The 57,671-nt window shown below is 45.7% G+C and carries 52 protein-coding genes, 2 tRNA genes and 5 pseudogenes (2 of these 59 cut by a window edge); 30 read left to right on the top strand and 29 right to left on the bottom strand.

Annotation, left to right across the window (positions count from 1 at the left end):
- The 3 genes from XDD1_RS03110 to pepA form a co-directional block, all read right to left on the bottom strand.
- Window positions 1-2,626: the 5' portion of a valine--tRNA ligase gene (locus XDD1_RS03110; protein WP_045968584.1), read on the bottom strand. The gene continues 272 nt to the left of window position 1, outside the view; 2,626 of the gene's 2,898 nt are visible here — the first part of the coding sequence; the start codon lies at window positions 2,624-2,626; its stop codon lies off the left edge, out of view.
- 13 nt (window positions 2,627-2,639) lie between these two features.
- Entirely contained in the window at window positions 2,640-3,131 is a 492-nt protein-coding gene (locus tag XDD1_RS03105; protein WP_045968582.1) for a DNA polymerase III subunit chi, read from the bottom strand.
- A 65-nt stretch (window positions 3,132-3,196) separates the two neighbouring features.
- Window positions 3,197-4,705 (bottom strand): leucyl aminopeptidase, encoded by a 1,509-nt coding sequence (gene pepA, locus XDD1_RS03100; protein ID WP_045968580.1) that lies wholly within the window; start codon window positions 4,703-4,705, stop codon window positions 3,197-3,199.
- 280 nt (window positions 4,706-4,985) lie between these two features.
- On the opposite strand from pepA, the gene lptF reads away from it, so the two are divergent.
- The 3 genes from lptF to XDD1_RS03085 all read left to right on the top strand — a co-directional run bounded on the left by lptF (window position 4,986) and on the right by XDD1_RS03085 (window position 7,842).
- Window positions 4,986-6,083, top strand: coding sequence for an LPS export ABC transporter permease LptF (gene lptF, locus XDD1_RS03095; protein WP_045968578.1), 1,098 nt, complete (start codon window positions 4,986-4,988; stop codon window positions 6,081-6,083).
- Entirely contained in the window at window positions 6,083-7,165 is a 1,083-nt protein-coding gene (gene lptG / locus XDD1_RS03090; protein WP_045968576.1) for an LPS export ABC transporter permease LptG, read from the top strand. Before lptF ends, lptG begins: the two co-directional genes overlap by 1 nt.
- An 83-nt stretch (window positions 7,166-7,248) precedes the next feature.
- On the top strand, window positions 7,249-7,842 hold the full coding sequence (locus XDD1_RS03085) for an aminomethyltransferase family protein (RefSeq protein ID WP_045968574.1): 594 nt from the start codon (window positions 7,249-7,251) through the stop codon (window positions 7,840-7,842).
- A gap of 78 nt (window positions 7,843-7,920) precedes the next feature.
- Here the strand turns inward: XDD1_RS03085 and ampH are convergent, their stop codons facing one another.
- Window positions 7,921-9,138, bottom strand: a complete 1,218-nt coding sequence (ampH, locus tag XDD1_RS03080; protein ID WP_045968572.1) for a D-alanyl-D-alanine-carboxypeptidase/endopeptidase AmpH — start codon at window positions 9,136-9,138, stop codon at window positions 7,921-7,923.
- 394 nt (window positions 9,139-9,532) lie between these two features.
- On the opposite strand from ampH, the gene XDD1_RS03075 reads away from it, so the two are divergent.
- Window positions 9,533-9,617: transfer RNA gene (locus XDD1_RS03075), tRNA-Leu, on the top strand.
- Window positions 9,618-9,933: 316 nt separating this feature from the next.
- On the opposite strand, the pseudogene XDD1_RS19065 reads toward XDD1_RS03075, so the two are convergent.
- The 6 genes and pseudogenes from XDD1_RS19065 to XDD1_RS03050 all read right to left on the bottom strand — a co-directional run.
- Window positions 9,934-10,500: pseudogene (locus XDD1_RS19065) on the bottom strand (IS6 family transposase); the annotation flags it as partial.
- A 136-nt stretch (window positions 10,501-10,636) separates the two neighbouring features.
- Entirely contained in the window at window positions 10,637-10,798 is a 162-nt protein-coding gene (locus tag XDD1_RS19060; protein WP_084720920.1) for a helix-turn-helix domain-containing protein, read from the bottom strand.
- A gap of 521 nt (window positions 10,799-11,319) precedes the next feature.
- Entirely contained in the window at window positions 11,320-12,756 is a 1,437-nt protein-coding gene (gene phoA / locus XDD1_RS03065; protein WP_045968570.1) for an alkaline phosphatase, read from the bottom strand.
- A gap of 154 nt (window positions 12,757-12,910) precedes the next feature.
- Window positions 12,911-14,404: an aldehyde dehydrogenase family protein gene (locus tag XDD1_RS03060; RefSeq protein WP_045968567.1), complete on the bottom strand. Its 1,494-nt coding sequence runs from the start codon at window positions 14,402-14,404 to the stop codon at window positions 12,911-12,913.
- Between the two features lie 15 nt (window positions 14,405-14,419).
- Window positions 14,420-14,800, bottom strand: coding sequence for a cupin domain-containing protein (locus XDD1_RS03055; RefSeq protein WP_045968565.1), 381 nt, complete (start codon window positions 14,798-14,800; stop codon window positions 14,420-14,422).
- Window positions 14,801-14,834: 34 nt separating this feature from the next.
- Window positions 14,835-16,136: an NAD(P)/FAD-dependent oxidoreductase gene (locus tag XDD1_RS03050; RefSeq protein ID WP_045968563.1), complete on the bottom strand. Its 1,302-nt coding sequence runs from the start codon at window positions 16,134-16,136 to the stop codon at window positions 14,835-14,837.
- Window positions 16,137-16,450: 314 nt separating this feature from the next.
- On the opposite strand from XDD1_RS03050, the gene uriH reads away from it, so the two are divergent.
- Window positions 16,451-17,401: a uridine-preferring nucleoside hydrolase UriH gene (gene uriH / locus XDD1_RS03045; RefSeq protein WP_045968561.1), complete on the top strand. Its 951-nt coding sequence runs from the start codon at window positions 16,451-16,453 to the stop codon at window positions 17,399-17,401.
- 255 nt (window positions 17,402-17,656) lie between these two features.
- On the opposite strand, the gene XDD1_RS03040 is transcribed toward uriH, so the two are convergent.
- Window positions 17,657-17,827, bottom strand: coding sequence for a helix-turn-helix domain-containing protein (locus XDD1_RS03040; protein ID WP_045968559.1), 171 nt, complete (start codon window positions 17,825-17,827; stop codon window positions 17,657-17,659).
- 220 nt (window positions 17,828-18,047) lie between these two features.
- On the opposite strand from XDD1_RS03040, the gene XDD1_RS03035 reads away from it, so the two are divergent.
- Window positions 18,048-18,260, top strand: coding sequence for a helix-turn-helix domain-containing protein (locus XDD1_RS03035; protein ID WP_045968557.1), 213 nt, complete (start codon window positions 18,048-18,050; stop codon window positions 18,258-18,260).
- A 40-nt stretch (window positions 18,261-18,300) separates the two neighbouring features.
- Here the strand turns inward: XDD1_RS03035 and sugE are convergent, their stop codons facing one another.
- Window positions 18,301-18,615 carry a quaternary ammonium compound efflux SMR transporter SugE gene (sugE, locus tag XDD1_RS03030; protein WP_045968554.1) on the bottom strand — a complete coding sequence of 105 codons (315 nt, stop codon included), beginning with the start codon at window positions 18,613-18,615 and terminating at the stop codon, window positions 18,301-18,303.
- Window positions 18,616-18,822: 207 nt separating this feature from the next.
- Complete coding sequence (gene efp, locus XDD1_RS03025; RefSeq protein ID WP_045968552.1) at window positions 18,823-19,389, bottom strand: elongation factor P; 567 nt, start codon at window positions 19,387-19,389, stop codon at window positions 18,823-18,825.
- A 41-nt stretch (window positions 19,390-19,430) separates the two neighbouring features.
- On the opposite strand from efp, the gene epmB reads away from it, so the two are divergent.
- On the top strand, window positions 19,431-20,459 hold the full coding sequence (gene epmB, locus XDD1_RS03020) for an EF-P beta-lysylation protein EpmB (RefSeq protein ID WP_045968550.1): 1,029 nt from the start codon (window positions 19,431-19,433) through the stop codon (window positions 20,457-20,459).
- 167 nt (window positions 20,460-20,626) lie between these two features.
- On the opposite strand, the gene XDD1_RS03015 is transcribed toward epmB, so the two are convergent.
- From XDD1_RS03015 to XDD1_RS03000, 4 genes are all read right to left on the bottom strand, one after another.
- Complete coding sequence (locus tag XDD1_RS03015; RefSeq protein WP_045968548.1) at window positions 20,627-20,968, bottom strand: DUF4156 domain-containing protein; 342 nt, start codon at window positions 20,966-20,968, stop codon at window positions 20,627-20,629.
- Window positions 20,969-21,072: 104 nt separating this feature from the next.
- Window positions 21,073-22,719, bottom strand: coding sequence for a chaperonin GroEL (gene groL / locus XDD1_RS03010; protein ID WP_045968546.1), 1,647 nt, complete (start codon window positions 22,717-22,719; stop codon window positions 21,073-21,075).
- Window positions 22,720-22,780: 61 nt separating this feature from the next.
- The gene (locus XDD1_RS03005; protein WP_045968544.1) at window positions 22,781-23,074 is read right to left on the bottom strand and encodes a co-chaperone GroES; all 294 of its coding nucleotides are present in this window, start codon (window positions 23,072-23,074) and stop codon (window positions 22,781-22,783) included.
- A 176-nt stretch (window positions 23,075-23,250) separates the two neighbouring features.
- Window positions 23,251-23,784 (bottom strand): FxsA family protein, encoded by a 534-nt coding sequence (locus XDD1_RS03000; protein WP_045968542.1) that lies wholly within the window; start codon window positions 23,782-23,784, stop codon window positions 23,251-23,253.
- Window positions 23,785-24,130: 346 nt separating this feature from the next.
- Here XDD1_RS03000 and aspA point away from each other — a divergent pair, with 346 nt between their 5' ends.
- The 5 genes from aspA (at window position 24,131) to XDD1_RS02975 (ending at window position 29,735) form a co-directional block, all read left to right on the top strand.
- Complete coding sequence (gene aspA, locus XDD1_RS02995; protein WP_045968541.1) at window positions 24,131-25,555, top strand: aspartate ammonia-lyase; 1,425 nt, start codon at window positions 24,131-24,133, stop codon at window positions 25,553-25,555.
- 139 nt (window positions 25,556-25,694) lie between these two features.
- Window positions 25,695-26,996 (top strand): anaerobic C4-dicarboxylate transporter, encoded by a 1,302-nt coding sequence (locus tag XDD1_RS02990; protein ID WP_045968539.1) that lies wholly within the window; start codon window positions 25,695-25,697, stop codon window positions 26,994-26,996.
- Window positions 26,997-27,202: 206 nt separating this feature from the next.
- A complete protein-coding gene (locus XDD1_RS02985) occupies window positions 27,203-28,939 on the top strand; it encodes a protein-disulfide reductase DsbD (protein WP_045973311.1) in 1,737 nt (578 codons plus the stop codon).
- 18 nt (window positions 28,940-28,957) lie between these two features.
- Window positions 28,958-29,530: a division control transcriptional repressor DicD gene (gene dicD, locus XDD1_RS02980; RefSeq protein WP_045968537.1), complete on the top strand. Its 573-nt coding sequence runs from the start codon at window positions 28,958-28,960 to the stop codon at window positions 29,528-29,530.
- Between the two features lie 129 nt (window positions 29,531-29,659).
- A tRNA-Phe gene (locus XDD1_RS02975) sits at window positions 29,660-29,735 on the top strand.
- Window positions 29,736-29,901: 166 nt separating this feature from the next.
- Here XDD1_RS02975 and XDD1_RS02970 read toward each other — a convergent pair.
- Window positions 29,902-30,228, bottom strand: coding sequence for a hypothetical protein (locus XDD1_RS02970; RefSeq protein ID WP_045968535.1), 327 nt, complete (start codon window positions 30,226-30,228; stop codon window positions 29,902-29,904).
- Between the two features lie 380 nt (window positions 30,229-30,608).
- Between XDD1_RS02970 and XDD1_RS02965 the strand changes: the two genes are divergently transcribed.
- Complete coding sequence (locus XDD1_RS02965) at window positions 30,609-31,166, top strand: Ail/Lom family outer membrane beta-barrel protein (RefSeq protein ID WP_045973310.1); 558 nt, start codon at window positions 30,609-30,611, stop codon at window positions 31,164-31,166.
- Window positions 31,167-31,520: 354 nt separating this feature from the next.
- The gene (locus tag XDD1_RS02960; protein WP_052705632.1) at window positions 31,521-32,429 is read left to right on the top strand and encodes a DMT family transporter; all 909 of its coding nucleotides are present in this window, start codon (window positions 31,521-31,523) and stop codon (window positions 32,427-32,429) included.
- Between the two features lie 171 nt (window positions 32,430-32,600).
- Here the strand turns inward: XDD1_RS02960 and fes are convergent, their stop codons facing one another.
- On the bottom strand, window positions 32,601-33,923 hold the full coding sequence (gene fes / locus XDD1_RS02955) for an enterochelin esterase (protein ID WP_045968533.1): 1,323 nt from the start codon (window positions 33,921-33,923) through the stop codon (window positions 32,601-32,603).
- A gap of 363 nt (window positions 33,924-34,286) precedes the next feature.
- Between fes and XDD1_RS02950 the strand changes: the two are divergent.
- Both XDD1_RS02950 and XDD1_RS02945 read left to right on the top strand, forming a co-directional pair.
- Window positions 34,287-36,428: pseudogene (locus tag XDD1_RS02950) on the top strand (TonB-dependent siderophore receptor).
- A 99-nt stretch (window positions 36,429-36,527) separates the two neighbouring features.
- Window positions 36,528-37,022, top strand: coding sequence for a TIGR00645 family protein (locus XDD1_RS02945; RefSeq protein ID WP_045968531.1), 495 nt, complete (start codon window positions 36,528-36,530; stop codon window positions 37,020-37,022).
- Between the two features lie 74 nt (window positions 37,023-37,096).
- Here XDD1_RS02945 and XDD1_RS02940 read toward each other — a convergent pair whose 3' ends face one another.
- The 5 genes from XDD1_RS02940 to XDD1_RS02920 all read right to left on the bottom strand — a co-directional run bounded on the left by XDD1_RS02940 (window position 37,097) and on the right by XDD1_RS02920 (window position 41,701).
- A complete protein-coding gene (locus XDD1_RS02940) occupies window positions 37,097-37,582 on the bottom strand; it encodes a hypothetical protein (protein ID WP_045968529.1) in 486 nt (161 codons plus the stop codon).
- Between the two features lie 170 nt (window positions 37,583-37,752).
- Window positions 37,753-38,676, bottom strand: a complete 924-nt coding sequence (locus XDD1_RS02935) for an HpcH/HpaI aldolase/citrate lyase family protein (RefSeq protein ID WP_045968527.1) — start codon at window positions 38,674-38,676, stop codon at window positions 37,753-37,755.
- Window positions 38,676-39,755 (bottom strand): cysteine protease StiP family protein, encoded by a 1,080-nt coding sequence (locus XDD1_RS02930; protein ID WP_045968525.1) that lies wholly within the window; start codon window positions 39,753-39,755, stop codon window positions 38,676-38,678. Before XDD1_RS02930 ends, XDD1_RS02935 begins: the two co-directional genes overlap by 1 nt.
- Complete coding sequence (locus XDD1_RS02925) at window positions 39,748-40,539, bottom strand: hypothetical protein (RefSeq protein ID WP_045968523.1); 792 nt, start codon at window positions 40,537-40,539, stop codon at window positions 39,748-39,750. Before XDD1_RS02925 ends, XDD1_RS02930 begins: the two co-directional genes overlap by 8 nt.
- A complete protein-coding gene (locus tag XDD1_RS02920; protein ID WP_045968521.1) occupies window positions 40,532-41,701 on the bottom strand; it encodes a phosphoribosyltransferase domain-containing protein in 1,170 nt (389 codons plus the stop codon). Before XDD1_RS02920 ends, XDD1_RS02925 begins: the two co-directional genes overlap by 8 nt.
- A gap of 421 nt (window positions 41,702-42,122) precedes the next feature.
- On the opposite strand from XDD1_RS02920, the gene XDD1_RS02915 reads away from it, so the two are divergent.
- The 6 genes from XDD1_RS02915 to XDD1_RS02890 all read left to right on the top strand — a co-directional run bounded on the left by XDD1_RS02915 (window position 42,123) and on the right by XDD1_RS02890 (window position 47,017).
- Complete coding sequence (locus tag XDD1_RS02915) at window positions 42,123-42,716, top strand: TerD family protein (RefSeq protein WP_045968520.1); 594 nt, start codon at window positions 42,123-42,125, stop codon at window positions 42,714-42,716.
- The gene (locus XDD1_RS02910) at window positions 42,716-43,849 is read left to right on the top strand and encodes a TerD family protein (protein WP_045968518.1); all 1,134 of its coding nucleotides are present in this window, start codon (window positions 42,716-42,718) and stop codon (window positions 43,847-43,849) included. Before XDD1_RS02915 ends, XDD1_RS02910 begins: the two co-directional genes overlap by 1 nt.
- Before the next feature lie 99 nt (window positions 43,850-43,948).
- Window positions 43,949-44,404, top strand: a complete 456-nt coding sequence (locus XDD1_RS02905; protein ID WP_045968516.1) for a tellurite resistance TerB family protein — start codon at window positions 43,949-43,951, stop codon at window positions 44,402-44,404.
- Between the two features lie 27 nt (window positions 44,405-44,431).
- Window positions 44,432-45,460 carry a TerC/Alx family metal homeostasis membrane protein gene (locus tag XDD1_RS02900; RefSeq protein WP_045968514.1) on the top strand — a complete coding sequence of 343 codons (1,029 nt, stop codon included), beginning with the start codon at window positions 44,432-44,434 and terminating at the stop codon, window positions 45,458-45,460.
- A gap of 55 nt (window positions 45,461-45,515) precedes the next feature.
- Window positions 45,516-46,094: a TerD family protein gene (locus XDD1_RS02895; RefSeq protein WP_045968512.1), complete on the top strand. Its 579-nt coding sequence runs from the start codon at window positions 45,516-45,518 to the stop codon at window positions 46,092-46,094.
- 572 nt (window positions 46,095-46,666) lie between these two features.
- The gene (locus XDD1_RS02890) at window positions 46,667-47,017 is read left to right on the top strand and encodes a SymE family type I addiction module toxin (RefSeq protein WP_045968510.1); all 351 of its coding nucleotides are present in this window, start codon (window positions 46,667-46,669) and stop codon (window positions 47,015-47,017) included.
- A 133-nt stretch (window positions 47,018-47,150) separates the two neighbouring features.
- Here XDD1_RS02890 and XDD1_RS02885 read toward each other — a convergent pair whose 3' ends face one another.
- The gene (locus XDD1_RS02885; protein ID WP_045968508.1) at window positions 47,151-47,912 is read right to left on the bottom strand and encodes an SDR family oxidoreductase; all 762 of its coding nucleotides are present in this window, start codon (window positions 47,910-47,912) and stop codon (window positions 47,151-47,153) included.
- Between the two features lie 138 nt (window positions 47,913-48,050).
- On the opposite strand from XDD1_RS02885, the gene XDD1_RS02880 reads away from it, so the two are divergent.
- The 8 genes and pseudogenes from XDD1_RS02880 to XDD1_RS02850 all read left to right on the top strand — a co-directional run bounded on the left by XDD1_RS02880 (window position 48,051) and on the right by XDD1_RS02850 (window position 54,848).
- The gene (locus XDD1_RS02880) at window positions 48,051-48,272 is read left to right on the top strand and encodes a hypothetical protein (protein ID WP_231854453.1); all 222 of its coding nucleotides are present in this window, start codon (window positions 48,051-48,053) and stop codon (window positions 48,270-48,272) included.
- A gap of 49 nt (window positions 48,273-48,321) precedes the next feature.
- Window positions 48,322-48,384: pseudogene (locus XDD1_RS20295) on the top strand (DUF3761 domain-containing protein); the annotation flags it as partial.
- 679 nt (window positions 48,385-49,063) lie between these two features.
- Window positions 49,064-49,837 carry a protein bax gene (locus XDD1_RS02875; protein ID WP_045968506.1) on the top strand — a complete coding sequence of 258 codons (774 nt, stop codon included), beginning with the start codon at window positions 49,064-49,066 and terminating at the stop codon, window positions 49,835-49,837.
- A 160-nt stretch (window positions 49,838-49,997) separates the two neighbouring features.
- Window positions 49,998-50,738 (top strand): annotated as a pseudogene (locus XDD1_RS02870) (MBOAT family O-acyltransferase); the annotation flags it as partial.
- A gap of 51 nt (window positions 50,739-50,789) precedes the next feature.
- A complete protein-coding gene (locus tag XDD1_RS02865; RefSeq protein WP_045968390.1) occupies window positions 50,790-51,827 on the top strand; it encodes an IS630 family transposase in 1,038 nt (345 codons plus the stop codon).
- 7 nt (window positions 51,828-51,834) lie between these two features.
- Window positions 51,835-52,524: pseudogene (locus XDD1_RS02860) on the top strand (MBOAT family O-acyltransferase); the annotation flags it as partial.
- The gene (locus XDD1_RS02855; RefSeq protein ID WP_045968502.1) at window positions 52,511-53,647 is read left to right on the top strand and encodes an SGNH/GDSL hydrolase family protein; all 1,137 of its coding nucleotides are present in this window, start codon (window positions 52,511-52,513) and stop codon (window positions 53,645-53,647) included. The pseudogene XDD1_RS02860 and the gene XDD1_RS02855, both read left to right, overlap by 14 nt.
- The gene (locus tag XDD1_RS02850; protein WP_045968499.1) at window positions 53,634-54,848 is read left to right on the top strand and encodes an SGNH/GDSL hydrolase family protein; all 1,215 of its coding nucleotides are present in this window, start codon (window positions 53,634-53,636) and stop codon (window positions 54,846-54,848) included. Before XDD1_RS02855 ends, XDD1_RS02850 begins: the two co-directional genes overlap by 14 nt.
- A gap of 221 nt (window positions 54,849-55,069) precedes the next feature.
- Here the strand turns inward: XDD1_RS02850 and XDD1_RS02845 are convergent, their stop codons facing one another.
- The 4 genes from XDD1_RS02845 to gntK all read right to left on the bottom strand — a co-directional run.
- The gene (locus tag XDD1_RS02845; RefSeq protein ID WP_045968497.1) at window positions 55,070-55,360 is read right to left on the bottom strand and encodes a helix-turn-helix domain-containing protein; all 291 of its coding nucleotides are present in this window, start codon (window positions 55,358-55,360) and stop codon (window positions 55,070-55,072) included.
- Window positions 55,361-55,672: a toxin HigB-2 gene (locus XDD1_RS02840; protein WP_045968495.1), complete on the bottom strand. Its 312-nt coding sequence runs from the start codon at window positions 55,670-55,672 to the stop codon at window positions 55,361-55,363.
- Between the two features lie 185 nt (window positions 55,673-55,857).
- Window positions 55,858-57,195 (bottom strand): gluconate transporter, encoded by a 1,338-nt coding sequence (gene gntU, locus XDD1_RS02835; RefSeq protein WP_045968493.1) that lies wholly within the window; start codon window positions 57,193-57,195, stop codon window positions 55,858-55,860.
- A protein-coding gene (gene gntK / locus XDD1_RS02830; RefSeq protein WP_045968491.1) for a gluconokinase crosses the window boundary here: on the bottom strand, window positions 57,192-57,671 show its 3' portion. Its footprint extends 78 nt past the window's final position; 480 of the gene's 558 nt are visible here — the last part of the coding sequence; its start codon lies off the right edge, out of view; the stop codon is at window positions 57,192-57,194. Before gntK ends, gntU begins: the two co-directional genes overlap by 4 nt.

Here is a 57,671-nt window from a genome sequence, read left to right as displayed (position 1 = left end):
CTTCTTCGCCTGCTGCCAAGACGGTGACAGAAGCGAGACGCCCCATGGCCTGAATGAAGTTGAGGTTTTCAGCCACGCGGCGTTGTGCATCGTCATTGGCATCACGCAGCAGCACTTCCAGCGGCTTGCTTGGCGCAATATTCATTTCGGCACGAATATTACGTACCGCAATAATCGCTTCCTTAATCCATTCCAGATCGTTCAGCGCCAGTTCATCCACTTTCGTCTGATCGAACTCAGGGAAAGGTTGCAGCATGATAGTATCGGCATCAATGCCTTTGACAACTTTCACCCGCTGCCAGATGGTTTCGGTGATAAATGGAATGATAGGATGAGCCAGACGCAGCAAACCTTCCAACACTTCAATCAGCGTATGGCGAGCCGCGCGGACTTCGGCTTCTGAACCTTTGTTGATCGCAGGCTTGGACAGCTCCAGATACCAGTCACAGAATTGGTTCCACGTGAATTCGTACAGAATGTTTGCCGCAATGTCGAAACGGTAAGTATCCAGTGCTTCACGACAGGCTTTAACGGTTTGGTTGAATTCGGCCAAAATCCAGCGATCTGCCAGTGACAGTGACATTTCACCGCCGTTCTGGCCGCAATCTTGCCCTTCCGTATTCATCAGCACGAAACGGCTGGCGTTCCACAGTTTGTTACAGAAGTTGCGATACCCTTGCAGGCGTTTCATGTCCCAGTTGATATCACGGCCGGTGGAAGCCAGTGCCGCCAGAGTGAAACGCAGGGCGTCAGTACCGTGGGCTTCAATGCCTTCCGGGAACTGTTTTTCCGTGCGCTTACGGATTTTTTCCGCCAGTTGTGGCTGCATCATATTGCCGGTACGTTTTTCCAGCAGGCTTTCCAGCGAAATACCGTCGATCATATCCAGCGGGTCGATAACGTTCCCTTTGGATTTTGACATCTTCTGGCCTTCTTCATCGCGGATCAGACCTGTCATATAGACCGTCTTGAACGGCACTTGTGGCTTGCCGTTTTCATCTTTGATGAAGTGCATGGTCATCATGATCATGCGGGCAATCCAGAAGAAGATAATGTCGAAGCCACTGACCAGCACGTCGGTTGGATGGAAGGTTTTCAGCGCTTCGGTCTGCTCAGGCCAGCCGAGGGTGGAGAAGGTCCACAGGCCGGAGGAGAACCAAGTATCCAGTACGTCTTCGTCTTGGGTCAGGGTGATATCGGCAGCCAGATTATTTTCGCGGCGGACTTCTTCTTCATCGCGCCCGACATAGACGTTGCCTTGTGCGTCATACCACGCCGGAATGCGGTGTCCCCACCACAATTGACGGGAAATACACCAGTCCTGAATATCACGCATCCAAGAGTAGTACATATTTTCGTACTGCTTAGGCACGAACTGGATGTTGCCACTCTCAACCGCTTCAATTGCCACTTTTGCCAGTGGGGCAGTGCGGACGTACCATTGGTCGGTCAGCATTGGCTCAATCACCACACCGCCACGATCGCCGTAAGGCACGGTCAGATCATGAGGTTTGACCTCAACCAGCAGATCTTGTTTTTCGAATTCGGCCACAATCGCTTTACGGGCAGCGAAACGCTCCATGCCGCGGTATTCGGCCGGGATATCGGTTGAGTAACTATCAGAAATTTCGCCGTTGCTGTTGAAAACTTCTGCGGCGTCGCGGATATCACCGTCGAAAGTCAGGATATTGATCATCGGCAGGTTGTGGCGCTTACCGACTTCATAGTCATTGAAATCGTGGGCCGGGGTGATTTTCACGCAGCCGGTGCCTTTTTCCATATCCGCGTGCTCATCGCCGACAATCGGAATGCGGCGGTTGACCAGTGGCAGCAGGATCTCTTTGCCAATCAGATCCTTATAACGGGGATCTTCCGGGTTAACCGCAACGCCGGTATCCCCCAGCATCGTTTCCGGGCGGGTCGTCGCCACAATCAGATAGTCTTTACCTTCGGCGGTCTTGGCACCGTCAGCCAGCGGATAGCGCAGGTGCCACATGGAACCTTTGACTTCGCGGTTTTCGACTTCCAGATCCGAAATTGCGGTGCGCAGTTTCGGGTCCCAGTTGACCAGACGTTTGCCGCGGTAAATCAGATCTTCCTGATACAGGCGAACGAAGGCTTCTTTCACCGCTTTGGACAGACCTTCATCCATCGTAAAGCGCTCACGCTCCCAATCGACGGAGTTCCCCAGACGGCGCATCTGGTTGGAGATATTGCCACCCGACTCGGCTTTCCACTGCCAAATCTTGTCGATAAAGGCTTCACGGCCATAATCGTGGCGGGTTTTGCCTTCTTCGGCCGCGATCTTGCGTTCAACAACCATTTGGGTCGCGATGCCCGCGTGGTCAGTCCCGGCCTGCCACAGGGTGTTTTTACCCTGCATGCGCTGGTAACGCACCATCGTGTCCATAATGGTCTGCTGGAATGCGTGCCCCATATGCAGGCTGCCGGTGACGTTGGGAGGCGGAATGACGATGCAGAAACTTTCGCGGCTGGTATCGCCATTCGGTTTAAAGTAACCACTCTGTTCCCAGTGGTTATAAAGGGGTTGCTCTATCTCTGTCGGGTTGTACGTTTTATCGAGAGATGGCTCAGATTGCGTTTGAGTAGCGGGTGTCTTTTCCATTGTGTCTTGATATTTAATAGGTTGGCGGGGTGGCCATGGTCAAATTAAAGCCGACGCTACGATAGGATTTATATCGTTCGCGCGCTAACTGTTTCAGATTTTCATCAATAGGAACGAAGTCTATCACTTCATGGAAAGCCGTGGCAAAGTCTGCAAAATGCGGAAGCAGGGTGATCAGCACATCGCGGGGAGCATGGCTTCTTTTTTGCGGCCAGCACAATTCCACCGGGGCACCATAGCGGGGACCTTCTCCGGCAAGATTGTGCGGCACAAATTGATTCGGCTCCCGTTGCCATAATGCTTCGTCCAGTTTTTCGGCCTGTTGCTGGTTTTCACACGCAATCAGAACCCGCTTCCCTGCACGCCATTGGTCAGCAGCAAGCTGGCAGGCCAGCCATTCATGTGGCTGTAGATCCTCTGGCGATGAGAGTTCCGGTGACAGTTTCTCCGGTGGCTGTTTTTCCAATGGCAGCTTTTCCAATAAATAGAAAGTGGCGTTTTTCATAGTCTTTTGACGGAAAAGGGTATTGCAGTTGCAATACCCTTAATTCCATTTAGGTGGCAGAGACATTAATCATCAGAATTCAATCCTGAACGATTTAACAGGAATTGTGACAGGAGCGCAACCGGACGACCTGTTGCGCCTTTTGCTTTACCTGAACGCCAGGCTGTCCCGGCGATATCCAGGTGTGCCCAGTTGTATCTGCTGGTGAAGCGGGACAGGAAAGCGCCGGCGGTAATGGCACCACCTAAGCGTCCGCACGCGTTGACCATATCGGCAAAGTTGGATTCTAACTGCTCGGTATATTCATCACCTAACGGCAGACGCCATGCCCGATCCCCTGCTTGTTCTGACGCATTCAACAGTTCATGCGCCAGTGGGTTGTGGTTAGACATCAGCCCCGTATAATGGCTGCCCAGCGCGATCATACAAGCGCCGGTCAGGGTTGCCACATCGATGACCAGTTCCGGTTCAAAACGCTCAACATAAGTCAGCGCATCACACAGTACCAGACGGCCTTCCGCATCGGTGTTGGTCACTTCAACGGTCTGGCCAGACATGGTGGTTAAAATGTCTCCCGGACGATAGGCGCGCCCACCCGGCATATTTTCACAGCCGGCCAGAACACCGATGACATTGATGGGCAATTGCAGTTCGGCAACCACGCGCATGGCACCATAAACAGAAGCGGCACCACACATATCATATTTCATCTCATCCATGCCTTCGGCTGGCTTGATGGAAATACCGCCGGAATCAAACGTCAGCCCTTTGCCCACCAGCACGATCGGTTTCGCATTGGCGTCTTTGCTGCCTTTGTATTCCATGACGGCCATCAAGGATTCATTTTGCGAACCTTGACCGACCGCCAGATAAGCGTTCATGCCCAATTCTTTCATCTGCTCTTCACCAATCACTTTGGTGGTCAGATTGGCCGCGTTGTCAGCAAGCTGGCGCGCCTGCGATGCCAAATACGCGGCATTACAGATATTGGGGGGCATATTCGCCAGATCTTTTGCCGCCTTGATGCCCGATGCAATGGCAAGGCCGTGCTGAATGGCACGTTCACCGCTGGTCAGTTCGCGGCGGGTCGGCACATTGAACACCATTTTACGCAGTGGGCGACGCAGTTCATTTTTGCTGCTCTTGAGTTGATCAAAAACATACAGTGACTCTTTGGCCGTTTCGACCGCCTGACGGACTTTCCAGTAATTGTTGCGCCCCTTCACATGCAGTTCTGTTAAGAAACACACGGCTTCCATTGAACCGGTTTCGTTGAGGGTGTTGATCGTTTTCTGGATAATTTGCTTATACTGGCGCTCATCCAGTTCACGCTCTTTTCCACAGCCAACCAGCAAAATACGCTCAGACAGTACATTAGGAACATGATGCAGCAACAAGGTTTGACCGACCTTGCCTTCAAGTTCACCACGGCGCAATAAGGCACTGATATAGCCGTTACTTATTTTGTCAAGTTGCTCTGCGATAGGGGAAAGACGGCGGGGTTCAAACACGCCGACAATAATACAGGCACTGCGCTGTTTTTCCGGGCTACCGCTCTTTACACTAAACTCCATGCGTTCTCCTGAATCTTAAAGACAAAGACGGATACAATCGCTAAAATACCACGCTCCACATTCATTCATCCCAAAGAAAATTAACGGTTATGTTAAGCTAACCCTATTATTTTTTGGTACTTAGCTGACGATAAGTATGTTCTAATTGGGAACCCATATAGGGAATGCTTTGGTATCATTTTAGCGATGGGGAAGCCAAACTGATTCATATAAATGGTAGATATACGACGAAGTTAGCGACTTTCCTGCAAAAAGACAAGTTTTCACAGGCGTAATAAGCGTGATCATCATTAGATATCTAGTACGGGAAACCTTGAAAAGCCAGATCGCAATACTGTTCATCTTACTGCTGATCTTTTTCAGTCAGAAGTTAGTTGAGGTATTAGGTGCGGCAGTAGAAGGGAATATTCCTGCAAATTTGGTTCTATCGTTGTTAGGTTTAGGTGTGCCAGAGATGGCGCAGCTTATTTTGCCCCTGAGTTTATTTCTTGGGGTATTAATGACGTTCAGCAAACTCTATACCGAAAGTGAAATCACCGTCATGCACGCCTGCGGGTTGGGTAAAAGTGTATTGGTGAAATCAGCCCTGATTCTGGCTTTACTCACATCCGCGTTGGCCGCCGCTAACGTTATCTGGTTCACCCCGTGGTCTTCCAAATATCAAGCGCAAGTATTGGCGGATGCAAAAGCCAATCCAAGCCTTGCCGCCGTCATGGAAGGGCGGTTCAAGCCCTCTCGTGATGGCAACATGGTGCTTTATATCGGTAATGTGAAGGGGAATACTTTTGAGCATGTTTTCCTGGCTCAGCTTCGGCCAGCGAATGACCAACGTCCTTCCGTGGTGATTGCGGATGGCGGGCATATGGAAGAGCGTCCGAATGGGAATCAGGTAGCGGTACTTCATCAGGGCACGCGTTATGAAGGTACAGCACTTTTGCGTGACTTCCGCATTACTGATTTCACCAATTACCAGGCCGTGATTGGGCATCAACGAGTTGATGTCGATAGCAAAGTTGAACAAAAATCGCTTGAGCAGCTTTGGCATGATACTGACAACGACTCTCGTTCAGAATTTCACTGGCGCCTGACGTTGATTGTCTCGGTGCTGATCATGGCGTTGATGGTGGTGCCGTTAAGTGCCGTGAATCCACGTCAGGGGCGCATACTCAGCATGTTGCCCGCCATGTTGCTCTACCTGATTTTCTTCCTGTTGCAAAGCTCCCTGCGTTCCAATGGCGGTAAAGGCAAACTTGATCCGATGTTCTGGATGTGGTTGGTCAACGGCGCCTATTTCGCGTTGGCGGTGGCGCTGAACCTGTGGGATACCGTCCCCATGCGCAAACTGCGTTCACGCTTTAAGAAACAAGGAGCGTTATGATGTTTGGGGTATTGGATAGATATATCGGCCGAACCATCCTGCAAACCATCCTGACGACGTTGTTCATGCTGGTATCGCTTTCCGGCATCATTAAATTTGTCGATCAGCTACGTAAAGTCGGCCAGGGGGAATATACCGCGCTTTCCGCCGGCATTTATACCCTGTTAAGCGTCCCCAAGGATATCCAGATCTTCTTCCCGATGGCCGCTCTGCTTGGCGCATTATTGGGCTTGGGAACACTGGCAACCCGCAGTGAACTCGTGGTGATGCAGGCTTCTGGCTTTAGCCGACTGCAAGTGGCGGGATCAGTCATGAAAACGGCAATCCCGCTGGTCTTGCTGACAATGGTGATTGGTGAATGGGTTGCGCCGCAGGGAGAGCAACTCGCCCGTAATTACCGCTCGCAAAAAATGTATGGTGGCTCACTGATGTCTACCACCAAAGGGCTTTGGGCAAAAGATGGCCACGATTTTGTCTATATTCAGAGTGTGGGGAAAGACAACACCCTGAATGGCGTCAGCATTTATCATGTTGATGATAACCAAAAGTTATTATCCATAAGATACGCGACTTCAGCGGTGTATGACAAAGATAGCCATCAATGGAAGTTATCTCAGGTTGAAGAATCCGATTTAGCCCAAGATGGGCGAATTACAGGATCACAACGCCTTTCTGCGGACTGGGAAAGCCGGCTGACACCCGAAAAGTTGGGCGTCGTTTCCCTCGATCCGGAAGCGCTTTCGATACGCGGTTTGCATCAATATATTGCCTACCTGAAACAGGGCCAGCAGGATGCCGGGCGTTACCAGCTTAATATGTGGAAGAAAATCTTCGCACCGTTATCGGTGGCGGTAATGATGCTGATGGCGCTTTCCTTTATCTTCGGGCCACTGCGCAGCGTGCCGATGGGATTCAGGGTGGTTGTGGGCATCAGCATGGGCTTTATTTTCTATGTCTTGAATGAGATATTCGGCCCGCTCAGCCTGGTTTATAGCATGCCACCGATATTGGGGGCGCTATTGCCGAGTTTGTTGTTCTTTGTAGTGAGTGTTTACTTACTTTTGTATAAAAAGACGTCATAGACTGAATTTCAACTTACTTATTTCCCTGTCGCCTCTGCTTTATCGTAGGGGCGATTTTTTAGTGAAACAGAAGGTGAATAACAATGAGGGAGCTAAAATATTATCCAGAGAATTTTTATACCTTTGAAGATAAACATCGTAATATCAAACGGTTAAATGTGTGCGGGCATAGTGGGTATTCCCAAAATGGTTTTATGCTATGTCTTGACGTCAATGGGCACCATATTGGCAAAACTGCCCAAGGTTTATTTGAAATGCTGTTTTCCCTTAACTTGAAAAGATTTCGTTATATTCGCTTACTCCTGTGTAATTCTGCTGATGGCGATGAAAATTCTTTTGCCTGCCATTTTTCTAAGTTATGCCCAAACAGTTATATAGAAGGTTATATTGGTAACGTCAGGACAAGAAGGATTGTTTATAACATAACGGAAGGGAAATTTAACATTGAGATGAACTTTAATACTCCTAGAGTCATGAACAGTCTTTTTCAAGTAGGATTTGTCCAGAAGATAAATTCTTCTGGTTATCCTCAAGAAATTACGGATAGATTTCGGCATACAGTCAATATATTGCGTCGTAATATAGACACTTATGAACCTTTAGACCCTAATACGCCACATAAACCCGTTTGGTATTATGGTGGAATGAAGATTACTGATGAAAGTCAAATTCCTTAAAGACAGATTATGGTTAATCCGCACGTTATTTGCGTAACGTGCGGATTGCAATCTGGCATTATTTTGTCAGTAACAAAGCTAAATCTGGTTATGATTCCGCGCCAAAGCGGCAACTAATTCATTCACCCCACTCGTGACACGGCTAAATTGGCTTTTTTCTTTGCGTGTCATCACCACAAATACACCAATATTCTGCTCAGGGATCATTGCTATATAAGTATTGAAGCCACCGCCGCCGCCGGTTTTCTGATAAATCCCCGGAATATCGTCTTTAGCATCCATATAGACCCAACCAAGCCCGATACCGTCCGCTTGGCCCGCCACATCCATTCCTGTGATTGACGTCAGATCAGCACGCTTAAAGTAAATACCTTGTTCACGGCTGGCCGTCTGCTTCCTTAACTGATTATGGGAAGATAAAAATTGCTGCATCCAGCGCTGCATATCTGCGGGAGTCGAATAAATCCCGCCACTGCCCGCAGCGGCAAGGGTATTGACGCAAGGGCTGGATTTCACCCCTGCCATCAAACGGGCGCATTGAGATGGCGTGGGCGTCAGAGTCGTATCTTGCATGCGATAAGGACGGGTAATCTCCTCTTGCAGCAGGTGGGGATAGGGCTTTCCCGTTGCTTTGGACAGGGCATCCGCCAATAAATCGTAAGCCAGATTGGAATACGCAGCGGTTGTGCCGGGCGTGGCATTGATTCCTGCGGTTTTCAGCCAATTCCAGCGGTTCGATTGCGTCGGCCAGATAAAGACAGGGCGTCCCCACTTTCCGCCAGGTTGCTCCCGTGGCAACCCGCTGGTATGGCTCGCCAGATGATACAGCCGGATTGGCTGACCTGTGCCGTAATTTGGGATATGGACACCCTCATAAGTGTATTTCTGTAACGGATCGGTAATCTTAAGGCGTTTCTTCTGGGCCAACTTAATCATGATCTCGCTGGTCATCAATTTGGTAATCGAAGCAATACGAATCAAAGAATCCTGCCGTGGCCGAACGCCGCTCCCCGGATACGTTTCCCCAAGACTGCGATGGATCACCTGATTATTATCGATAACCACTATCGCCATTCCCAAAGGATTGCCTTCATCAAAAATAGACTGCGAATACTGATCAACCAGTGCAGTCGCCATTTTCTTGATCTTGCCATTCCCCTCGAAAACTTCCCACCTTGCAGATTGCGCATTGGATTGCTGAAATTTGTTCTGGTGTAAATGACCCGAATCCGCACAAGCTGAAATCGCCCATATCATGGCGGAAACAGCACACAGTTTATATCGCCGTTTTTTCATTTTTGGATTAACCAATCAGGGAGCATTAAAGTGGGGGGATAAGCTTTATCTGTTTTTCTTAAAAATCGCCATAATGGCACCAATAACCAGACCCAACAGGATACCTGTAAAAATCCAACTGATAATCGTCATGATAATTTACCTCATAGCAGTGTATTGTTTTGAATTATATAAGGAGTTGATAGCTTGTCTATTGGCAGAAAAAAATTGTGTGAGAAGGAATTTGCGGGATGTGATGGAAAAGGGAATTGGATTTTAAACGTTGCAGGTGAAGGATTGGCGAAAAAATAGAATAACAGATTCTTTTTTCGACACTTGAACAAGATTGAAAGGATAAGTGTTGCGAATGCTCTTCTGACAGGTATAATGGCCCCCGTTCTCCGAACCCTTCAGTGCCGAAGTGGCGAAATCGGTAGACGCAGTTGATTCAAAATCAACCGCCTTCGGGTGTGCCGGTTCGAGTCCGGCCTTCGGCACCATATAAATTAAGACGCTAATAAAAAGAAGCGTCTTTTTTTATGTCTGATTTTATGTCTGAAATCCGTACCACACAAGGCTTCGTGCGATGTTCCTTTCAACAGAAGTCAATCTGAGTCAACCCACATCAAGTCGCTTGTGTGTATAGAACCGAGTATATATGCTGGTCCGATAATGGTTGTATACTCACAGAGGCACATGGAAGGGGAATCGTTATGGCTTTGACAGATATCAAAGTGTGTTCTGCAAAGGTTCTGTCGCATTAAGAATAATAGTTCGAAGGAATGCAGGATTGGTTAAATTTTGTGTAGTTGGTTGATAAAAGAAGGCGACGGGTGAAATTGGATTTTCCGATCGCTGTGAATATTGTCTTTTACGCAATATGTTGACCAACTCAATTCCTGCCAACACAGTCTGAGACCGCCTGAAATTCTTGAATCCCAGCATGGGGCGGGTTCGTCGTTTGACAAAACGATGTTCTTGTTCAATCAAGTTATTGAGGTATTTGTTTTTTCGGATAACAATGGCGTAATTATTTGATTTTACTTGATTTAATTCGTCTTCCACCGTTTTATCGGCACCGCTTTTATCTATCGTCACCATGTCAGGTTTTCCATGTTGATGCAGGACTTTTTTAAAGAAACGCAGGGCAGCCTTCTTATTCCGATAAGCTGTCAGCAAAAAATCAATCGTCTTGCCGTCGGAATCAACAGCTCGGTAGAGGTATTTCTACTGACCTTTCACTTTGATGTAGGTTTCATCCATTCGCCACCGATGTCCAACGGCAGATTTGTTGCGGCAGTAACGTTTAACAATCAACGGAACTAAACGGTGAACCCAGCGAGAGAGAGTGGAATGATCTACGGTAATCCCACGTTCCACCATCGGATGTTTCTCTGACTCCATCGGGAACAGAGATAACCAAATTGTTGGGGAGAATGTTTCAATAGATAAGGCAGAAAAGGCCAAAGTGGGGTTAAATGCCATCGGGTATGGCGCCCTGCCGGTAAACTAAGTAACCCTATCCATCCCTGAACCGTCTAATCCAGTGCCAGATGGAAGACTCAGTGCAACACAGTTTATCGGCCACTTGAGAGACAGGTTCCCCTTGGTATAACCAGAGTATACTCATGATCCGGCGGGCATAATTTTTATCCGTGGTTTTTTGAACGATTTTTTTCATCTAGTGCCGTTTTAGGTCACAATTACCGGAAACGCTTAAAGAAGCGGGGATACCCCTATAGAAATATAAAGCACGAGTAGGATACCGATACAACGTGGTACTTACCGATAATATATGGCTTTGTGATGATTTTGATAAATAAAATCTAAGTATTTGCGATTAGTCAATATCAAATCTTTCTAATCCATTTCCCGAAAGCCCCTAAATTCAAGGGGGTTGTTTTTTCCTAAATTCCATCAGTAATAAACATAAATAAAATAAATCAATTTATTAAAAAAAGAAGAAGCTGAACTATCGTTTAAGTTGCAGCTTAAAATGAGTTACCGGAGTTTATATACCCTCACTCAACATCGTTAATATTTTTCCACGGAGAAAAGGGCAAAAATGCACGTGGGGGAATAAAAAATAAATAATTTTTATTTTAATATTAATGAATTAATTAACTAGTCGAGTCCGGCTTTCTCCATTTTTCTCTTTTCCCTTTCCTTGTTTCCCGCGTTATCATTATTATTTCAGCCCCATTATTTCAAACCCATGGCATCACGCAGGGTAAAAAACAGATCCGTCTGATCCGTCAAACCGACAACATTGGCAGCATATGGACCATAAGCGGCAACACGTAACTGTGTACCGGTATGCTCTTGGGTATCCCCTTCCGAATTACCATAATTGACAGTCATGATCGCGCCATCTTTTGTTATCAGTGATCGCGTCAAACCGGGTGATTTAACATCAGGCTCAATGATCTGACTGGCATGTGCATGATCCGCTGTCACAATCACTAGCGTATTCCCATGCTCTTTGGCAAATTTAAGGCCAACTTGTACGGCTTTATCTAAGGCGACGGTTTCACCAATCTGGGCGCAAGGATTGGACTTGTGATCCTGTTTATCAATCGAAGCACTTTCGACTTGCAGGAAAAAACCATTGTTATTCTTTTTCAGTAAATCAATCGTTTTTTCTGTCATTTGCGCCAGCGTAGGTGCGTTGGGATCTAATTTAGAATTTACTGCACATTTCACCGGCTTTTCATTGATATTGCCGTGATAGACCGCTTTTGGTCCTTGCCAAGCGACATCCATATTTCCCTCATGGAACAAGCCTAACAAGGGTGTTTGTTGATTCGCATTTTTGACGGCTGCTAATGACTGCGCATCCGTTACCCATTGGTAGCCCTGCTCCAGTGCCTGTTGTTGCAGTGTCTTCCCTTTATTGACGCCAGATACCGATTGTTGGGTAAACGACTTAGCGCCACCGCCCAAGGTGACATCAGCGCGTACAGCCAGCAATTGTTCGGTAATGGAACCTTTACCGCCATTTTCTAACGCATCCGTGGCGCATATTTTCGACGTTTCTTCCGGGCCATAACACTTGCGGTTCGTCACATGGGCATATAAAGCCGCGGGTGTGGCATCCTGAATTTCAGCCGTGGTGATATTTCCCGTTGCTTTACCGTTCTTTTTCGCCAACGTCAAAAGAGATTGATGAGATTTGCCAAAAACATCAATGCCCAACGCCCCGTTATAGGTTTTAACGCCCGTAGCCCAAGCCGTGGCGGAAGCCGCAGAGTCTGTAACATAGTTGGGTTTGTGCGTTTTCTTATCTAACGAGTAGTGGGTATATTGCCCGGTAAATGGCAGGGCATCGATCCCTTTAAAGAATCCACCGGCACCTTCGGCATAATTACGGGCAAGGGTAATTTCTGAATCACCCATACCATCACCGATAAATAGGATCACATTCTTGGCTTTATGGTTGTTCAGCGCCGCCTTAAGCGCCTGCGTTTGATCTTGAGTGAGGCGGCGGGCACCGCCAAATTCGGTAATATTGCCTTGTGCTGCACGCGGTTGCTCTATGATGTGATTGGCATCACCGGTAGCCCATGAGGGCGCAATAACGCCTGACATCAATACAGCGATCACCGCAGCAAGCCGTTTTTTTTCATAATGACGCGACATAGGATTTTCCTTGCAATCAGAGGAATAGGATGAAAAATCATCATATTGAGTTGCCTGAATAATAGAATAGATGTGTCATATGACAATTATTTGAACTTATGACGACATTCTTATGACAACGATTCTTTTCCATCCCATTTACTGTCGCATCCTGTCAATAACGCATCATGACCGATTTTAGCTCCGTGTAATGTTCAATGAAGGCACTGCCAAATTCACGCCCGATCCCTGAAGATTTACTGCCACCAAAGGGAACGGCCGGATCGAGGAAGGTATGCATGTTGATCCAAACTATGCCGGCTTCAATGCGGGGAGTCATGCGCATTGCTTTGCTCAGATTATTTGTCCATAAACTGGCAGACAAACCAAATGGCGTCGCATTCATCAGGCTAATTAACGTTTCCTCGTCATCGTAACTGAGGAAAGTCCCGATTGGCCCGAAAGTCTCCTCTTTCATTAATGTGTCTTCAACACTCTTGGCTTTGATGATCGTTGGGGCGACAAAAAAACCCGGCCCTTCCAGGGCATGGCCGCCATAGACAATTTCACTACCTTCCTGACGCGCTTTTTCAAACAGAGACAGAATCTTTTGGTAATGTGCTTTGTTAGCCAATGGCCCCATTTCCGTTGATTCATCAAGAGGATAACCGATTTTCATTGCAGATAAGCGTTCGGAAAGTAACGTCAAAACTGCATCCATGTGAACGGATGGAATATAAAAACGTTCCGCCGCCGCACAAATTTGCCCTTGATACAGATATCCCGCTTCCAATATGCCATCAACCATCTGTTCAACGGTCATATCAGACAGAAAAGCGGCTGCGTTTTTGCCGCCAAGCTCCAGCGTTGTACGCTTTAGCCCCTGTTCCAACGCCAGTTTCCCCACGCTAATGCCTGTCGGAACGGAGCCAGTAAACGTGACTTTGGCACATTGGGGATGATTAATCAGCGAAGAACCCGTGCGGGCACCTGAACCATTGACGATATTGATCACCCCATCCGGGATACCCGCTTCTTTTGCCAGTTCAGCGACCCGAAGCAGGGTTAAGGGAGTATATTCACTGGGTTTAAGCACGATCGTACAACCACAGGCCAGTGCGGCTCCCAATTTCCAGATCGCAATCATGATGGAAAAGTTCCACGGAATAATACCAACGACGACGCCAATAGGATCACGGTAAGTAAACGCAGAATATTTTTCCCCTTTAAGCGACGGCAATGAAACATTCAATGTCTCACCCGTGATTTTGGTCGACCATCCGGCAAAATAGCGTAAATAATCGGCGGATGCGCCCACGTCCAGCATACGGGATAATTGAATGGGTTTACCGGAGCATAAACTTTCCAGTTGTGCCAACTCCTCACCATTTTTTTGCAATAGATCAGCCAGCCGGTTCAGGCAATTTCCCCGTTCTGCCGGAGAAGTCTGTGCCCATACGCCATGAAAAGCGGCTGATGCCGCCTGCATTGCCTGATTAATTTCGGACTCTCCGCCTTGATTAACCGTTGCCAGCGCTTCACCCGAAGCGGGATTAATGACCGAAAAAGTTTCATTTTCCTGACCAGGCACCGCGACGCCATTAATATAATGGCCGTGGGAACGCTGCAAAAAAGTGGTAACGGATGCCAACAAATTAATTTCATTCATCCTCTTTTCCTCTGCTTAATCAGACAATTGTCCATTAACACAAGCCATATAATGTTTGACGAAACGCTCACTGGTGATTTCCCACAAGACTTCGGTTCCCTTTGCCGCAAACCACGAGTCACCTTGCTGATATTCAACCATCACCCCGGTTTTGACATCGGTCAGTTTTACGGCCCCCTCATGCACCGTTGCCATTTCATCAAAGGGATAGATCATTTTAAATTTGCCTTGGGTGCAGGCAAAAATACCGCATGTCAGATTATCCGCTGGCTCGCCGTGAATCATCACTCCACTTGCCTGCGGATCACCTTCCACCACAATAGAACCAAGGTTGGTAACACTGCCAAACGGCATTAATTCAGGAAGTGCTTTATCTAACAGTAATGGCTTTATCATGACTTTTTCCTTTAATAGTGACTGTTCAAAAAAATTAACGACGCCCTTTCCAATAACCCGAAGTTTGGTGCCAAATCTTACCGGCCGAGAGCAGGACATTTCTCAGTCTGTCTTTCCCGATGATGTTGGCGTGTGGAATCGAACTAAGTAGCGAATAGCGCTCTGAGCCTTCGCTCATGCCCTCAGCCAGAATTTTGCAAATAATGTGGCTCGGCGTTACGCCAAAACCCGAATAGCCTTGCACATAGAACACATTTTTATGATTAGGCAGAGAGCCTATTTGCGGGAACAGATTCGCGCTGCAACATAATGGTCCCCCCCATGCCAGCTCTATCTTCACCTCTTTTAAATAAGGGAAGGTTTTGAGCATGAGATTGCGGTTCCATGCTTTTAAATCAGAAGGGATATACTCAATAAAATGTGTCGCGCCGCCATATAGCAGGCGATTTTCTTTGGTCACACGGTAGTAATCGATGACAGGGCTAATATCACCATATGCCCCACGAATTGGGCTAATCCTTTCAATCAAATCGTCCGACAGTGCTTCTGTCATTAATTGAAAAGCATAGGTATTGATGGTCCTTCTATAAATCGTCGGTTCAAGCCCATCCAAAAAGCCATTGCACGCCCACAACATTTTGCTGGCACGCACCGACCCCGTTGCTGTGCGTACTGTAACCCTGGGGCCATACTCTACGTCCACAACCTGACTGTTTTCAAAAATTTTGACGCCATATTCAGTGGCAGCCTTGGCTTCCCCCAACAGCAAATTGAGTGAGTGAACGTGTCCGCCGCCCATATGTTTTAATGCGCTGGTATAGCGATCTGAGCCAATGACTTTTTTAACCTCTGCGCCGGTATAAAGCTCAATTTCTTCATCAGGAGAAGCCGCGCGAAATTCCGCTAACCAACTACGCAGGGTTTTATCATGCCGTGAATTCATGCCAAGATAGGCATAGCCTTGGCAAAAGTCGGCCTGAATATCATATTTGGCAATGCGATCACGGATAATTCCCGCTCCCAAGCTGCTAATTTTAAATATGGTTTCCAGTCCTTTTTGACCCACATGGCGTTTGATCTTATCCAGATCATGGCCAATTCCCGTCATCACCTGACCACCATTACGGCCTGTACCGCCATATCCCAACGTCCGGCCTTCCAAGACAGCAATATTCGTGATGCCTTTTTCAGCCAACTCTAAGGCCGTATTGATACCAGAAAAACCGCCGCCAATGATAACGACATCAACATCCAGATCCTCTGTCAACATTGGAAAACGAAGATCATATTTTTTAGTCACTGCATAATATGTTAATGAGTCAAGATTATTATTCATGTTATACCCCATGAGCATTTGTTATTCAGGTGTATTAACAAAGCAATGAAAGAGTCAGGATATTAATAAGTTAATAAATTAATAAAAATCGCTATCCTTGCACTTCATCTCTGGTATCTATATGAATCATATGTTCTTGAAATGCTCAAACCATTTGTTGTTTTTATGTTAATAAAATCACAATTATTAAAATATTTATTAACAAATTGTTATCTGAGTATTTTCATTTTGTGACAACTTGAGGGGGAATTTTTTCTATTAGTGAATTATTCTGAGGGTAGATATTTACATATGTACCGAAAAAAGGAATAAATATGCTACCCAAGAAAATTATCCTTGACTGCGACCCTGGGCATGATGATGCCATTGCTCTCCTGCTTGCTCATGGAGATCCCAATATTGAATTGTTGGCGGTAACAACAGTGGTGGGTAATCAAACCCTGGATAAAGTCACCCAAAATGCCCTTTGCGTTGCACACATCGCCAATATTCATAACGTTCCCTTCGCCGCAGGCTGCCACCGCCCGCTTGTGCGGGAAATCAAGACGGCACCAGACATTCATGGTGAAACGGGTTTGGATGGCACCATTCTTCCTGAGCCTAACATAAGGCTGGATGCCCGCCATGCCGTTGATTTAATTATTGATGTGATTATGGAAAATCCGCCCCAAAGTGTCACATTGGTGCCCACTGCGGGGTTGACGAATATCGCTATGGCCGCACGCAAAGCGCCACAAATCGTTGAGCGTGTGAAGGAAGTCGTCTTGATGGGAGGCGGATATCATAAAGGAAACCGCAGCGCAGTGGCAGAATTCAATATCGTGATCGATCCGGAAGCGGCACACATTGTTTTTAACGAAAAATGGCCGCTGACGATGGTCGGTTTAGATCTCACTCATCAAGCGCAAGCAACCCCTGATATTATCGAAGCAATCTCTCAGATTAAGACACGTCCGGCTCAATTCGTTTTGGATGCGCTGAAATTTTATGGCGATAGGTATCGTGAGCATCAAGGCTTTGGCTATCCTCCTGTGCATGATCCCTGTGCGGTGGCCTATGTGATCGATCCTGATGTTATGACGACGCAAAAAGTGCCTGTGGATATCGAGCTAACGGGATCGTTAACCACAGGAATGACCGTGGCAGATTTCCGTTTTCCGCCACCTGAAGATTGCCATACGCAAGTTGCGGTTAAATTGGATCATGCCAGATTCTGGCAATTAGTGATTAATGCGCTGAAAAATATTGGTGAAACAACTTACTGATTTTATCAACTTATTTTTTGGCGCTTGAGGCGGAAAGGCAGCCTCAAGGATCGAGGAAATTTCGCTCAAACTAACCAGTTCCCCATCAACACAGCACGACATAAGATCAAAAATAATGTGACATATTGTAATACCTTGTCAGGTAAATCAGCCTGATGTTAAAGCCAAATGACAAAGAAGATGATTTTCTAGTCGCAGCTTTATTGGCTGCAACTTTGTCATTGAAAGAAAAAAGGTGAAGATATAGAGATTAGTTTAATGGGGAGGGTGTATTGTCTCAAAATCAAACAATTCATTGAGTTCAATCTGCAATCCATTTGCTATCACATTGATAATTTCCAAGGTAGGGTTTCTGACTCCACGCTCAATACCACTGACATAAGTGCGATCTAATCCACACTTATCGGCAAAAGCCTCTTGTGACATCCCAGCTTCTCTCCTGAGATACCGAATTCTTTGACCAAAAAGGGATTTGATGTTGTTCGATTTTTTCATCCGATAAGTATCGATTCATGTTACTTATCCGACCACGGACTATAAGTCACGTTTTAGCTGGAGTTATGCTAAAATGTGTGACTTATAGTCTACGGAAAAGTAATTTATGTTTATTGAAAATAAAATGGTTAGACAATCGGAGAAGTTAAGGATGGAAAAAAAAGACTGGCATTCTGCTGACATCATTGCTGAGTTGAAAAAGCGTGGGACAACACTGTCAGAAGTATCGCGGACAGCAGGGCTGGCATCATCAACGCTTGCCAATGCACTGCAACGACACTGGCCAAAAGGCGAGCGTCTTATTGCAGCAGCGCTGGGACGCTCGCCAGAAGAAATATGGCCTTCACGTTATGAAAAAAAATAATGATAAACCCAGCAACTCTGCTGGGTTTATTTATCAGCAATCAATTGGCTAACTTTAAGCCAATAATGCCTGCCACAATCAAACCGAGGCTCAATATTCGGGCAAAATTCGCAGATTCCCCCAGTACCATAATGCCGAAAATCGCTGTACCTACCGCACCAATCCCTGTCCACACGGCATAAGCCGTTCCTGCCGGCAGATTTTTCATGGCATAGGCGAGTAACCCCATGCTGACAACCATCGCGCTGATCGTCATTAAACTCGGTATCAAACGTGAAAAACCGTGGGTATATTTCAAGCCTACTGCCCACACGACTTCCAACAAACCTGCAATAAGAAGGATCAACCAAGACATGTCTTTCCCTTTATATGATGATAAGTGGGGCCGTCCCCAATAAGATGGCGTTTATCCGGGTCGTCCAGGATAACGATAAGAGATGAAATGGGATTATAGCTATCCGTTCTGATAGCCGCAATAAATGCTAGTGATCGGTAATTAGCAACAAAAAAACCGCATCCCCTAGACGAAGGGGTTGCGATTTTTTTAGAATAACAAACGCGATTATTTCACGCGAGAAACGTATTCGTTAGAACGAGTATCAACTTTGATAACTTCGCCGATCTGTACAAACAGAGGGACTTTAACCACAGCGCCGGTGCTCAACGTTGCAGGTTTACCGCCAGTACCCGCAGTGTCACCTTTCAGACCTGGATCGGTATCCACGATTTCCAGTTCAACAAAGTTTGGTGGTGTGACAGCAATAGGACGGCCGTCCCACAGCGTCAGAATACATTCTGCCTGATCGATCAGCCATTTTGCATTGTCACCAACGGCTTTCGCATCCGCAGCTAACTGCTCGAAAGTTTCGTTGTTCATGAAATGCCAGAATTCACCGTCGTTGTACAAATAAGTCAGGTTGACATCCATGACATCTGCGCTTTCAACGGAATCGGTTGATTTAAAAGTTTTTTCCAGCAGTTTACCAGAAATCAGTTTACGGAGACGAACGCGGGCAAATGCCTGTCCTTTACCTGGTTTAACAAATTCACTGTCAAGAATAGCGCACGGCTCGCCATCTAACATGATTTTAAGACCTGAACGGAATTCATTGGTACTATAAGTAGCCATGGAGATCCTCTAATTTTTAACAAAATGGCTTAGCCAAAAAAATGGCACACATTATAACCCATATTCACCCTGTCAGAGAAGTCTGGCTAAAACAACTTGCGGATGTTATTACTGATCCCAATGAGTTGTTGCAACTATTGTCGTTAAATACGCATGCGATGCTGAAAGAAGGCAATGAAGCAAAGCGTCTGTTTCCCCTGCGTGTGCCAAGAGCGTTTGTAACACGAATGAAAAAAGGCGATCCCCGTGATCCTCTTCTATTACAAGTTCTGACTTCACGGGAAGAGTTTGTGACGTCCCCTGATTTTTCCACTGATCCGCTGGATGAACAGCGCAGTGTCGTTCCGGGTTTGCTGCACAAATATCGCAATCGGGCGCTGCTATTGGTCAAAGGGGGCTGTGCGGTTAATTGTCGTTATTGTTTCCGTCGCCATTTCCCTTATGAGGACAATAAAGGCAACAAAAAAAACTGGCAGCTTGCTCTGGATTATATTGAACAACACCCTGAACTTGACGAAATTATCTTCTCTGGTGGCGATCCGTTAATGGCGAAGGATCATGAACTGGACTGGTTAATCAGTCAAATTGAATCCATTCCACACATTAAGCGTTTGCGGATACATACCCGTTTGCCGGTTGTGATCCCGGATAGAATCACGCTTTCGCTGTGCAATCGTTTAGCACAAACCCGTTTACAGGTGATCATGGTGACCCATATCAACCATGCCAATGAAATTGATGATGCGTTTCGCGAAAGCATGATGCGGCTAAAACAAGCCAGAGTGACGCTTCTGAATCAAAGTGTAATGTTACGTGATGTCAATGATAATGCCGATGCGCTGGCAGACTTAAGCAATGCGTTATTTGATGCGGGGATCTTGCCTTATTACATTCACGTTCTGGATAAAGTTCAAGGTGCCGCCCATTTTCTTGTGGAAGATGAAAAAGCGAAAGCGATCATGCGAGAGTTATTGACTAAAGTCTCCGGTTATCTGGTTCCAAGCCTGACAAGGGAAATTGGAGGAGAACCCAGCAAAACCCCTCTGGATTTAGGGCTAGCCCAAAACTAATGCTATGCCAATCACTGATTAAGCCGACGCTATATCATCGTTGAAGCTCTTCTGAATGGGCAGCGCACAGAAGCTGAATCATACGTAACTGACGTTTCGAAATATTCTTTCTGGGCGTTGCCCAAACCACTTTCTCACTAGCCCTATCGATTTTAGATCGTTAATGCTTAGGGACACTTATAAACCTGACCCACCATTTTGCTGTCGAGGGGAACAAAACTCGCCAATAATCCTGCGGACGGGCTGTTGATGCCATAGATAACATTGCCGCCCATTTCAGCCGCTTTATTGCGTAAGTCATTGGCGGCACTACGCATAGAGCTGCTCTCATTGCTAACACCATTGAGCCAGTTGGATTGTGTCCCAACCACTTCCCCTAACCGCTGGCATTCACTGCTTGGTTGCGTATCGACAAAACGCACATTGGCACCAGCAGAAGTTAATTGATGAGTTGTCGTACACCCTGCCAACAATAATACTGACGCACCAAACAAAATTTTAATCCGCATAACTTCCCTCATTAATTAACGTAAAAAGGCGAGCAGAAAAAACGGCTCGCCTTTAAAGTCTTATCCTAAGTGGATGGAAGAGTCCATCAGCAGGATGAACAGCATTACATCATGCCGCCCATACCACCCATGCCGCCCATACCACCGGCTGCGCCTAAGTCAGCTTTGTCATCTTTAGGCAGGTCAGTCACCATCGCTTCAGTGGTGATCATCAGGCCAGCGATAGAAGCTGCGAATTGCAGTGCAGAACGGGTGACTTTAGTTGGGTCCAGGATACCCATGTCGATCATATCGCCGTACTGTTCAGTTGCCGCGTTATAACCGTAGTTGTCTTTACCCGCTTTCACGTTGTTGACAACCACAGATGGCTCTTCACCGGCGTTGTCTACGATCTGACGCATTGGCGCTTCCATTGCACGCAGTGCAACGCGGATACCGACGTTCTGATCTTCGTTATCACCCGTCAGGCTAGAAATAGCGCTGGCAACACGAACCAGAGCAACACCACCACCCGCAACAACACCTTCTTCTACCGCCGCACGCGTTGCGTGCAGTGCATCATCAACGCGTGCGCGTTTTTCTTTCATTTCAACTTCAGTTGCGGCACCCACTTTGATGACAGCAACACCGCCTGCCAGTTTAGCAACACGCTCTTGCAGTTTTTCACGGTCATAGTCAGAAGTTGATTCTTCGATTTGCTGACGGATTTGAGTCACACGTGCAGCAATTTCACCCTCTTCACCAACGCCATCGATGATCGTTGTGGTGTCTTTGTTGATAACGATACGTTTTGCTTGACCCAGATCTTCCAGCGTCGCTTTTTCCAGCTCCAGACCAATCTCTTCAGAGATAACCGTACCGTTGGTCAGAGTCGCGATATCTTGCAGCATCGCTTTACGGCGATCACCGAAGCCCGGTGCTTTAACCGCAGCCACTTTCACGATACCACGCATGTTGTTAACAACCAGCGTTGCCAGCGCTTCGCCTTCAACATCTTCTGCAATAATAACCAAAGGCTTGCTTGCTTTAGCTACACCTTCCAGAACTGGCAACAGTTCACGGATGTTAGAAATTTTCTTGTCAACCAACAGGATGTATGGATTTTCCAGTTCAACAGAACCGGCTTCTGGTTTGTTGATGAAATAAGGAGACAGGTAACCACGGTCGAACTGCATACCTTCAACAACATCCAGCTCGTCTTCCAGGCCAGTCCCTTCTTCAACGGTGATGACGCCTTCTTTGCCGACTTTGTCCATCGCTTGTGCGATCAGTTTACCAACTGTTTCGTCGGAGTTTGCAGAGATAGTACCAACCTGCGCAATAGCAGTGGAATCAGAGCAAGGTACGGACAGTTTTTTCAGCTCGTCAACTGCGGCAACCACAGCTTTATCGATACCGCGTTTCAGATCCATTGGGTTCATGCCGGCAGCAACAGCTTTCAGACCTTCGGTGACGATAGCGTGAGCCAGCACAGTTGCTGTTGTAGTACCATCGCCCGCAGCATCGTTGGCTTTAGAGGCGACTTCTTTAACCATCTGAGCACCCATGTTTTCGAATTTGTCTTCCAATTCGATTTCACGTGCTACAGATACGCCGTCTTTAGTGATGACAGGCGCACCGAAAGATTTATCCAAAACAACGTTACGGCCTTTAGGACCCAGGGTCACTTTAACTGCATCAGCCAATACATTCACACCGCGTAGCATTTTGCTGCGAGCATCATTACCAAATTTTACGTCTTTAGCTGCCATTGTGTCTTTCCTTTAAATTCGTTCAATTATTAAGAAGATCTCAGCGTAATAAGATTCTCAATTACGCTTCAACAATTGCCAGAATGTCGCTTTCAGACATGATCAACACTTCTTTGTTATCGATCTTTTCTGTTTTCACGCCGTAACCTTCATTAAAAATGACGGTATCACCCACTTTTACGTCCAGCGCCTTCACTTCCCCACTTTCGAGGATGCGACCATTGCCGACTGCCAAAATTTTCCCACGGGTAGATTTGCCCGCAGCTGAGCCTGTCAGAACAATTCCGCCGGCGGATTTTGATTCAACTTCGGTACGCTCGACGATAACGCGGTCATGTAATGGACGAATGTTCATTGATAGATCTCCTATAAATAAAGTCCATATCAGGTAAGAGGATTGATACCAGAACCCAACAGAACCAGTACCATGAAGCTACAAATTGGGGCTTGGGATCATGACTTCAAGGGTGGGCAACAAAAAATATTTTACTTTTTTCTTACCCACGGAAATTTCAGCCAACGCAGCATCCATCATTTCTTAGGGTGCTGACGGTCAGGCTCACCATGATTTTTTTGTTCCGCGGATTTTTGGTCATCTAATGTATAAGCGGGATCATCTTGCCTGCGCTCATATTCCCCCTCAAACGTCTGCCCATTCTGACCATGACCGCCGCCATGATGACCGGAACCATAAAACGTATTCGGGCGGTAAAGCTTAATATGAGGCAATAGCTTCGCGGTCAGGCGTTTTTGTACGGGGGGTAATAACAGCAGTAATCCGAGAAAATCGGTGAAGAAACCGGGCAGTATCAGCAAAAATCCAGCGATGACCAGAGAAACACTTTTGACCGCCTCTGCCGCAGGGCTCTCACCGGCTACAAGTTTTTGCTGCATAGCCATAACATTCTTGATGCCTTGATTACGCACCAGAGAGACACCAAGACAAGAGGTAAGAATAACCAACAGCAGAGTCAACAAAACCCCAACTTCCGAGGCAATTCGAACAAACAGGACAGACTCGATGTAAACCAGCAGGCAGATAAGGATAAGCGGGAGCCAACGCACGTGGTTCTCCTTTCATTCATTATTATTGAGAGTTCACCCTATGTGTAACACATAATAGGGTGTCAGATAACCCATGTGGGGATAACCGGGGTCGTTTTCAATACTTCGGATACTTAACTTTTTCCTGCCGTAATCGTGACCTTAGTCACACATATGTTATTTCATCAATAAAATAGCACTATAAAGTGATCCAGGTTCAAGGCATTTTTCACAAATCCACCTATGATCGCGCCAGCAATTTCATGATAAGTGTCTAATATCAGGGAAATTGTTGTCGGCAACATTATTTCTCAACAAAAACACGAATAAACAGTAAAAAACACGTATCTAATTTAAGAAGGTTCTCATGTCAAACAACATTCGTATCGAAGAAGACCTGTTAGGTAAACGAGAAGTTCCTGCTGAAGCCTACTACGGTATTCACACTCTGCGTGCGATTGAAAACTTTTATATCAGTGACCGTACTATCAATGATGTGCCCGAATTCATCCGCGGCATGGTGATGGTGAAGAAAGCCGCGGCACTGGCCAACAAAGAACTCCATACTATTTCTGGCAAAGTAGCGGATATTATTGTCAAAGCCTGTGATGAAGTCCTCAATAAAGGCAAATGTATGGATCAATTTCCGGTTGATGTCTTTCAGGGAGGCGCAGGTACCTCACTGAACATGAATACCAATGAGGTACTGGCAAATATCGGCCTGGAATTGATGGGACATCAAAAAGGTGAATATGAGTACCTGAACCCGAATGATCACCTGAACAAAAGCCAGTCCACCAATGATGCTTACCCTACCGGCTTCCGTATTGCTGTTTATAACTCCCTGATGCACTTAATTGATTCCATTGAGTTGCTGAAAGAGGGCTTCGACAGAAAAGGCGTTGAATTTGATGATATCCTAAAAATGGGCCGTACCCAGTTGCAAGATGCGGTTCCCATGACTCTGGGCCAAGAATTCCGTGCGTTTTCCGTGCTGTTGAAAGAAGAGATCAAAAACATCACCCGCACCGCAGAACTGCTGCTGGAAGTGAACCTTGGCGCTACCGCTATCGGTACTGGCTTGAATACGGCACCGGGTTACCAAAAGCTGGTGGTTGAAAAATTGGCCGAAGTGACCGGTTTGCCTTGCCAACCCGCAGAAGATTTGATAGAAGCCACTTCTGACTGCGGAGCTTACGTTATGGTTCACAGTGCGTTGAAGCGTCTGGCGGTCAAGATGTCCAAGATTTGTAATGACTTGCGTCTGCTCTCTTCCGGCCCTCGCGCTGGTTTGAATGAAATCAATCTGCCAGAATTACAAGCGGGTTCTTCCATTATGCCAGCGAAGGTTAACCCCGTTGTGCCAGAAGTTGTTAACCAAGTTTGCTTCAAAGTCATTGGTAACGATACCTGTATCACGATGGCAGCAGAAGCGGGTCAGTTGCAGCTTAACGTGATGGAACCGGCGATTGGACAGGCGATGTTTGAATCGATGTCTATTCTGAACAATGCCTGTCGTAATCTGGTTGAAAAATGTATCAACGGCATTACGGCCAACCGGGAAGTCTGTGAAAGTTTCGTTTTCAACTCTATCGGGATCGTCACTTACCTGAACCCATTTATTGGCCATCACAATGGCGATATCGTGGGCAAGATCTGTGCTGAAACCGGCAAAAGTGTCCGTGAAGTCGTGCTTGAGCGCGGTTTACTGACCGAAACTGAATTAGATGATATTTTCTCCGTTGAGAACCTAAAACATCCGACTTATAAAGCAAAACGTTTTGATGACTGATTAATGATTATAATAACGAGTTCGTCTTAATTATTAAGGCACGCTATTCCAATTGGAAGCGTGCCTTTTTAATTTGCAGCAAACACAAAGTATTAACCATAGATTTTCATAAAACTAAATAAATGAAGGAGTATTTAACATGTTAGCCGTAGAATTGATTATTGTTCTGCTGGCCATTTTCCTAGGGGCCCGATTAGGGGGAATAGGTATTGGTTTTGCTGGTGGGATTGGGGTTTTCGCCCTCGCCGCCATCGGTGTTAAACCGGGTAGTATTCCATTTGACGTTATCTCAATTATCATGGCGGTCATTGCGGCGATATCCGCCATGCAAGTGGCTGGCGGACTCGATTATCTCGTTCAGCAAACTGAAAAATTACTGCGCAGAAATCCCAAGTACATCACCATCCTTGCACCTATCGTCACCTATTTCCTGACGCTATTTGCAGGGACGGGAAACATCTCACTGGCAACCTTGCCGGTTATTGCCGAAGTCGCCAAAGAGCAAGGCATAAAACCGTGCCGTCCGCTCTCCACTGCCGTTGTCGCGGCTCAGATCGGGATCACCGCCTCGCCTATTTCCGCGGCCGTGGTTTATATGGCATCCATTATGGAAGGAGAGGGCATCAGCTATATCCACCTGTTGATGGTACTCCTGCCGGCAACATTCTGTGCCATCATCCTCATGTCATTCATTGTTTCATGGCTTTTTGATTCTAAACTGTCGAATGACCCGGTTTATCAAAAACGCCTTGAAGATGGCTTGATAGAAATGCGCGGTGCCAGTCAGATTCAAATCAAACCCAAAGCAAAACGCGCTGTCCTGTTGTTCCTGCTGGGAGTTATTGGGGTTGTCATTTATGCGATTATCAATAGCCCAAGTGTCGGCCTGATTGAAAAACCGCTGATGAACACCACCAATGCGATTTTGATCATCATGCTCAGTGTCGCCACGCTCACCACCCTGATTTGCTCCGTCGATACCGATGCCATCCTGAACTCCAGCACGTTTAAAGCAGGGATGAGCGCATGTATCTGTATTTTGGGCGTGGCATGGCTGGGAGATACGTTTGTTCAGGCCAATCTCGATTGGATCAAAGAAACGGCGGGAAGTTTGATTCATGCCCAACCGTGGCTGCTGGCGGTTATTTTCTTCTTCTGTTCAGCGTTGCTCTACTCACAAGCCGCAACCGCCAAGGCACTGATGCCAATGGCGCTGGCACTGCATGTCACCCCATTAACGGCGATCGCGTCGTTCTCTGCGGTGTCTGGTCTGTTTATCCTGCCAACGTATCCGACACTGGTTGCCGCCGTACAGATGGATGATACCGGAACCACCCGCATCGGGCGTTTTGTTTTCAATCACCCCTTCTTTGTTCCGGGCACCATCGCCGTTGCATTGGCTGTCACCTTTGGTTTCTTATTTGGTGGCATTATCTTGTAACTTTACCAAATGGTTTGACATCATTATTCAGGGGCACTCACGCAGCCCCTGAAATCTCTTCTTTATCCCTCTTTTTCTGTCAAAAAAACCATGTTGTCTTAATATTAGACAAGTGACTTTCTGCCATGAGACTCATCGGTTATAGTGCAGGCTCTGATAAATTTCACAAATCAAACCCACGATACGGGCAGGTTAAAGATTATCTTATGATGAAACGTATTCTCATGTTGTTTCTACTGTTTAGCGGTATCGCGCTGTCTGCCAGCAAAGCCAGCGCACTGTTTGAGCAACCAGGGAAAAGTCTCTACCTTCCTGCTGATCAGGCATTTATGTTTGATTTTCAGCAACAAGGAAATCAACTCACATTGAACTGGGATATCAAACCCGGTTATTACCTCTATCGAAAACAGTTCAGTATCGTTCCCAATCAAGAAGCCTCATTGGGTGAAATTACCTATGCCAAAGGCGCAGATCATGAAGATGAGTTTTTTGGTAAGACCGAAGTCTATTTTCAATCGGCGCGGATTAATGCCTCTATCTTATCTGCGACCAATGATGGCGCTCTCCAAGTCACCTATCAAGGATGCGCAGAAGCGGGTTATTGTTATCCCCCTGAAACCTTAAACGTGCCCCTGCAAGCCGTGGTTGCTACCACTCAACCCCGTGATGAAACCGCACCATCAGCCGATTTAGTCAAGCAACAGGGAGATACGTCCCCCAACGCCCATGACGTTCCCTTTTCGCCACTCTGGGCGCTGTTGATTGGCATGGGTATCGCTTTCACCCCCTGCATCCTGCCGATGTACCCATTGATCTCCAGCATTATTTTGGGTCAAAAACGCCCTGAAAGCCTGAAACGAATTTTTTGGCTCGCGATGAGTTACGTTCAGGGAATGGCGCTCACTTACACGCTGCTGGGTTTAGTCGTTGCGGCGGCCGGCTTACAATTTCAGGCTGCCCTGCAAAATCCTTACATTCTCGTCGGGCTGTCAGTCCTGTTTATTTTGCTCGCCTTATCCATGTTCGGGCTTTATAACTTACAGCTTCCCTCTTCCGTCCAAACCCGTCTGGTGGATTGGAGCAACCAACAACAAAGCGGCTCTTACATCGGCGTATTTATTATGGGAGCCTTGGCGGGATTAATCGCCTCTCCCTGCACGACGGCACCGCTCAGTGCTATCTTGCTGTATATCGCCCAAAGCGGTAATACTTTAATCGGTGGCCTGACGCTCTATCTCTACGCACTGGGCATGGGCCTGCCGCTTATCGCCGTCACACTATTTGGGCACAAGCTCCTGCCACGCAGTGGCCCGTGGATGCAGTACGTCAAGGAAGCCTTCGGGTTCATTATCTTGGCTTTGCCGGTCTTCCTGCTGGAACGGGTGCTTGGCGACACATGGGGCATAAGATTGTGGAGCCTATTAGCCGTATCTTTCCTGATTTGGGCATTCGCATTAACGTTAAACAGCAAAAACGGCTGGGTGCGGACTTTACAAGTCATTTTGCTGGTTTTGGCTTTCATCGCTTCACGTCCTTTACAAGATGGGATCTGGGGAAATCCGGCGGCAGAACAGCAAAAAACCACGTTGCACTTTCAACAAGTCACTGACTGGCAGGAGTTAAGTCAAATTTTAGCTGAAAACCGCCATCAACCGATTATGTTGGATCTGTATGCTGACTGGTGTGTCGCCTGCAAAGAGTTTGAAAAATATACTTTCCGTGATCCACAAGTACAGGCACAATTGAGCCAATTCCTCTTGTTACAGGCAGATGTCACGGATAACACCCCAAAACAAAAAGAATTGTTACAACAACTGAACGTGATGGGGCTTCCCACTCTCTTGTTTTTCGAGAAGGGCAAAGAGCTCACTGATTCGCGAGTCAATGGATTCATGGACGCTCAGCGTTTTAACCGGCATGTACAACATCTACAACAAAAATAATTGGGAAGGAGAGCCACCGTGCAACGAGAATATGTGATTAACCATGTTCTGAACTTATTGGAACAACACGGCCTGTCAGCAACCCTGGAGACACTTTTAACTTCTCTCGATATTGATACCCGCCATATCAAACACTTTTGGCCTGACCGCGAAGCCCTGCTCTACGATTGCCTGCGCTACCACAGTCAGCAAATTGAAATCTGGCAGCGTCAAATCCTGTTAGATGACACCTTAAGCCCTGAGCAAAAATTAATGGCACGCTATGACGCTCTTAAGGAAAAAGTTCAAGAACAGCGTTATCCGGGCTGTCTATTTATTGCTGCTTGCAACGCTTTTCCTGATGTTGACCACCCCATCCACCAATTAGCAGAATTGCAAAAACAGCACTCTTTCCATTACACAGAAGAATTATTGCAACAACTTGATATTGACGACAGTCAGCAAGTCGCCAAACAGATGGAACTTATCCTTGAGGGGTGCCTCAGTAAGCTTTTAGTAAAAAGAGAGCTTGAAGATGTGATTACCGCAAAATTGCTGGCTCAAGATATTCTAACCATCGCAAAATGCCGAAAAAATGGGGCATTAAGTTAATAAAAAGCAGCTCAAGCTGAATAATCACACTAAACCGGTATAAAAACACAGCAAATAATCAATTGTCAGGGTTTTTTCGCAGAAAGTGTTTGACGGATTGAGCTGAATACGGTTTAATGCGCCCCGTTAGCCCGGATAGCTCAGTCGGTAGAGCAGGGGATTGAAAATCCCCGTGTCGGTGGTTCGATTCCGCCTCCGGGCACCAAGTTTAAAAATTTGCTTGTTGGAGATGTTCAATAAATTAACAGGCAAATTAAAGTAATACAGGGTGCCTGCATAAGCAAGCACCCGTTTTTCTTTGAATGATCATTGATTCTGACGCGACGCCAAGTAAGGTGCCGACTTAATTGGACACGGAATCAAGTATTAGATCATTTTTTGCCAGTCACACCATTAAATGGATTTTGGCTCTGCGGCAACAATCTCCTTTCTATTCCAAAATTAAAAATCGCCCACAGGTAAGCCACCTTGTTATTCCAGCTATGACCGGACCGTTTCTTCTCCTCCAGAAGATAACACCGCCAGCTCAGAACATCCCTGTGAGTTACCTCCTCCGGCAGTACCGTTTGCCCGATAAATCTGACAAATTCCCACTTCACCTTGCGATAGCTCCGCTTAGTTTCCGGCCGCAACATATGTGAAAGAAAGTACTCATCCAATAGTTTATCCCAATCGATTTTTTCTGCTTTCTGTAGCACGTGATTGTTTCCTAACGATACTAAAACATCATGACAATGGATTGTTAAAAAAGGTTTTATTGAAAATAAATATATAAACAATTATTGAAACTATTTAATTTGCAATAATGTCTTTAAGTTAGCTTGGATGGCAATCGTTTCTTTCTCCGGTACAAGCCGTTTGATTAGTTTGGAACCGTGATGGTCATTTTTTGCAACATGCTGATGAGAGGATTCATGACGGGATTGAAATTCACCACAAAAAAACAGTGATTAAACCTAAAAGTGACCATATGTTATTATTTTGTTTAAATTATTTTAATCTGGTTATTTTACCCATTGTATTTTCTCAGAATTTATATATATTACCGTGCGATTTATACAACAAAGAGATACTTATAATGAAAAAAGCTCTATTGACCTCAGCGATTGTAGCTGGGTTATCTATTTCTTCATTTACAGCAAATGCAAATGACAAACACACCATCTCACTAGGCTACGCCCAAAGCGATTTGCGGATGAAAACTACGGTAAGAGATGATCTGAACCTGAAAGATCTGAAAGATCCAAGAGGTCTCAACCTGAAATACCGTTATGAAATTAATGATAATTGGGGTGTTATCGGCTCAGTCACGCAAACTAAGCTAAGAATCATCTATCATGATAATTTAGCAAATAATATCGGTAACGAGGATATTACTTACAGATCATTGGTAGCAGGCCCGACATATCGCTTCAATGAATATGTCAGTACCTATGCCTTGATTGGTGCCGCTAATATTCAAGATCATCAGACTGTACAACTCAATACCAGTAAAAAGAAAAACGCTGTTGCCTACGGTGCAGGATTGCAATTTAACCCGATATCAAGTGTAGCTGTTGATGTTTCCTACGAATATTCTGATTTTAATCAGGCTAAAGCAGGAACATGGACAGTCGGCGTTGGCTATCATTTCTAATTTGATCCATTAAAGCGCTATCCCAGAACAACACCCTGAATATCAGATTAATGCGCAGATATTTAGGGGTTGTTCTATCCAATATTCTAAGCATTAAGATATCATCCCTCACAACGATAGTACCTCTATTTACTACCTCCGTGTAATTACCATTCATACCTTACTACTTCCACTCTTTCATCAATGGGAAAATCCCCATTATGTGATTTTCTTTGAAGAAATTCAGGCAGTTGGTTTATTTATTACATGAGATCTGCTTTATTATTTATTTTTGAAGGTAAATTTCAATTTATTACTCCCATTTGAAAATAACATCTGGCATAAATATTTTTTATATAGTCTTATGAGGGAAAGATGAATTTTAAAAACTATTCTAAAACTACAGGTCATATTCAGGTTGCCTTAGCTATGTGCTTAGTAGGTAGCTCAATTCCTGTTGGTAAAGTTATCAGTTCCGAGATACCTGTATTTTTGGCATCATTCTTGCGTTTTTCTATTGCTGCATTATTAATTATTCCTCTGCATTACAGAATCATTGGCCCGTTAAAATTACCGACACTTAGAGTATCAATGCTACTTTGTGTTCAGGCACTTCTGGGCGTTTTTCTGTTTTCAATATTTTTATTATTAGGATTGCAATACACTGCGGCAGTTAATGCCGGAGTGATCTTGGGAATGCTGCCAGCAGTAAATGCACTGTTATCCATTTTAATATTACGTGAGAAACTGAATTGGCGTTATTCAATAGGTATTTTTCTGTCAGTATTGGGAGCCGTGTTACTTGAAGTACGTTCAGTGAGTTGTGGTGGGTTTAGTATCGGTTGGATAGGGATGTTATTGATTATTGCTGCCGTGTTTTGTGAATCAGCATTTTCTGTTGTTGGTAAGATCTCTGGTTTGAGCCTATCAGCATTTACAATTTCTTGCTGGGTGACTTTGATTGGTTTTATTTCTTTTATGCCGTTTGCTGTTTATGAATTTATTTCATTTAACTATCGTTCTATTTCGGGTATGACCTGGTTGCTTCTAATCTATTACGGAAGTGTTGTCACAGTCTTAGGATTTATCTTATTTTATGCTGGATTGTCAAAAATTTCATCTATGGCTGCTGGCGTGTATATGGCATTTGCACCGCTTTCAGCAATGGTCATTGCTGTTTCTTTATTAGAGGAGGCGTTTCACATGACAGATGCATTCTCTGCTCTATTGATCCTACTCGCTGTGCTGGTTATTGGGACACGAACCAATAGGACCGCTCAATAGATATTTAAGATGCAATCAATGACTGATAGTTATTGTTACTTTTTGGACAAAGAAATTTTTTAATTAGTTTGAAAAGTAAATTTTATGCTCGTCGTACTTCAAGGTACATTTACTATCTCTCCGCATTGGCCTTCAACACGACTCCATCACGAGAAGTAAGTACACTGCGAGTTACAAACGTCGTGTTGCTGCCACGGAACGACAAACCTGTTGCTCGTTCACTGCCAGCAACCAACTCAGGCCATCAATTAATCCACCGCGCCAGCACAGCACATCATGCCCACCATTAAACACGCGATAATTCACGTTGTGCCCTGCCTCTTGCAATGCAGCATGCATTTGATCATTCACAAAATGGATATCCGCTTCACGGAATCCCGCTTCCTGAAAGATTTTCAATGACGAAGGCGTCACTTTTTGCTCAAGAACCTGCTGTGTCAGCCAACCAGGTTTCTGTTCAGAAGAGGGCATAAATTGCCGAACAATTTTGCTATCAGGCCACCAGAAAGATCCCGATTGCGTCAGGACACAACCAAAGCGTTGCGGCCAATGAAGCGCAGCATACAGTGCTGCCAACCCACCGTAGCTTTGTCCTGCTATCACCGTTTGTTCAGGATCATCGCTGAAAGCAGCATGCTGTGCGACAAGCGGTAACAGTTCATCCTGAATCGCTTGCCAAAAATCCGGGTTGCAGGGAAGCTCTCGCTCTCGATGAGGCATATCAATAACGTCAATCAACAGCCAAACCGCCTCTGGTATCTGCCGCTTTTCAGTTGCGACATCAATGACCGGAAAAATCGGCATTCTCTCTGCCCAAGTCAGCCCATCCAAAAGAATGATAAGAGGACGAGGATGCGTGGTTTCTTCCCCTGTGGCATAAAGCCAGACACGCCTTTGATTGTTCAGCCGATCACTGTGCCAATGCAAAAGCACAGGCGATTGTTTACCGGGTTGCACGGCATGTGACCATGCGGTCTGTTCAGGTGCATGGGGCATATGAATTGCCGATAAAGGCAGGCCAAGCCCATTACGATGGCAGCCCTGTCGATTTAAAGGATCGGGAATAGACAATGGAAAGAGTGAAATCCACCATTCACGTTGCTGTTGTTTGCGCTGTTTGATCTCATCGGAAAATTCAGGGGATAAATGTGTTTCAGTGACAGGTATAAATCGATAACTTCCTCTCCAGTCATCTTCAAGGGTCACTGACCAATACCAGATATCCGTTCCGGGTAATCGTTGCAGGCTCTGCGGCTGTGGGCGGTGGTGATCCGTGATGCCATTGATATCGATATAGACTCGGCGAAAATTTGAGTTTTGTTCATTCCCGTTGGGGGCTCGCCAAAAGAAAGTCGTTTTAACTTGATGATTCTTGGCAGTTTCTATAATGGGGGTTCCTAGAATAGCCATATTTTCCCACCATAATTCGCTGCCAACATGAGGAGCAGACAATAAATTATCTGCCGTACCTGATGGCTGAAAGACTAACTTCATCCCCTTATCTCCTTCAAAAACATCCCGCTCCCAAATGACAGATTCATTTGAGATACCACACCCGCAACGAACTCAGCAAAATAATTATCATTTGCTAATGATATTGATAATGATTTTTGTTTGCAATATCATCCAATTTATTTTATTAATCTTCATCACTGGCTAACAGAATTAGCGGAGCATGATCAAGGGTAATGCGGCAGGAGGCCCCCTCTATTCAGCTTAATTCAGTATGGCCAAAATGATACAGACTTAATTATTAATTTGATTTTTAAGGATTTATTTTAAAAGCATCTATATTGAGAGATGAAATCCATGGTATTGCCTATCCAGAATGAAATATTGAAAACCGAAAAAAGAATAATGAGAAACTATAACTACAATAAATTATTCTTAACACTAACTTCCGCCTTACTGTTATCTCCATATGCCTCAGCCAATAATAATGGGAGTGCCAATAACACCGAAGACACCGTCATTGTCACAGGAGGGATTAAGGAGCACGCTGAAAAAAACTTTGTCGAATCAGACAGTGCCGCAGGCACCAAAAGCCTCACTCCCCTGATCAAAACGCCCCAGTCAATCAGCGTCATCAATCGCACACAGATAGAAGCGCAAGGCACGATGACGATTGCTGACGCTCTGAATTATTCAAGTGGTGTTGTGACCAATTACCGAGGCTCTTCCAACCGTAACGACGAAGTGATTACCCGTGGTTTTCGTTATGCCCCTAAATTCCTTGATGGTTTGAGTTATGGTAATCAGCTCGAACCTTGGTTATTGGAGCGCGTGGAGTTGGTGCATGGGCCAGCCTCTGTGCTATACGGTCAGGTCAGCCCCGGCGGATTGATTAACATGACCAGCAAAAGGCCAACTGACCAGCCTATCCACAAGGTGCAGATGAAAGCGGGCAATCGGAGCTTAGGTGAATTGGCTTTTGATTTTGGCGGTGCTTTAGGGGATGGTACTCCCGTTCTCTATCGTTTAAATGGTGTACTCAGCACCCAAAAGCAGTTCGTTAAAGACTATAAAAAAGAGCGGATTGCCATCGCTCCGGCGCTGACATGGATCCCCAACAACAATACAACGTTTACACTATTGACCAGTTATCAGTACGACCCCAAAGCCGGATTCCGTAATTTCTACCCCAAAAAGGGCACTGTAACATCTGTTCCCAATGTAGGCTATATTCCCTACAAGATGAACCTCAGTGATCCTTCTTTTAATCAATCCAGACGGGAACAGTCTTCTATCGGCTACCTTCTTGAACATGACATTAATGATGTCTTCTCTTTCCAGCAAAACCTGCGTTATTCAAGAGCAAATGAGCGTTTTAAGCTTTTCGTTTATACATCGGATGTAAAAGGCCTGCCAACCAGTATCCAGCGCCGCCCACAGAGGGAATACAGCAACACGCAGTCATTTAATATGGATAATCAGCTTAAAGCACAATTCTCAACCAGTAACATTGATCATAACGTTATCAGTGGAATCGATTACAAATGGGTGGATAGTCACAACAAAAGATGGCATAAAAGTGGGAGTCAATACAGCTTTGATTGGTCAAATCCAACTTGGGGTATTCCCGTCAATGAAAGTGAGTTATCTCTTTCTTTAAATGATAAAAAGAAACTTTACCAGTTAGGTACTTACGTACAAGATCAACTCAGTTGGGAAAATTGGAACTTAGTTCTGTCCGGGCGTTATGACTGGACTGAAACCAAGCAACAAAACATTCTCAAAGGCAGCTTAACAACACAGAAAGACCGGGCTTTTACAGGACGTGCGGGTTTATTGTATGCCTTTGATAGCGGCATTTCGCCTTATATCAGTTACAGCACTTCCTTTGAACCTAACCTGGCACAAGGGGAACCTGGTACAGCAGCATTCAAACCCACAACAGGTGAGCAAACTGAAATCGGTATTAAATTTCAACCCAAAGGCCACGATACCCTGTTAACACTTTCCCTGTTCGATATCACCCAGAAAAACGTAACCACCAGTAATCCAGTCACCCGTTTTAGCGAGCAAATCGGAAAAATTGGTTCAAAGGGCGTAGAAGCCGAAATTCATTCTCAGATCACGCCGTAAATCAACCTGATAGCAGCCTATAGTTACACAGATACTAAAACCAAACGCGACGGCAGGGCTGCACGTGTTGGCAAAAGAGTGCCTTCAATTCCTGAACATGCCGCTTCTGCATGGGGGAGTTACAGTTTCACCCAAACTGCGCTGAAAGGATTTACACTGGGAGCAGGCGTTCGCTATATCGGTTCTACCTCCGGTGATTATGAAGAATCATTCCACGTCAAGCCCTATACCCTCTATGACCTGATGGCGAAATATGACCTTGGTGAAGCTTCCTCTCAATTAAAAGGTGCCAGTGTACAACTGAATGTGAATAACCTGACCAATAAGCGTTATGTCGCTTCGTGCTCGAATGTAGAAGCTTGCTTCTATGGCAGCGGGCGCAGCATCGTTGCCACGGTGGAATATAGCTGGTAAGGCAGGACGCATTTATCTCAGTGGCATAGGGCAAAAACTTTCTGCCATTGTGAGTGATGATCTATACTATTGCCCCTTTTGTAACACATAAAAAACACAATGGAACGCTTTCTCGAAAATACAATGTATGCCTCTCGTTGGCTGCTTGCACCGGTTTATTTCGGTTTATCACTGGCATTATTTGCTCTTGCGGTTAAATTCTTTCTGGAAATCATGCATATCCTGCCGCATCTTCTTTCTGTTACCGAATCCGATCTCATCCTGACCCTGCTTTCTCTGATTGATATGGCTTTAGTGGGTGGATTGCTGGTCATGGTGATGTTTTCTGGCTATGAAAACTTTGTTTCAAGTCTGGATATCCACGAAAGCAAAGAGAAATTGAGCTGGCTGGGGAAAATGGATGCCACCTCACTCAAAAATAAAGTTGCCGCCTCAATTGTCGCCATTTCCTCCATTCACTTACTGCGTGTCTTTATGGATGCCAAGAATGTGCCGGACAACAAACTGATGTGGTATGTCATTATCCACCTGACCTTCGTTTTGTCCGCATTTATGATGGGATATCTTGATAAACTCACGCGTCACAGTCATTAAACCATCAAGCCTTAAACAAACACGCAAATCCACAATCAATCACCCTGATGCCAGTTGTACTCAACCGGCTGGCATTACGGGACTCGTCGCTGCGATGAATTTCCATTCACCGTTTCTTTCAGCAAGTTGTCAATAAACCGATCCACAACCATTTCAACCACTTCGCTTCGGGTTGTTTCCAGACGATTAGCCAAACCATCAATTTTTCTGATCACCGACATTCTCAGAGACAGAGAAATGGGTTTTTTCTTCTCTTTATCGAGGAAAACATGGCTGGCAGCGTCTTCGGGTTTTGAGCTAAGATGCTGAACCAAAAGTTCTTCAATCCTCCTCACATCTTTCTTGGTCAGCATTCCCTTATCAACTAATTGATAAGTATTCCCCATTTTGCTAAACCGGATATCAGCACAGTAAAGATCTCTTAATTCCCGCAACGCACGTGTCAACGTGGGTTCCGAACAATTAAGCTCCCTAATGATCCTAGCTTTACTAATTGGTTTTCCATGTGAAAGTAATAAAGTCAACCTGAAATTTCTAAATTGTTTGGGATTAAGCAGCATTTATTATTACCAAGTCAGGGATAAATCCCCCAAACTCCCTACTGTTAACGATGAAAATAATTTTCAGCATAGCTGCTATCACAGGTAAATCAATATCAAAACGAATGAAACGCCTTAGCCATACTTTCGCTGGGTTAATTACATTGAGTTAATTACATTAGGTTAATATCCTATGCTGCCTCAGGTTCGATACCGTAATACTCTGCCCGCTCAAGCATATTCACTGCCCAACGTTGGTGGGTGGCAGGTTCGCACATCATCCCCTGCGATTTGAAAACCGCCTGACTGGAATTGAGAATACTTAGCGCTTCAGTGTAATCATGGGCACTGACCCTCAGCGCCTGCTGGATACATTTAATCTGCCGCGGATGGATGGCCGTTTTACCCACCAGACCGTGAGCAATATCCAATGCCAGCTCTTTCTCAAGCAATCTCAAGTCATCAATATGCTCACAAACGGGTGCGGTCAAAGCAAATCCTCGCGCAGCAAAAACGGCAACCAGCATTTTAATGATATAGCCCATCGGTCCATCATAGAGGGTGAAATGACGGGAACGTCGCAGGGACATGACATTCATCAGATCATTGCCGCCAATACGCAAGGCAATAATGCGCTCTTTGCACGGGTGTTTTTTGAGCATGTCTGCAAGCTGATTCATTTTCTGGACATCAAACACCTCTTCACTCTCTAGGGTTGGCATGATGTACAGATGGGTTGAACCCATGATATCCCACCAGCCAGCCAACGAAGCCTGGGTAAACTTGGGTAGAACCAGCCCATCAATGGCACTGAGATCTACGTTGGCAACCAGATACTCTGCCATCCTTTCATGACGAGGACGGATAAAAACCAACGGGCGATGGTGTTTGATATTGGCAGAAAAACGATCAGCTTGCGCCAGGGACTGCATAATCCCTTGGAGATTTTCGATAGCAACAGGAAGATCCTGCTCACTGACCGCATCTTCCAGGCAAATAACCAGCGAGCGCAGATCGGGGATCTTATTCTGTAACACAATTTCTGCAATATCTTGGCGAGTAGCTGGCATATACAGCGTTGCGCCGAGTTGATGCGGAGAAGGGATGGGTTTCATCACGCGACCTTCTTAATGATAGTGACTGCACGATATTGACCGATCAGATCACCGACTTCCGTAATAACAACCTGTTTCTGGTGTGCCAAATGAAGGAGCAGGGCAACATCAGGATCATCCTGGCAACGCACCAGCACGTGTTCTGGTACACGCCGTAATACGGCGCGGGTGGCTTCTGCGATGCCGGGTTTAATCCGGTTGATACTGTCAATCTGGTATTTTTCAGCCAGATTAGCAATCACTGTTTTGCTCAATTGCTGCAAAGCGGTTTTTTCCTGCGGCAACCAGATCGCTTCCGGTATTACATCCCAATCCAACCGATCACGACAATCCGCAACGGTATCCACCAACAAGCGGCTGCATTCAAATTGACTCAGGTGATCACACTGCACGCAACCGTGTAACCCCTCTTCACGCCAGATCGAACGGGATATCAGCCCCGATACTGGTGCCCCCATAATACCGAAAGGGATCAACCAATCATCATCGCTGGCAGTCAGCCATGAACAGCCACAAGGATCAGCCAAGACCACCAAACGAGGGATACCCGAATAACCCGCCCTCCCCGCCAAAGACTGCGACAGTTCAGTAGTAATCGCGCCTTTGCCTGTCCAGCCATCAACAAAGACCACCCCATCCGTTCCGTGTTTTTGCTCAATATACGCAAGTGCCGTACTGTCAATACCACGATCCCGGATGATGCTGATGCCATAGTGATAAGAACATTGACCCATTTTTCTGAGTGCTTGATGCAGCATCACGCCCAAAGGAACACCCGCCCTGACCAAACTAACCAGCACAATCGGCGTATCACCCAAACGGGATATGAGTGCCTTGGCGAGCATGATAACTTCCGTCGCCAACCGAACATCCCCCTGTTCAAGCGCTTGATCAAACAGTTCAAGGTGATAAGACGTTGGTTCTGGCTCCTGACTTAACATATCCGAATAGTGGCGCGTGCCGGACTGGATCAACTGCTCCTTAACCTCGACAGGCGTCATCTCAATTTGAACGGGTTCTAGCAAAAATTGAACATCATCAGCAGCATAACTCCCAGAAAAAGGGAGAAAGCTATTCATTATTTACAGCTCCAAATAAGGCAGTCATTAATGTGTCAGCAAACTGGCTTTGCTGAGGCATACCAAACCAATCACACAGTTGCATAAAACGGTGATCGCTCAGGCTATCTCCCAGGCCAATAACCGGAAAAATGCCTCTCTCAGCACGCAGCCTTTGCAAAAGGTGACGCGTGGCCAGCCCCTTATCAACACACTTTGGCAGTACCGTAAGGTTGTTATTGTTTTGGTGGAAATAGAAGTTTTGCTGGAAATGGGTTTCCTGAGCAAAAGCCTGAGCCAGTCTATTAAGCTCATGCAATCTATCGTGATGACGATGTTTAATGATCAGGAAAACAGGCACATCACCATACTCATCATCAAGGCGTGCCCATGCCTCCATACCATAAGATGCGATCAAGCGATGACTCAAAAGCTCTAGCTCACCCAATTGATCCCGATACGACATTAATTCTGACAGCATGTGTGCTTGCCAATGTTCATCAACCGAACCTTCCGGGGTGAGGATCACCGCCCCATGCGAGACAATGCGCCAGGAACGGAAAGGGATCTGCACACGGTTAAGCTGCTGCGTATTTCTGGCTGTGACCGGAATCACCTCCGCGTGAGCCAATAACCAATCAACTAACATGAACTGTTTTTCGGTCATATAACTATGGGGCAAATGTTGCCTATCCAAGGCACTCACGCGCAAAGATGATAATGATATATCCGCTGTTCCTACCAGCTTCCGGCGAGATTGAAAGAGCGTGTCATCAAGATCAGTCAAAAAGACGGGTTTAATCATATCCAACGATCTCTACTACCGGAGAAATCTGGGCAAGCTGTGTCATCAACGCCGGATCAACGGACATTTTGGGTGTTTCGAGACAGAGCAAGATACGATCAAATTTCTGGTGCGCCACATTGTAGAGAAAATTTGGGATGCCAAGCCCGTAATTATCCGTAAAAGCCATGACTGATTGGATGGCATGACCGCAAGAGATCGGAGAGCGGGTTGTCGAGCCAAATACCACCGATGCACCTTCCTGCTCAAGCCGTTCAGCCAGCAGGAACGGCTGCCAGACAAATTCACTGGAACCCAATATCAGCACGTTTTCACCTGTCTTGGCCTTGATCGTTGCGCCAATATCACACTGGATCTCATCCAGACCCAGACGTCCCCAGCTCTGTTGACCAATAATATTGATTTCCCCTCTCGCCGTCACATTGACTTGCGGCATCACCGGAACCGGGGCCGAGATATCGGCTTCCCACTGCCAATTCCCCTCAATCAGGGACACCTCAGAAACCGGCAATGGACTGCGTTTCACCACCGATTTGCCGCTCCAGTCCGTCAATGTCACGGTGACAATCTGTTCAATATGCTCAAGCCCGGCATCACGCAGCGCATCCAGCAAATTGAGGAACGTGTTACCGGTCGTGGCTTCATCATCAATCAGAACCAGCGTACGGGCATTGATCACCCGTTGGCGCAGGCGGGTTTCTGCCGGCCAGTAAATCAGGTGATCCGTGGCATGGCTGTGATTCTCTTTAAACTCACACAGCAAATCCCCCTCAACCGGATGGCGTGTTGACGTCAGAAATACCGGCTCATTGACTTTGTGTTTCGTTTCCTGAAACACGCCCGCCGCCAGCCCGACTGCCGTTTCTGCCATGCCAATATACAAGGTTGGGCCGGGAAGTTGAGTCGGGAACCGCTCAGCCAATTGCTGATAAACCGACCGCATGATCGAAGGCTTGACCGGAATATGCCGTCCCAAGACTTTACTGACAAAGAGAAATGCCCGTTTGGGATTACGGCGTTCAGCGATATCAAACAGGGTTTCCAGAGACGCAGTGCCACGGGATGCCGTCACCGTCAGCGTCCCGCTGCTCAATTTTTTTTGGTAAACCTGTTTGTTATGAGCTGGTTTTTCATAAACATCAATGTCACTCAACACGGTCATGATGATGCCTTTTTAAAAAATTTCCGCCTTTTGAAATGACTGATGAAAGCGGTATCTATCTTTCCATAAATCAAATTTCGCTATTCAGGCAAAAACAATTGTTAAATTGCCGGGAGCCAATACGGCAGCCCTCAGCATTTGTTCTTAATTAGGTGAAATATACAGCGCAGTCTAGAGTCGGCGATAAGTTCATGTCAATCATATTATGATTTTTTAGAGCGAAATTTGTTTGACTTTTTTGCATGGAAAGGAAATCATACAAAACGCGACTAGATTGTTTCCTATCATACAGTTAACAACCAGACAGGCTGTTTACGGGAATCATAATATGACAGATTCAGGCTATCTATTTGTCATATTATGATTTTTTAATACGTGAAATTGCTGTGATTCACCGACAAACAGAATAGAGGTGTCATTAATGGTTTCGTTAAGCAAGAATCAGTCAGTTTCGCTCGCCAAACAGAGCGCATCACTGGCTAACGTGGATTTTGGTCTGGGATGGGACCCGGTGACCAAAAAGAAAGGTTTTCTGGCAAGTTTATTCGGTGGCGGCAGTGATGAGATTGATCTGGATGCAAGCTGCATTCTGCTTGATCAATCCGGCAATGCCATCGATACCGTGTGGTTCGGCCAATTAAAATCAAAATGCGGTTCGATACAACACACTGGCGACAATTTGACGGGCGAAGGCGATGGGGATGGGGATGATGAAATTATCCGCGTCAATTTGATCAAACTGCCCGCCAATGTCGAATATCTTGCATTTACCGTTAACAGTTTCCGTGGTCAAACCTTCAATGACGTTGAAAATGCCTTCTGCCGCGTCGTTGACCAAAGCGGCAAAGAGCTGGCCCGTTATCAGTTGAATGAGCAAGGCGCTCACACCGGCATTATCATCTCTTCCCTGTGCCGCAACGGGGGCCAGTGGGATTTCACGGCACATGGTGTCCCTTGTTCCGGTCGGACGATTGACGCGATGTACCCGCAGATCGTTGAGACGGTGGTGCGCTAATGAATCTGACACCCGGGGGTAATGCCCCCGTTGCCAACCAAACGCTCACTGTTCGGGTTCTATCGGGTTCAGCCGTTGACGTTTCAGCCTTCCGTTTGTATGCCGATGGCAAAGTCAAGGGCGATCCGGACATGGTGTTCTACGGCCAGCCGGTTAATGACGACAACACCGTTCGCCTGACGGGCGGCAATATCAATACCGCATTCAGCGTCAACTTGCCTGCATTAAGTCAGGATGTCCAGAAAGTCGCCTTCACCGCAACTTGCGACGGTCACCAAACGATTTCCAATCTGCGCAACCTTTCCATTCGGGTCGAACTGAACAGCAGCGTCATTTTGCAGGGGGAAGTTGAAGTGCAAGGCCGTTCGGAAGCGGCCTTGATCCTCGGCGAGCTGTATCGCCGGAATGGAGAATGGAAATTCCGCTTTATCGCCCAAGGCTTTAATGGTGGTCTCAAACCACTGGCAGAGCATTTTGGCGTCGATATTATTGATGATAATCCTGCACCCGCGCCCACTCATGTGAATTTAAGCAAGGTTTCTCTGACCAAAGAGAAACCGGCCATCAGTCTGAGCAAACGCGACAATTACGGTGAAATCCGCGTCAATCTGAACTGGAATCAAACTTCCTCCTCATCAAAAGGCTTACTGCAAGGCATGTTTGGTTCAAACAAAGGCGTGGATCTGGATCTCGGTGCCTTTATCCGGCTGCAAGATGGAGATAAAGACGTTGTCCAGGCATTAGGCAATCGCTTTGGCGATTACCGTGACGAGCCGTATGTCGAATTACAGGGCGATGATCGCACCGGTAATGTGCGTGACGGTGAATGGCTCCACATCAATGGCCGTGAATGGAAAAACATCCGTGAAGTGTTGATCTACGCCTTTATCTACGAAGGTGCGCCTAGCTGGAACAAAACCGACGGCGTAGTCACTCTCTTTGTCCCTGACCAGCCCCCGATTGAAACACGTATGACAGAAGGTAACAACAGCAACGGCATGTGTGCCATTGCCCGTCTGGTCAATGAAAACGGTGCCATCAAAGTCGAGCGCATCAATCAATATTTCAAAGGGCATAAAGAGATGGACAGGGCGTTTGGCTGGGGCTTTAGCTGGACATCCGGCAGTAAATAGATTTTACGCAGCTTGTTTTTACACAATTTGTTTTTACACAGTTTGTTTCTACACAATTTGTCTCTACACAAATTCGTATTTACCTAAGCGGAGGGACTTATGTCCTTTTTAAACAAAATCAAATCAGCGTTCAATGCAGGCCGTGAAGAGCTGACTAACCAAGTGGGTCGCTTCAAGAACCGGAAATTTATGGAAGGCACTGTGGCCGTATGTGCACACGTTGCTATGGCGAGTGACGGCGTCAGCTCCGAAGAAAAACAGAAAATGATCGGGTTCATCAAAAACTCCCCCGAACTGAAAGTCTTCGACACTTCCGAAATTATCGAATTCTTTAACAAATTGGTCAGCAGCTATGAATTTGACGCTGACATCGGCAAAGGTGAAGCGATGAAATTCATCATGGCCCTGAAACAACAGCCGGAAGCGGCGCAGCTTGCTTTGCGCGTCGGCATTGCTGTCGCCAAAAGTGATGGTGACTTTGATAACAATGAAAAAAATGCAGCCCGTGAAATTTGCATCGCCCTTGGCTTTGCACCGGCTGATTTCGAACTGTAATCGCAGATGATTTAAGAGGCTTATTTCATGGTATCCACGCACATTGGTTTTCCGATGGAAACCGTTGCTGTATTTATTATTCTGTCGGTTGGTGCGCTCTTTATCGACCTCTTTATGCATCGTCATGATAAGCCGATTTCACTGCGCAGTGCCGCCCTTTGGTCTGTTTTTTGGGTTGCCATTGCCTTTGTTTTCGCGGGTTTCCTGTATATTCATCACGGCGCGGAAACCGCGAGCCTGTTTGTTACGGGCTACGCACTGGAAAAAGTCCTGTCTGTCGATAACCTGTTTGTCATCATGGCGATTTTCTCTTGGTTCGCTGTACCAGACCGCTATCGCCACCGTGTCCTGTATTGGGGGATTATCGGTGCGATTGTCTTCCGGGGTATTTTCGTTGCCATTGGGACAAGCCTGCTGGCGCTTGGGCCGTGGGTTGAGATTGTGTTTGCGGTTATCGTTGGCTGGACCGCGGTCATGATGCTGAAAAGTGGTGATGATGACGATGAAATCGAAGACTATTCACAGCACCTTGCCTATCGTCTGGTGAAACGTTTCTTCCCGATTTGGCCGAAACTGCGCGGTCATGCCTTTGTACTGAAGCAAAAGGAAGTGGATGAGGAGTTGACTAAACCCGAAAACGCCGATGTGAAAGTGGGTCGGGCGGGCAAAGCCGCGCTTTATGCGACGCCACTGATGCTGTGCCTGGCGGTGGTTGAATTGTCTGACGTGATGTTTGCCTTTGACTCTGTCCCTGCGGTGATTGCTGTCAGCCGGGAACCCTTAATTGTGTACAGCGCCATGATGTTTGCTATCTTGGGTCTGCGCACGCTCTATTTTGTGCTGGAAGCATTGAAACAGTACCTGGTGCATTTAGAAAAGGCTGTGATTGTTTTACTGTTCTTTATTGCCATTAAACTGGGTCTGAACGCTTCTGAGCATCTATTCCACCACGGCTATTCAATTTCAGCGACAAGTAGCTTATTTGTGGTAATTGGTGTACTGGCGGCCGGTATTCTTGCCAGTCTGCTGTTCCCACAAAAAGAAAATGCCAGCTAAATCCGGTAAGTAAAATCTAACTAATTAACATGACGTAATAAGTGAGGAAATAACAATGGGTGTATCTCTTTCTAAAGGCGGTAACGTTTCTCTGAGCAAAGAAGCGCCAAGCATGAAAAACGTTCTGATTGGTCTCGGTTGGGATGCTCGTGCCACGGATGGACAGGATTTTGACCTTGACGCATCGGCTTTCCTGCTGGCGGCAAACGGTAAAGTACGCGGTGATGCAGATTTTATTTTCTACAACAATCTGAAATCATCTGACGGTTCCATCATGCACACCGGCGATAACCGTACCGGTGACGGGGATGGCGATGACGAATCACTGAAAATCAAACTGGATCAAGTGCCTGCTGATGTAGAAAAAGTGGTATTTGTCGTGACCATCCATGATGCGCAGGCTCGTCGCCAGAGCTTCGGTCAAGTTTCCGGTGCCTTCATTCGTCTGGTTAACGACGATACCCAAGTTGAAGTCGCTCGCTATGACCTGACAGAAGATGCGTCTACCGAAACTGCGATGCTGTTCGGTGAACTGTATCGCCACAATGCAGAGTGGAAATTCCGCGCAGTAGGCCAAGGTTATGCTGGCGGTCTGGCTTCTGTTTGTGCCCAGTATGGTATTAATGCCGCTTAACTTGGCAAAAACCCTCGCCCAAGTATGGGCGAGGGAAATATCACTTCTCTGCTTCAAGAAAAACCCTTTAGCATTTCATACAACATCACGGGCATATTTCGTTGCTAATAAATGCCAATTAATAAATATCAAAATACACTGACATCACAACACAATATCCCCGTCGCACTGCAAGATAATCAGCGAATTTCATCTTGCGAGCTGCAACATCAAGTTTATCGGGTATATAATTATCTATAATTCTTGGAAAAGAAGAATATATAATATTAAATTAACTCCTTACCCATATATTTTATAACACAGAAAATCACCTGAATATTTGCCGCGTTATTATTTGCTCGAATTTTAAAAATACATTTCAAAGTGGATAAATATCCAGTTATTTTTTGCGAGTTGCTTCGCAAAGAACAACATTACTGATGGCATATTAGCCAATTAATCGTTAGGGTGAATATTGATCCTTAACCAATGGATGCGATACAGATGAAAAACAGGTGTGAATTCGCGATGCAGTACGGGCAAAGTGCTGATAGAGTATCGCAGTATAGCCCAATTACACAAGGAATGTACAAATGAACCTTCACGTTTCATTTCGCCATACTGACATTGATATCCCTGAATTAATCCTGAATGGCAGTGCACTCAGCGATGCTGGATTTACCGCGAATGAATTATTTCATATCTCACAATTTTCCAATGGCGTTATTATCTCTCTCATCGATCCCAATGCAGACTTAGTCAGTTTGATCAAAGACGTGGAAGATAATCCCTATGAAGGCATCGACAATATTCGTGAAAATGGTGAACTTTATATTGCGGGGGATTGGCTAACAATCAGTAATTTAGTGGAACAGCCTATTAATATTGAAATGCAGCCTGGCAAAATTATTCTTAAACCCAAATTAATGAAAATGCTGGCTTAGAATTATTGTTATTAACAAATACTCCTCCATCCATTAGCCGGAAAATATTGAGAATAATTCCGGCCTTTATTTAAAATCCTATCTTTTAGATTAAATGCCGCCTTATTCAAAACGGCATCGCAAACGCTATAACCTATTTTCCACCCGCTAAGTCAATAAAATTGCCCGTAACATACGATGATTCATCAGACAGTAGCCATGCAATGGCCTGAGCGACTTCTTCCGGCTGTCCGCCCCGTCTCATCGGCAAGGAATCTTTGATCCGCTCAACTCGCCCAGGCTCTCCGCCATCGGCATGCATTTCAGTATAGATAAATCCAGGTCGCACAGCATTCACCCTGATTCCCTGTGCTGCCACTTCCTGTGCCAGACCAATTGTCATCGTATCAATAGCCCCTTTCGATGCCGCATAATCGACGTATTCATGAGGAGAGCCTAATCTGGCCGCAGCAGATGACACATTGACGATAGCGCCACCTTGTCCGCCATGACGTAAAGCCATTCTCTTGACCGCTTCACGCGCACAGAGAAAGGCACCGGTAACATTAGTTGCTAAGATTTTATTCAGCCGCTCTGCCGTCAACTGTTCAATCGTGGCTTGCGGCTTTAATATTCCGGCATTGTTCACTAATCCAGAAATATACCCCAGCTCTTTTTCAGCTTTCTGAAACAATGCCATGACCTGTTTTTCATCCGCTATATCCACCTGAACCGCGATGGCTGACTGCCCAAGGGCACGGATCATACTCACAACCTCATCGGCACTGTCTCCGCGGTTACGATAACCAATGCAGATATGATGCCCTTGCTTTGCCAAGCAAAGCGCCGTAGCCCTGCCAATACCACGGGAACCGCCTGTAATGATCGTGACTTTTTGCACAATGCCATTCTCCATTCTCTCTGTAATTTTTTGTTATCAAAGGAAAATATAAATATCCTCTATGTCAAATTTGCAATCATATCATTCAAAACTATACTCCAAACTGCAAGAGTCGATTTCGGGTTTCAGTACTCTAACCAGAGGAAATATACGATGAAAAACTTGAAGTTATCAGTTGCAGCATTACTGGTGTTGTTTTCAAGTGCAGCACTTGCAGCGCCGGCAGTATCAACCTCAGCCGAAGCCGCGTCCAAAACTGTAACGGCGGTAAAACAAAATGTTAAGTCAGCAAAAAACAAAGTTAACTCGTTAGAAAAAAAAAGTCACCAAAAAAGCCAAAAGCCAAAAAGTATCAAAGAAGAAAAACAAAAATAAATTAGCCAAAACAGGCGTTAACACCGCCCTTTGTAAAGATGGTAGCTATAGCAAGAGTCAATCTCGTAAGGGGGCTTGCTCCCGTCATGGTGGCGTGGCTAAATGGCTGTAATGTTTTATTGATTTCTCATGATGTGCAATTAGGGAGCTTTGGCTCCCTAATTCTTTTTGAATCTGAATCACATTTTTTAATCGAATATAATCTAATAATGGAATAATGATACGATTTACTGACAATAAGAAAATCCATCATTAGTTTGTTTACCTGTATTGAGCAGAGTGTAAGGTATAGATTTTCTTCCACATCGAATCACATAAACAAACAAAATATTATCTTTCATAATGTATTAAGCCACCCTTCTAATATGGAAGTTCCGATAACAAATTAAAAATAGGCCAGAAAATTCGATAATTAAATACAAACAATAAAATAATTTATAATAACTGTAATAAACCAAAAATTCACACTCAGGTATAGCACCAAGTAATAGGGTAAATTTTTTAATTAATAACATTAGGTTAACTAACCATCAGTCACTCAATTAAGTGACACAAACAGGCAATATAACACCTCAAAACAGTCGCCTATATAACTGTTCACCAAATAAAACCCTAATAATTATTACATTTATTTACCATATGGAATGAAAAATATAGATATTTGTCAGTAGGGTGCTAATCTTCGTTATAGAAACCAAACTTATGAATGACGAATAACAGTAGCTATATATTGTTTGCTCTGCTAATATTCGTTTGTTTTTCATCCAGAGTAATAAAACGAGGAGAAGCAAATGCCCTCTCTAATGATGAGGACAAGTGCGGTCTTCGCTTTCTTTATCTCATTAATTTTTACCGGTCTGAGCCACGCCTCGACCAGTACCTCGAAAATGCAAGAGTATTCTCACAATGGCATACAAGTCAATTTGCCTGATTTGCGAAAATACCCTTCAGGTACGCCCCGGAAGAAAGCGTTTTTAAATATTATTGTCCCTGTAATTGATCAACATAATCAAAAGATTATGCAAGACCGCAAATGGCTCCTGTCACACCAGAAGCATCACCATTGGTCTGTGCAGGACAGTGATCGATTGAAAAAGATCTGCATGGATTACAAAATGACCTGCAATTCACCAAAACAGGTCAATTGGAATACATTATTAAGTCGGGTTGACATTATTCCGACCCATTTTGTGGCCACGCAGGCAGCGGCGGAATCGGGTTGGGGAACGTCAGAACTTGCCAAGAAAAATAATAATCTGTTTGGGATGCGTTGTCGCGCTTGCGGTAAGACGAAAGGAAAAGTCAAAGGTTATGCAGTTTATTCTACTGTTGATGCTTCCGTCATTGCCTATATGAAAAACCTGAATACGCACCGTGCTTATGAGTCACTGCGTTCTTCACGGGCAAAGCAGAGGATAACGCAGGAGCCACTGAATACCAGTAAGCTTATTGATAATCTCAATGGTTATTCGGAACTGGGCGCTGACTATAATCGCTATTTACATCGTGTCTTTAATGGCAATCGGAAGCTGATTTCACAGGCTCAGGAACTGGCTATCCAATAACATTTCCTCATTAATCCACTTCGTATTAATTACAAGGTGGATTCTTTTTTTCTAATCTATTTCTCGATTATCCACTGTAAACACAGACAAATTCCATACTATAATGCACCTCGGAATTACATTCTTTCTCCCAACGATAAATGGTTAGCCAGAGCCTAATATGAATTTCTTCTCTTTTGAGTTTCTTGGATCGTTTGTTATTCTGCTGGTTGTCTATTGGCTTTTACAAAAAGCGCCCAGGCTACAGAATGGCGTGTTAATTTTAGTGAGTTATTTATTTGTATTCTCTTTTGCCGCAAAGTTCGCCTACATTTTATTCGCCTATACCCTGTTTATTTACTTTTTGGCGAATATTCTCAGCCGTTATTTATCCAACAAGGTCATATTTACGCTACTGATATTCGGGCTCCTCGGCTGTTTCACGGCTTTCAAATATTATTCTTTTTTCCAAGAAGCCATTCAGCAAACATTCGCCAATGTGGGAATTAACGTAGAGCTGCCGGTACTGGAATTGCTCATGCCGCTGGGACTGTCATTCTATGCGTTCCATTCGGTCAGTTATGTCGTCTCGGTGTGCAAGAAAGAGATACCCGCCGCACCACTGCCTGATGTCATTTTGTATCTTTGCTTTTTTCCCAGCATCGTCGCCGGCCCGATTAATCGAGCCAAAGATTTGCTGCCACAGATTCAGGCATCATCCAGAATGATATTGGCGCCATTGAAAGCGCTGTTATTGATTGCACTCGCCATCACAAAACTCTTTTTACTCAGTGCGACGCTCTCTGAATATTGGGTGAATCCCGTCTTTGAAGATCCAACTAGCCATCACGCCGGGCAAATTCTGGTGGCAATTTATGCTTATGCCTGGAATATCTACTTTAACTTTTCCGGCTATACCAATCGCCATTGAAGATGCTTGATTTCTTATCCAAACCCGATCATGCTTGCAATCATGAAAATTCATCTGACACCAGAACAAAAACGTGCCCTCGAATTGATGCATGATACCACTCGTGATAGTCGAGTCTGTGATCGCATCAAGGCCGTGCTTTTGGCGTCAGAGGGCTGGACAGCTCAGATGATTGCTCAGGCCTTACGTATTCATGAAACTACGGTAAGCCGTCACCTAAAAGATTTCATCGCGCAGGAAAAACTCACCCCCGAAAATGGCGGTTCTGAAAGCCATCTCTCTGCCAAACAAACCGCCGATCTGGTTGATTATTTGACGGCAAATTTGCTGCATACGACCGCTCAAATTGTGGATTATGTACGAGCTCGTTGGCAGGTGTCTTTCAGCGTGGGAGGCATGACGAAATGGCTTCACCGACAAGGTTTCAGCTACAAAAAGCCAAAGGGCGTTCCTCATAAATTCGATGCGGATAAGCAGCAACAATTTATTGATGACTACCAGTCTCTGAAAGACCGGGCAGGTCAGAATGAACCTATCCTATTTATTGATGCGGTGCATCCTTCGCAGTCCACAAAGCTCAGCTATGGTTGGATGAAAGCGGGGAAAAATCAGGTAAAAGTGGTCGAAACCACCGGCAGTCGTACCCGTCTCAATCTTCTGGGCGCCCTCAATTTACAACGAATTGAAGACACCGTGATCCGTGAATACCCGAGTATCAATGCCGAAAATATCGCGTATTTTTTCGGCGCTATTAGAGAAACTTACCCACTTTCGCAAAAAATTCATATTATTCTGGATGGGGCGGGTTACCACCGGGCAGAATTGGTGAAAGAGGTGGCATATGTCCTTAATATTGAACTGCATTACCTACCGCCTTACAGCCCAAACCTCAATCCAATAGAGCGATTGTGGAAGTATATGAATGAGCAAGTACGTAACAATGTTTATTTTCCGGATGCGAAGACATTCCGTGAAACCCTTCGTCACTTTTTTCATGTCACTTTGCCAGAAAAAGCGAAAGAACTCACGACTAGACTGACTGACAACTTTCAGATTTTAAAACCTGCATCTTCAAGTTAGATTGGTATATACCGACCTGGTGACAGGCATCGCCCTGCTATTAGGCTTCAACGTACCACGCAATTTCGATGCGCCCTATCTGGCTGAAAATTTACAGGTCTTTTGGCGACGCTGGCATATCAGCCTGTCAACATTTATCCGTGATTATGTCTATATTCCCTTGGGTGGTAACCAAAAAGGCACATTCCGCAAGAATCTGAATCTGTTCATCGCTATGGTCATTTCTGGCCTATGGCATGGCGCCGGGTTGAGTTTTATTATTTGGGGTGCCATTCATGGGTTAGGGTTAATTTTGCAAAATATTAAACATTCCCTGTTTCCTGCGGCGAAGAACCACAATAAGCCACAAGCCAAGCATCCCATTACCTTATTTTTATCCCGCGTGGCGACCTTTCATTTTGTCTGCTTTGCCTGGGTCTTTTTCCGTAGCCCGACATTGAATGATGCTCTGGCAGTATTAAATCAACTGTTCTCTGGCGAAATATTCGCATCCCTGTTATCCAGTGCTTCCCTATTAATCGTTTTCTGGGGGTTCTTTATTCTCTATCCCTGGTTGGTGAATCTTAGAAACCAAATTGAAAAAAATCATGGCCTGATTTCCTGGGTTTATTATCCCATTCCTTTAGCCCTGATCCTTACTTTGGTCTTTATTTTGTCACCTTCAGGAATGCCGGGATTTATCTATGCTAACTTCTGAATTTATATTTAATCTTAAAAAAACTGGACAAGTGATTTGTATCGTGGCTTTGACCAGTTTACTGCTCATCTGGCTGAATCAGCGTTCGCTGGATAACTTCTGGCAGCAGAAATATCACCGCAATAGCCCCTGGACATCTCTTAAAGGAAAGCCACTGTGGGATTTGGGGAATAATGTACAACAAGGTGCGATTGCGGCCAGTAAGACTTTTATGGCATATGCAAAGGGCAAATATCAGGATAACCCATCATCTCCCATTAATATCGATAATAGTCGGGAACTGTTTCCCGCTGATTTTCAGGTTGGTCTGCGCTTTTTGGAAGGATATGTGTATCCGATAGAAAATCTCTCTTTTACCTTTCCTGAGTTATTGAATAACGATATTAAGCTCACTCAGTCCGCTTTATTGCCAAATAAATCAGTACAAAATCCGGTGGTTGAAATTATTCAGAAAACTCACGTCAATCTGGATATAAAAGATAAGGTGTTATTTGCCGGTGATTCGATGATGCAAGGCGTTGCCCCACATTTAAAACGCCGGCTATTTCAGGAGTATGGCATTTCCAGTATTAATTTAAGTAAGCAGAGTACCGGATTGTCTTATCCGGGTTTCTTCGATTGGCCAAAAACCATCAGCGACGCATTGAGAACCCACCCTGATATTAAGTTGGTCATCATATTTTTAGGCCCGAATGATCCGTGGGATATGCCTTCTGGACACGGAGGCCCTTATTTGAAATTCGCCAGTGAAAATTGGGAGAATCTTTATCGCCAAAGAATTGAGACTATCTTAAATGACGCGCGCCAACGTCAGGTCGATGTTATTTGGGTTGGCCCGCCAAATATGCGCCAGAAAAAACTCTCCAGCAGTATGGCTTACCTCAATAAACTGTATCAGACAGAGGTTGAAAAAAAAGGAGAGATCTATGTTGCGGTTAATAATATGTTCAAATATCAGTCAGATAATTATTCAGATTATATTGGCGATGGCAGCAGTACCCTTAAACTCCGCAGCGGAGACGGTATTCATTTCAGTTTGAAAGGACAGCAAGCCATTGCGGATTATCTATTTTCATTGATCACATTTATTCAGGAGCCAGTTAAAAAAGATGCAACCATTTAGCCTGTTCCGTGGATTTTATCGAATAGTGGGTGCAGGTCTGGCGATTGCGCTTTTAGTCAGCCTGTTATCGTGCAAAGGGGAAAAATCCAAGCCGTTATCGGAACACCAAACTGCCCAGATACACCGCCAACAACAATTGACCAATTTTGGTGATCCCAATTTCGCGCTATTGGCGGATAAACTGCGTCACAGCGATACCCGCCAGCTCCATGTTGTCCAGTTGGGTGATTCGCACACGGCGGCTGATTTCTTTACCGGTAAGTTGCGCAGTTTATTGCAGGATCATTATGGCGATGCCGGCCCCGGTTTTATTTCCCCCATGAGCATTCCCGGCCAGCGTAATGCCTTAGTGCAATTTGCCGGAGATAAAACCGGCTGGTGGCTTTCCAGCAGCCGCAAAGATCATCGGGCGGATTATCCGCTGGGGGGATTTATTGCTATCCCGGAAAAAGCCAACAGTTCGTTACAACTTAATTCTTCCTCTGCCCGTGACAAGTATTGGCTGAGTGCGCTCTATCAATCCCACGAACCAGCGCAAATCAAAACCTCATTTGCCACCATAGACTTACCGTCAACACAAAGTGAATGGCATTTCTCCCCAGAGCACAGTGTCCGTTTCCCCATCCATCTTTATCCGCAAGATACGCAGTTGAAAATCGGCGGTTGGCTGGTAAGGCGGCAAAATCCGGGGGTGATGTTATCCGCATTGGGAATTAATGGTGCCACCATCAATATGCTGGATAAGTGGCAACCACAATGGATTGAAACGCTGGCTCAGATGAAACCGGATATGGTGATCCTCGCCTATGGCACTAATGAAGCCTTTAACGATTCGCTGGATTTAGCCGCTTATCAAAACGATCTGACCGCCAAAGTACAAGCGATCCGCAAGGCAATACCGCAAGCAGTTATCCTGCTGATTGGGCCGAATGATTCGCTGAAAAATAAGACCGCGACGAGCTGCGAAGAACAGCAACCTGCCCTGCTCGATAACGTGATTCAGGTTCAACAAACCGTTGCCAAAAAACAGCGCACCCTGTTCTGGAACTGGCGCGAATATATGGGGGGGCCATGTTCAGTCCGGGGATGGGAACAGCAAGACCTCGCACGTCCTGACTATGTTCACCTCTCTGCGGCCGGTTATGAGCGCAGTGCCGAAGCACTTTATCAGCAGCTTATGGCGTTGTTAAAAGCACTATAGTGAATGAAATTCCAACAACTTACAGAAGATGTCGAATTAAATCGCATTGTAGATGAACGCATGAAAGCCCCTGAATTTGTGAGCGTTAATCTCGATGACTTATAGTCTGAAATTACGTGCTTCTGGCTATCGCTTAGTCTATGAAGTTAATGATAATCAAAAAAAGAAGCATGTCGGGAATGCCACATGCTTCTTTTATATTTTAAATATAGTCGGTTAGCTTATACCTGAAGCGCTAACAAGACGTGCTCTGGATCACGTTCAATGGCACGTAAAAGCGCTTTTGCTGGTCCCGTAGGCTGACGGCGTCCTTGTTCCCAATTCCTCAATGTATCAACATTCACTGAAATCAATTTTGCAAATCCAGTCTGGGACAATCCCGTCAATTGACGAATGTGCTTTACCTGTACAGCAATTACGTGCGTTTCGCGAGAGGGTTCGCGAATACCATCAATAATTTCATTCATTTGCGTCATGCTTTCAGTCAGACGCTCAAACAATTTTGCATCCATCTACCACCTCTCATTGAGACTACGTAATATTTTTTTCTCTTTTTCCGTTAAATTATCTTTGATCCCTTTTTTATAGATTAGCAATAATCTGATTTGTGAATCAGATAATTTGTAGTAATAAATGATTCTCACACCACCACGTTTTCCTGTTCTATAGGAAGCCCATCGAATTTTACGAAGCCCTCCGGTATCAGGGATAACTTGGCCAAATTCAGGACGAATAGCCAAAAACTCCTGAAATTCGCGGTATTCATCATCTGTCAGTAACTGAACTACATCATCCGTAAATAATTTTGTTTCAATAAATAACATGACTGTCGTTCAATGGCGTATAGATAAAATTTATGCTATCACCCAAAAACTATAAGTCAATGACTGATAGCTTAATGATAGAAACAACAACCTTATGTTGAAAATATATTGAGAAATAGAAAAATTGATGAAAAAAACGCCTTAATCAAGCATTAAGGCGTTGTTAGAAATATCTTAAAAAGGCTTCACAACATGGCGAAATAGATCATGCCAACAATCGCGCCGGTTGTGCCAAGGATGGTTTCCATGATCGTCCAGGTTTTCAGGGTCTGTGCTTCTGTTGCACCGGTAAACTTACCAAACAGCCAGAAACCAGAATCATTCACATGGCTAAGTACCAAAGAACCGCCGGCAATACACACTGACAACGCGGCCATTTGCGCACCGGAATAGCCCAGTTCGCTAATCACCGGCAGAACCAACCCGACCGTGGTCAAACACGCAACCGTGGCCGAACCCTGAATCACCCGCACCGCCCCCGACAGAATAAAACAGGCCAGCGCAATGGGCAGACCAGCCCCGACCAACGCATTCCCCAATGCCGGCCCAACCCCTGAATCCACCAGCACTTGTTTAAAGACGCCACCTGCTCCCGTGACCAGCAAAATAATCCCCGCCGGTTGAATCGCTTCGGAACAGATATCCATGACTTTTTCTTTGCTCATGCCACGACGGATCGCCAAACCGTAAATCGCCACCAGACACGCAATTAAAATCGCAGTAAAAGGATGGCCGATAAATTCCAGCCACTGGTATAGCGTGGATTGTTGATCAACAAAACGCGCACCAATGGTTTTCAGACCCACCAACACCAATGGGAACAGGACTAACGCCAAGCTCAAACCCAAAGAGGGCATCTGACTTTTGCCAATACTGGGGGTACCCAGATCCTTGGGCAAATCCAGCGTCACATATTTACTGATAAGATTGCCGTACATCGGGCCAGCCAATAACATGCCAGGCACAGCCGCACTCAAGCCAATCAGGATCATCCAGCCAAAGTCAGCCCCCATCTGGGAAGCCAGCATCATCGGGGTCGGTCCCGGAACCAAAAATGCAGCCGCGGCTGCCACACCGGCAAACAGTGGGATCGCCAGTTTCACCACATTACCACGGGTGCGGCGCGCAACCGCAAATACCACGCCAATCAACAACACCACAGCCACGTCAAAAAACAGTGGCAGTGCACAGATAAGACCGGCAATCCCTAATGCGTAGTTCGCCCGCTTTTCCCCAAAGCAACCCAACAGTTTCACGGCAATCTGGTCTAACGCCCCGGTTTCATGCAGGATCTTGCCAAACATCGCCCCAAGAGCCACAACAACGGCAAGAAAGCCCAACGTCCCTGCCATACCGTTTTGTATGGTTTGCGTGATTTTCTCCAATGGCATTCCCGAAAAAACCCCCGCGCCCACGGAAACCAGCATCAGGGCAATAAAAGCGTGCATTCGGGCTTTCATCACCAGAAACAATAACAGGAGAACCGAGCCGACGGCGGTCAGAACCAGCGTTACAGTACTCATGAATGCTCCTCACTAATACGATCAATGGATTGAATATGTTCAATAACGTTAATTGCATTTTTGATGACGTCATCAAGAGCAGGTTGGATATCAATGTGATGGACATCGGTTTCGTCACTGGCCGGTTCTTCCAGTGTCTCAAATTGCGAGATCAGCATTTGCGGTTTGAAGAAGTGCCCTTTGCGCGCTTTCAGGCGGCTTTCAATTAAGTCAAAATCGCCTTTCATATAGAGAAATGACAGGTGGTTATTGCCCTCACGCAACCTATCCCGATAACTTTTTTTCAAAGCAGAGCACACGAGCAGAGAGGTGTGATTGGTACGCTGCATGGCAAAAATGGCGTCATTGAGTGCCTTCAGCCACGGCTGACGGTCATCATCATTTAAGGCGTGGCCCTGTGCCATTTTGTTAATGTTGGCACGGGGATGCAGGAAATCCCCATCCAGAAACGCCGCCCCCAATTCACGGGCAACACC

Source organism: Xenorhabdus doucetiae (assembly GCF_000968195.1).
GTDB lineage: Bacteria > Pseudomonadota > Gammaproteobacteria > Enterobacterales > Enterobacteriaceae > Xenorhabdus > Xenorhabdus doucetiae.
This window is presented reverse-complemented; position numbering and strand designations above follow the sequence as displayed.

Excerpts from the sequence above, each read along its gene's own strand:
- XDD1_RS03105 (WP_045968582.1), bottom strand. The coding sequence starts at position 3,131 with ATGAAAAACGCCACTTTCTATTTATTGGAAAAGCTGCCATTGGAAAAA.
- pepA (WP_045968580.1), bottom strand. The coding sequence starts at position 4,705 with ATGGAGTTTAGTGTAAAGAGCGGTAGCCCGGAAAAACAGCGCAGTGCC.
- lptG (WP_045968576.1), top strand. The coding sequence starts at position 6,083 with ATGTTTGGGGTATTGGATAGATATATCGGCCGAACCATCCTGCAAACC.
- XDD1_RS03085 (WP_045968574.1), top strand. The coding sequence starts at position 7,249 with ATGAGGGAGCTAAAATATTATCCAGAGAATTTTTATACCTTTGAAGAT.
- ampH (WP_045968572.1), bottom strand. The coding sequence starts at position 9,138 with ATGAAAAAACGGCGATATAAACTGTGTGCTGTTTCCGCCATGATATGG.
- XDD1_RS19060 (WP_084720920.1), bottom strand. The coding sequence starts at position 10,798 with ATGAAAAAAATCGTTCAAAAAACCACGGATAAAAATTATGCCCGCCGG.
- phoA (WP_045968570.1), bottom strand. The coding sequence starts at position 12,756 with ATGTCGCGTCATTATGAAAAAAAACGGCTTGCTGCGGTGATCGCTGTA.
- XDD1_RS03060 (WP_045968567.1), bottom strand. The coding sequence starts at position 14,404 with ATGAATGAAATTAATTTGTTGGCATCCGTTACCACTTTTTTGCAGCGT.
- XDD1_RS03055 (WP_045968565.1), bottom strand. The coding sequence starts at position 14,800 with ATGATAAAGCCATTACTGTTAGATAAAGCACTTCCTGAATTAATGCCG.
- XDD1_RS03050 (WP_045968563.1), bottom strand. The coding sequence starts at position 16,136 with ATGAATAATAATCTTGACTCATTAACATATTATGCAGTGACTAAAAAA.
- uriH (WP_045968561.1), top strand. The coding sequence starts at position 16,451 with ATGCTACCCAAGAAAATTATCCTTGACTGCGACCCTGGGCATGATGAT.
- XDD1_RS03040 (WP_045968559.1), bottom strand. The coding sequence starts at position 17,827 with ATGTCACAAGAGGCTTTTGCCGATAAGTGTGGATTAGATCGCACTTAT.
- XDD1_RS03035 (WP_045968557.1), top strand. The coding sequence starts at position 18,048 with ATGGAAAAAAAAGACTGGCATTCTGCTGACATCATTGCTGAGTTGAAA.
- sugE (WP_045968554.1), bottom strand. The coding sequence starts at position 18,615 with ATGTCTTGGTTGATCCTTCTTATTGCAGGTTTGTTGGAAGTCGTGTGG.
- efp (WP_045968552.1), bottom strand. The coding sequence starts at position 19,389 with ATGGCTACTTATAGTACCAATGAATTCCGTTCAGGTCTTAAAATCATG.
- epmB (WP_045968550.1), top strand. The coding sequence starts at position 19,431 with ATGGCACACATTATAACCCATATTCACCCTGTCAGAGAAGTCTGGCTA.
- XDD1_RS03015 (WP_045968548.1), bottom strand. The coding sequence starts at position 20,968 with ATGCGGATTAAAATTTTGTTTGGTGCGTCAGTATTATTGTTGGCAGGG.
- groL (WP_045968546.1), bottom strand. The coding sequence starts at position 22,719 with ATGGCAGCTAAAGACGTAAAATTTGGTAATGATGCTCGCAGCAAAATG.
- XDD1_RS03005 (WP_045968544.1), bottom strand. The coding sequence starts at position 23,074 with ATGAACATTCGTCCATTACATGACCGCGTTATCGTCGAGCGTACCGAA.
- aspA (WP_045968541.1), top strand. The coding sequence starts at position 24,131 with ATGTCAAACAACATTCGTATCGAAGAAGACCTGTTAGGTAAACGAGAA.
- XDD1_RS02990 (WP_045968539.1), top strand. The coding sequence starts at position 25,695 with ATGTTAGCCGTAGAATTGATTATTGTTCTGCTGGCCATTTTCCTAGGG.
- XDD1_RS02985 (WP_045973311.1), top strand. The coding sequence starts at position 27,203 with ATGATGAAACGTATTCTCATGTTGTTTCTACTGTTTAGCGGTATCGCG.
- XDD1_RS02965 (WP_045973310.1), top strand. The coding sequence starts at position 30,609 with ATGAAAAAAGCTCTATTGACCTCAGCGATTGTAGCTGGGTTATCTATT.
- XDD1_RS02960 (WP_052705632.1), top strand. The coding sequence starts at position 31,521 with ATGAATTTTAAAAACTATTCTAAAACTACAGGTCATATTCAGGTTGCC.
- fes (WP_045968533.1), bottom strand. The coding sequence starts at position 33,923 with ATGAAGTTAGTCTTTCAGCCATCAGGTACGGCAGATAATTTATTGTCT.
- XDD1_RS02945 (WP_045968531.1), top strand. The coding sequence starts at position 36,528 with ATGGAACGCTTTCTCGAAAATACAATGTATGCCTCTCGTTGGCTGCTT.
- XDD1_RS02940 (WP_045968529.1), bottom strand. The coding sequence starts at position 37,582 with ATGCTGCTTAATCCCAAACAATTTAGAAATTTCAGGTTGACTTTATTA.
- XDD1_RS02935 (WP_045968527.1), bottom strand. The coding sequence starts at position 38,676 with ATGAAACCCATCCCTTCTCCGCATCAACTCGGCGCAACGCTGTATATG.
- XDD1_RS02930 (WP_045968525.1), bottom strand. The coding sequence starts at position 39,755 with ATGAATAGCTTTCTCCCTTTTTCTGGGAGTTATGCTGCTGATGATGTT.
- XDD1_RS02925 (WP_045968523.1), bottom strand. The coding sequence starts at position 40,539 with ATGATTAAACCCGTCTTTTTGACTGATCTTGATGACACGCTCTTTCAA.
- XDD1_RS02920 (WP_045968521.1), bottom strand. The coding sequence starts at position 41,701 with ATGACCGTGTTGAGTGACATTGATGTTTATGAAAAACCAGCTCATAAC.
- XDD1_RS02915 (WP_045968520.1), top strand. The coding sequence starts at position 42,123 with ATGGTTTCGTTAAGCAAGAATCAGTCAGTTTCGCTCGCCAAACAGAGC.
- XDD1_RS02910 (WP_045968518.1), top strand. The coding sequence starts at position 42,716 with ATGAATCTGACACCCGGGGGTAATGCCCCCGTTGCCAACCAAACGCTC.
- XDD1_RS02905 (WP_045968516.1), top strand. The coding sequence starts at position 43,949 with ATGTCCTTTTTAAACAAAATCAAATCAGCGTTCAATGCAGGCCGTGAA.
- XDD1_RS02900 (WP_045968514.1), top strand. The coding sequence starts at position 44,432 with ATGGTATCCACGCACATTGGTTTTCCGATGGAAACCGTTGCTGTATTT.
- XDD1_RS02895 (WP_045968512.1), top strand. The coding sequence starts at position 45,516 with ATGGGTGTATCTCTTTCTAAAGGCGGTAACGTTTCTCTGAGCAAAGAA.
- XDD1_RS02890 (WP_045968510.1), top strand. The coding sequence starts at position 46,667 with ATGAACCTTCACGTTTCATTTCGCCATACTGACATTGATATCCCTGAA.
- XDD1_RS02885 (WP_045968508.1), bottom strand. The coding sequence starts at position 47,912 with ATGGAGAATGGCATTGTGCAAAAAGTCACGATCATTACAGGCGGTTCC.
- XDD1_RS02880 (WP_231854453.1), top strand. The coding sequence starts at position 48,051 with ATGAAAAACTTGAAGTTATCAGTTGCAGCATTACTGGTGTTGTTTTCA.
- XDD1_RS02875 (WP_045968506.1), top strand. The coding sequence starts at position 49,064 with ATGCCCTCTCTAATGATGAGGACAAGTGCGGTCTTCGCTTTCTTTATC.
- XDD1_RS02865 (WP_045968390.1), top strand. The coding sequence starts at position 50,790 with ATGAAAATTCATCTGACACCAGAACAAAAACGTGCCCTCGAATTGATG.
- XDD1_RS02855 (WP_045968502.1), top strand. The coding sequence starts at position 52,511 with ATGCTAACTTCTGAATTTATATTTAATCTTAAAAAAACTGGACAAGTG.
- XDD1_RS02850 (WP_045968499.1), top strand. The coding sequence starts at position 53,634 with ATGCAACCATTTAGCCTGTTCCGTGGATTTTATCGAATAGTGGGTGCA.
- XDD1_RS02845 (WP_045968497.1), bottom strand. The coding sequence starts at position 55,360 with ATGGATGCAAAATTGTTTGAGCGTCTGACTGAAAGCATGACGCAAATG.
- XDD1_RS02840 (WP_045968495.1), bottom strand. The coding sequence starts at position 55,672 with ATGTTATTTATTGAAACAAAATTATTTACGGATGATGTAGTTCAGTTA.
- gntU (WP_045968493.1), bottom strand. The coding sequence starts at position 57,195 with ATGAGTACTGTAACGCTGGTTCTGACCGCCGTCGGCTCGGTTCTCCTG.